This window comes from Phycisphaerae bacterium, assembly GCA_024102815.1.
In the GTDB taxonomy this organism is placed as follows: domain Bacteria; phylum Planctomycetota; class Phycisphaerae; order UBA1845; family UBA1845; genus JAGFJJ01.
Map to the genome: position 1 here is coordinate 1 of JAGFJJ010000005.1, position 57,671 is coordinate 57,671.

50 protein-coding genes, 2 tRNA genes and 1 pseudogene (1 of these 53 running past the window's edge) are annotated in these 57,671 nt (G+C 62.6%); 29 read left to right on the forward strand and 24 right to left on the reverse strand.

Annotated features, from left to right (window positions below):
* Positions 1 to 72 (forward strand) — tRNA-Glu (locus tag J5J06_00325).
* A 141-nt stretch (positions 73 to 213) separates the two neighbouring features.
* On the opposite strand, the gene J5J06_00330 is transcribed toward J5J06_00325, so the two are convergent.
* The 10 genes from J5J06_00330 to J5J06_00375 form a co-directional block, all read right to left on the reverse strand.
* On the reverse strand, positions 214 to 1,029 hold the full coding sequence (locus J5J06_00330; GenBank protein ID MCO6435517.1) for a hypothetical protein: 816 nt from the start codon (positions 1,027 to 1,029) through the stop codon (positions 214 to 216).
* Entirely contained in the window at positions 1,026 to 1,916 is an 891-nt protein-coding gene (locus J5J06_00335; GenBank protein ID MCO6435518.1) for an ABC transporter ATP-binding protein, read from the reverse strand. The genes J5J06_00330 and J5J06_00335 overlap by 4 nt, the downstream gene beginning before the upstream one ends.
* Before the next feature lie 172 nt (positions 1,917 to 2,088).
* Positions 2,089 to 3,357 (reverse strand): ABC transporter permease, encoded by a 1,269-nt coding sequence (locus J5J06_00340; protein MCO6435519.1) that lies wholly within the window; start codon positions 3,355 to 3,357, stop codon positions 2,089 to 2,091.
* Positions 3,354 to 4,100, reverse strand: coding sequence for an ABC transporter ATP-binding protein (locus tag J5J06_00345; protein MCO6435520.1), 747 nt, complete (start codon positions 4,098 to 4,100; stop codon positions 3,354 to 3,356). The genes J5J06_00340 and J5J06_00345 overlap by 4 nt, the downstream gene beginning before the upstream one ends.
* 44 nt (positions 4,101 to 4,144) lie before the next feature.
* On the reverse strand, positions 4,145 to 5,497 hold the full coding sequence (locus J5J06_00350; protein ID MCO6435521.1) for an efflux RND transporter periplasmic adaptor subunit: 1,353 nt from the start codon (positions 5,495 to 5,497) through the stop codon (positions 4,145 to 4,147).
* A 48-nt stretch (positions 5,498 to 5,545) separates the two neighbouring features.
* The gene (locus J5J06_00355) at positions 5,546 to 6,352 is read right to left on the reverse strand and encodes a YIP1 family protein (protein MCO6435522.1); all 807 of its coding nucleotides are present in this window, start codon (positions 6,350 to 6,352) and stop codon (positions 5,546 to 5,548) included.
* A 365-nt stretch (positions 6,353 to 6,717) separates the two neighbouring features.
* Positions 6,718 to 8,040: a PQQ-dependent sugar dehydrogenase gene (locus J5J06_00360; GenBank protein ID MCO6435523.1), complete on the reverse strand. Its 1,323-nt coding sequence runs from the start codon at positions 8,038 to 8,040 to the stop codon at positions 6,718 to 6,720.
* Between the two features lie 64 nt (positions 8,041 to 8,104).
* Positions 8,105 to 9,310 (reverse strand): DUF1501 domain-containing protein, encoded by a 1,206-nt coding sequence (locus J5J06_00365; GenBank protein MCO6435524.1) that lies wholly within the window; start codon positions 9,308 to 9,310, stop codon positions 8,105 to 8,107.
* 78 nt (positions 9,311 to 9,388) lie between these two features.
* Positions 9,389 to 10,912, reverse strand: a complete 1,524-nt coding sequence (locus J5J06_00370; GenBank protein ID MCO6435525.1) for a DUF1800 domain-containing protein — start codon at positions 10,910 to 10,912, stop codon at positions 9,389 to 9,391.
* A gap of 332 nt (positions 10,913 to 11,244) precedes the next feature.
* Complete coding sequence (locus J5J06_00375; GenBank protein ID MCO6435526.1) at positions 11,245 to 11,949, reverse strand: CerR family C-terminal domain-containing protein; 705 nt, start codon at positions 11,947 to 11,949, stop codon at positions 11,245 to 11,247.
* A 153-nt stretch (positions 11,950 to 12,102) separates the two neighbouring features.
* On the opposite strand from J5J06_00375, the gene J5J06_00380 reads away from it, so the two are divergent.
* The 6 genes from J5J06_00380 (at position 12,103) to J5J06_00405 (ending at position 21,979) form a co-directional block, all read left to right on the forward strand.
* The gene (locus tag J5J06_00380; protein MCO6435527.1) at positions 12,103 to 13,584 is read left to right on the forward strand and encodes an efflux transporter outer membrane subunit; all 1,482 of its coding nucleotides are present in this window, start codon (positions 12,103 to 12,105) and stop codon (positions 13,582 to 13,584) included.
* A complete protein-coding gene (locus tag J5J06_00385; protein MCO6435528.1) occupies positions 13,581 to 14,594 on the forward strand; it encodes an efflux RND transporter periplasmic adaptor subunit in 1,014 nt (337 codons plus the stop codon). The genes J5J06_00380 and J5J06_00385 overlap by 4 nt, the downstream gene beginning before the upstream one ends.
* Positions 14,594 to 16,423 carry an ABC transporter ATP-binding protein gene (locus J5J06_00390; protein ID MCO6435529.1) on the forward strand — a complete coding sequence of 610 codons (1,830 nt, stop codon included), beginning with the start codon at positions 14,594 to 14,596 and terminating at the stop codon, positions 16,421 to 16,423. Before J5J06_00385 ends, J5J06_00390 begins: the two co-directional genes overlap by 1 nt.
* Positions 16,420 to 17,544: an ABC transporter permease gene (locus tag J5J06_00395; GenBank protein ID MCO6435530.1), complete on the forward strand. Its 1,125-nt coding sequence runs from the start codon at positions 16,420 to 16,422 to the stop codon at positions 17,542 to 17,544. The genes J5J06_00390 and J5J06_00395 overlap by 4 nt, the downstream gene beginning before the upstream one ends.
* An 18-nt stretch (positions 17,545 to 17,562) precedes the next feature.
* The gene (locus J5J06_00400) at positions 17,563 to 18,681 is read left to right on the forward strand and encodes an ABC transporter permease (GenBank protein ID MCO6435531.1); all 1,119 of its coding nucleotides are present in this window, start codon (positions 17,563 to 17,565) and stop codon (positions 18,679 to 18,681) included.
* A gap of 733 nt (positions 18,682 to 19,414) precedes the next feature.
* Positions 19,415 to 21,979, forward strand: a complete 2,565-nt coding sequence (locus J5J06_00405; GenBank protein MCO6435532.1) for a PKD domain-containing protein — start codon at positions 19,415 to 19,417, stop codon at positions 21,977 to 21,979.
* A gap of 189 nt (positions 21,980 to 22,168) precedes the next feature.
* On the opposite strand, the gene J5J06_00410 is transcribed toward J5J06_00405, so the two are convergent.
* Positions 22,169 to 22,242: transfer RNA gene (locus J5J06_00410), tRNA-Val, on the reverse strand.
* Between the two features lie 424 nt (positions 22,243 to 22,666).
* Between J5J06_00410 and lpxC the strand changes: the two are divergent.
* The 5 genes and pseudogenes from lpxC (at position 22,667) to J5J06_00435 (ending at position 27,754) form a co-directional block, all read left to right on the forward strand.
* A pseudogene (gene lpxC, locus J5J06_00415) lies at positions 22,667 to 23,977 on the forward strand (UDP-3-O-[3-hydroxymyristoyl] N-acetylglucosamine deacetylase).
* Positions 23,978 to 24,008: 31 nt separating this feature from the next.
* A complete protein-coding gene (gene lpxA / locus J5J06_00420) occupies positions 24,009 to 25,103 on the forward strand; it encodes an acyl-ACP--UDP-N-acetylglucosamine O-acyltransferase (protein ID MCO6435533.1) in 1,095 nt (364 codons plus the stop codon).
* Between the two features lie 100 nt (positions 25,104 to 25,203).
* Entirely contained in the window at positions 25,204 to 26,220 is a 1,017-nt protein-coding gene (locus J5J06_00425) for a Gfo/Idh/MocA family oxidoreductase (protein MCO6435534.1), read from the forward strand.
* 142 nt (positions 26,221 to 26,362) lie between these two features.
* Positions 26,363 to 27,277 carry an abortive infection family protein gene (locus J5J06_00430; GenBank protein ID MCO6435535.1) on the forward strand — a complete coding sequence of 305 codons (915 nt, stop codon included), beginning with the start codon at positions 26,363 to 26,365 and terminating at the stop codon, positions 27,275 to 27,277.
* Between the two features lie 6 nt (positions 27,278 to 27,283).
* The gene (locus J5J06_00435; protein MCO6435536.1) at positions 27,284 to 27,754 is read left to right on the forward strand and encodes a nucleoside deaminase; all 471 of its coding nucleotides are present in this window, start codon (positions 27,284 to 27,286) and stop codon (positions 27,752 to 27,754) included.
* Between the two features lie 29 nt (positions 27,755 to 27,783).
* Here J5J06_00435 and J5J06_00440 read toward each other — a convergent pair whose 3' ends face one another.
* A complete protein-coding gene (locus J5J06_00440) occupies positions 27,784 to 28,269 on the reverse strand; it encodes a VOC family protein (GenBank protein ID MCO6435537.1) in 486 nt (161 codons plus the stop codon).
* Between J5J06_00440 and arfB the strand changes: the two genes are divergently transcribed.
* Together arfB and J5J06_00450 are read left to right on the forward strand one after the other, a co-directional pair.
* Complete coding sequence (arfB, locus tag J5J06_00445) at positions 28,238 to 28,879, forward strand: aminoacyl-tRNA hydrolase (GenBank protein MCO6435538.1); 642 nt, start codon at positions 28,238 to 28,240, stop codon at positions 28,877 to 28,879. The genes J5J06_00440 and arfB overlap by 32 nt on opposite strands.
* Positions 28,880 to 29,002: 123 nt before the next feature.
* A complete protein-coding gene (locus tag J5J06_00450; protein MCO6435539.1) occupies positions 29,003 to 29,956 on the forward strand; it encodes a DM13 domain-containing protein in 954 nt (317 codons plus the stop codon).
* Positions 29,957 to 30,062: 106 nt separating this feature from the next.
* On the opposite strand, the gene J5J06_00455 is transcribed toward J5J06_00450, so the two are convergent.
* The 7 genes from J5J06_00455 to J5J06_00485 all read right to left on the reverse strand — a co-directional run bounded on the left by J5J06_00455 (position 30,063) and on the right by J5J06_00485 (position 37,391).
* On the reverse strand, positions 30,063 to 31,337 hold the full coding sequence (locus J5J06_00455) for a hypothetical protein (GenBank protein ID MCO6435540.1): 1,275 nt from the start codon (positions 31,335 to 31,337) through the stop codon (positions 30,063 to 30,065).
* Positions 31,338 to 31,506: 169 nt separating this feature from the next.
* Positions 31,507 to 32,571 (reverse strand): hypothetical protein, encoded by a 1,065-nt coding sequence (locus J5J06_00460; GenBank protein ID MCO6435541.1) that lies wholly within the window; start codon positions 32,569 to 32,571, stop codon positions 31,507 to 31,509.
* Positions 32,572 to 32,663: 92 nt separating this feature from the next.
* A complete protein-coding gene (locus tag J5J06_00465; GenBank protein ID MCO6435542.1) occupies positions 32,664 to 33,653 on the reverse strand; it encodes a hypothetical protein in 990 nt (329 codons plus the stop codon).
* A gap of 88 nt (positions 33,654 to 33,741) precedes the next feature.
* A complete protein-coding gene (gene glnA, locus J5J06_00470) occupies positions 33,742 to 35,160 on the reverse strand; it encodes a type I glutamate--ammonia ligase (GenBank protein MCO6435543.1) in 1,419 nt (472 codons plus the stop codon).
* Between the two features lie 108 nt (positions 35,161 to 35,268).
* Positions 35,269 to 35,769, reverse strand: coding sequence for a hypothetical protein (locus J5J06_00475; GenBank protein ID MCO6435544.1), 501 nt, complete (start codon positions 35,767 to 35,769; stop codon positions 35,269 to 35,271).
* A complete protein-coding gene (locus J5J06_00480; GenBank protein MCO6435545.1) occupies positions 35,759 to 36,280 on the reverse strand; it encodes an RNA polymerase sigma factor in 522 nt (173 codons plus the stop codon). Before J5J06_00480 ends, J5J06_00475 begins: the two co-directional genes overlap by 11 nt.
* Entirely contained in the window at positions 36,267 to 37,391 is a 1,125-nt protein-coding gene (locus tag J5J06_00485; protein ID MCO6435546.1) for a hypothetical protein, read from the reverse strand. Before J5J06_00485 ends, J5J06_00480 begins: the two co-directional genes overlap by 14 nt.
* 264 nt (positions 37,392 to 37,655) lie before the next feature.
* Between J5J06_00485 and J5J06_00490 the strand changes: the two genes are divergently transcribed.
* Positions 37,656 to 38,012, forward strand: a complete 357-nt coding sequence (locus tag J5J06_00490; protein MCO6435547.1) for a hypothetical protein — start codon at positions 37,656 to 37,658, stop codon at positions 38,010 to 38,012.
* A gap of 150 nt (positions 38,013 to 38,162) precedes the next feature.
* Positions 38,163 to 38,633: a hypothetical protein gene (locus tag J5J06_00495; GenBank protein ID MCO6435548.1), complete on the forward strand. Its 471-nt coding sequence runs from the start codon at positions 38,163 to 38,165 to the stop codon at positions 38,631 to 38,633.
* Between the two features lie 65 nt (positions 38,634 to 38,698).
* On the opposite strand, the gene J5J06_00500 is transcribed toward J5J06_00495, so the two are convergent.
* The 3 genes from J5J06_00500 to J5J06_00510 form a co-directional block, all read right to left on the reverse strand.
* Positions 38,699 to 39,265: a hypothetical protein gene (locus J5J06_00500; GenBank protein MCO6435549.1), complete on the reverse strand. Its 567-nt coding sequence runs from the start codon at positions 39,263 to 39,265 to the stop codon at positions 38,699 to 38,701.
* 120 nt (positions 39,266 to 39,385) lie between these two features.
* Positions 39,386 to 39,859: a GNAT family N-acetyltransferase gene (locus J5J06_00505; GenBank protein MCO6435550.1), complete on the reverse strand. Its 474-nt coding sequence runs from the start codon at positions 39,857 to 39,859 to the stop codon at positions 39,386 to 39,388.
* A gap of 613 nt (positions 39,860 to 40,472) precedes the next feature.
* Positions 40,473 to 40,757 carry an antibiotic biosynthesis monooxygenase gene (locus J5J06_00510; GenBank protein MCO6435551.1) on the reverse strand — a complete coding sequence of 95 codons (285 nt, stop codon included), beginning with the start codon at positions 40,755 to 40,757 and terminating at the stop codon, positions 40,473 to 40,475.
* Between the two features lie 316 nt (positions 40,758 to 41,073).
* On the opposite strand from J5J06_00510, the gene J5J06_00515 reads away from it, so the two are divergent.
* Positions 41,074 to 41,844 (forward strand): class I SAM-dependent methyltransferase, encoded by a 771-nt coding sequence (locus tag J5J06_00515; GenBank protein ID MCO6435552.1) that lies wholly within the window; start codon positions 41,074 to 41,076, stop codon positions 41,842 to 41,844.
* A gap of 28 nt (positions 41,845 to 41,872) precedes the next feature.
* Here the strand turns inward: J5J06_00515 and nadB are convergent, their stop codons facing one another.
* Positions 41,873 to 43,498 (reverse strand): L-aspartate oxidase, encoded by a 1,626-nt coding sequence (gene nadB / locus J5J06_00520; GenBank protein ID MCO6435553.1) that lies wholly within the window; start codon positions 43,496 to 43,498, stop codon positions 41,873 to 41,875.
* 216 nt (positions 43,499 to 43,714) lie between these two features.
* Here nadB and J5J06_00525 point away from each other — a divergent pair, with 216 nt between their 5' ends.
* From J5J06_00525 to J5J06_00565, 9 genes are all read left to right on the forward strand, one after another.
* Positions 43,715 to 46,372: a hypothetical protein gene (locus tag J5J06_00525; protein MCO6435554.1), complete on the forward strand. Its 2,658-nt coding sequence runs from the start codon at positions 43,715 to 43,717 to the stop codon at positions 46,370 to 46,372.
* A gap of 206 nt (positions 46,373 to 46,578) precedes the next feature.
* Complete coding sequence (locus J5J06_00530; protein ID MCO6435555.1) at positions 46,579 to 47,205, forward strand: hypothetical protein; 627 nt, start codon at positions 46,579 to 46,581, stop codon at positions 47,203 to 47,205.
* A 212-nt stretch (positions 47,206 to 47,417) separates the two neighbouring features.
* Entirely contained in the window at positions 47,418 to 48,797 is a 1,380-nt protein-coding gene (locus J5J06_00535) for a DUF1573 domain-containing protein (protein ID MCO6435556.1), read from the forward strand.
* A gap of 13 nt (positions 48,798 to 48,810) precedes the next feature.
* Complete coding sequence (locus J5J06_00540; protein ID MCO6435557.1) at positions 48,811 to 49,029, forward strand: hypothetical protein; 219 nt, start codon at positions 48,811 to 48,813, stop codon at positions 49,027 to 49,029.
* A gap of 130 nt (positions 49,030 to 49,159) precedes the next feature.
* Positions 49,160 to 50,989 (forward strand): hypothetical protein, encoded by a 1,830-nt coding sequence (locus J5J06_00545; protein MCO6435558.1) that lies wholly within the window; start codon positions 49,160 to 49,162, stop codon positions 50,987 to 50,989.
* A 53-nt stretch (positions 50,990 to 51,042) separates the two neighbouring features.
* A complete protein-coding gene (locus J5J06_00550) occupies positions 51,043 to 51,846 on the forward strand; it encodes a DUF554 domain-containing protein (protein ID MCO6435559.1) in 804 nt (267 codons plus the stop codon).
* A 13-nt stretch (positions 51,847 to 51,859) separates the two neighbouring features.
* Positions 51,860 to 52,603, forward strand: a complete 744-nt coding sequence (locus J5J06_00555; protein ID MCO6435560.1) for an arginyltransferase — start codon at positions 51,860 to 51,862, stop codon at positions 52,601 to 52,603.
* A gap of 12 nt (positions 52,604 to 52,615) precedes the next feature.
* Positions 52,616 to 53,758, forward strand: a complete 1,143-nt coding sequence (locus J5J06_00560) for a glycosyltransferase family 9 protein (protein MCO6435561.1) — start codon at positions 52,616 to 52,618, stop codon at positions 53,756 to 53,758.
* Positions 53,759 to 53,876: 118 nt separating this feature from the next.
* On the forward strand, positions 53,877 to 54,446 hold the full coding sequence (locus J5J06_00565; protein ID MCO6435562.1) for a DUF2062 domain-containing protein: 570 nt from the start codon (positions 53,877 to 53,879) through the stop codon (positions 54,444 to 54,446).
* A gap of 13 nt (positions 54,447 to 54,459) precedes the next feature.
* Here the strand turns inward: J5J06_00565 and J5J06_00570 are convergent, their stop codons facing one another.
* Positions 54,460 to 54,894 carry a PaaI family thioesterase gene (locus J5J06_00570; GenBank protein ID MCO6435563.1) on the reverse strand — a complete coding sequence of 145 codons (435 nt, stop codon included), beginning with the start codon at positions 54,892 to 54,894 and terminating at the stop codon, positions 54,460 to 54,462.
* Positions 54,895 to 55,074: 180 nt separating this feature from the next.
* Between J5J06_00570 and rpmH the strand changes: the two genes are divergently transcribed.
* The 3 genes from rpmH to J5J06_00585 form a co-directional block, all read left to right on the forward strand.
* Positions 55,075 to 55,212 carry a 50S ribosomal protein L34 gene (gene rpmH, locus J5J06_00575; protein MCO6435564.1) on the forward strand — a complete coding sequence of 46 codons (138 nt, stop codon included), beginning with the start codon at positions 55,075 to 55,077 and terminating at the stop codon, positions 55,210 to 55,212.
* 235 nt (positions 55,213 to 55,447) lie between these two features.
* On the forward strand, positions 55,448 to 57,301 hold the full coding sequence (gene rpsA, locus J5J06_00580; protein ID MCO6435565.1) for a 30S ribosomal protein S1: 1,854 nt from the start codon (positions 55,448 to 55,450) through the stop codon (positions 57,299 to 57,301).
* 104 nt (positions 57,302 to 57,405) lie between these two features.
* A protein-coding gene (locus J5J06_00585; protein MCO6435566.1) for an RNA polymerase sigma factor RpoD/SigA crosses the window boundary here: on the forward strand, positions 57,406 to 57,671 show its 5' portion. Its footprint extends 619 nt past the window's final position; 266 of the gene's 885 nt are visible here — the first part of the coding sequence; it begins with the start codon at positions 57,406 to 57,408; its stop codon lies beyond the right edge, outside the window.

Sequence of the window (57,671 nt, forward strand, 5' to 3'; positions counted from 1 at the left end):
CCCCCATCGTCTAGAGGCCTAGGACACCGGCTTTTCAAGCCGGCGACAGGGGTTCGAATCCCCTTGGGGGTAATCGTCCGATCCGTACTTCGTCCACGCCCACCCATTCCAGCCTGTCCTCATGTGAAGATCGGGAGCTCGGACGAGCCAACCTCAGCGTCCGGCGGGTCAGGTGGCGTGGGGCTTACCGTCCAAAGGACGAACCAACGTTTCTTACGCAGTAAGGATGTCTCGGGTCGCGAACCGCCAGAGGCTTACCAGCCAGCAGATGAGGGCGAAACTGAGCAGAATCAATACATGCGAGATCGCACCCTGCTGCTCTCGCAACACCGCCATTGGCTGGTAATAGTGCATAATGCTGAGCGGGGCGAGAAACGAGGCGACTGGGGCAAATTGGGTCACAACGTTGAGAAGGTAGGAGCCCGCCAGGAAAGCGAAAGCCGCTGCGATTGCACTGCCCCGGCGGTTGGAAAATGCGGAAGACAGGAAAGCAACAGCCGCGGCCGCCAGATAGAGCGATAGAAAGTTGACGCATACAAACAACGCTGACGCGCCGCTTGCTGCCAAATCCGGGGCGAAAATGCCCGTACCCAGTCGATTGCCGGCGAATACGCAACTGGTCAGCAGAATAGCCGACGCCAATACGGCCGCGCTTTCAGTCGCGAGGACTTGAACTCGCGAAACCGGAAGGGTGAGCCAGAGGTCGGCCGTGCCGCGGTCGACTTCGCCTGCGGGTGTGCGGGTGCAGAACGTTACGGCATGCGTCCAGACGAGCCCCAACAGCAGGGGGTGGACCCAGGTGACTGACATCAGCGCAAGGCCCACCTGTCCCGGACCGATTTCGGCCCCCAGAATTGCCTGGATGATGTTGCGTATGAAGGCGAACTCGAGAATCTGGGCGGCGAATTCCTCCTTGAAGACCGAGAAGGCAAAGGTCATCAGCAATTCAAAGACAATGACCGCGACGCACAATCCCGCAGACAGAATCCAGGTTTCGCGGAAGATCTTGAGGAGCAAGCCGCGGTTCAATGGTCCTCTCCCGTTGCATAGAAGTTGCGGAATAGGGCGGCGAGATCCGGCGGGCCAACGGTAAGATCGGCGAGCGCACGGTCCTTGCACCATTGCACGAGTTCGATGGAAGAGCCGCGGAGGTTGGCTCGCCAATGATTGCCGTCACGTTGGACCTCGCTCAGGAATGGGGGCGGCGTCGTCGCCTGCGCAGCTTCCGGGCTTGCCCAAGTCAGCACGACTTCGCGATTGGCCCGAGCTTTCATGTCGGCAATTCGTTCCAGGGCGGCGAGACGGCCCTCGCGTAAGACGGCGACACGGTCGCAGAGATCTTCCACTTCACTGAGGGTGTGGCTCGAGAGAAACACCGTGTTGCCATCGCGGACGTGTTCGCGGAGGAGCTCATGCAGCATCTGCTGGTGCAGTGGATCCAGGGCGCTCGAGGGTTCGTCGAGAATGAGCAGGCGCGGTCGGTGGGCGAGGGCAAGTATCAAGCCGAGCTTTTGCCGCATTCCGCGGGACATCTGCCGGGAACGAACATGGGGGTCCAAATCGAAGCGTCTGCACAACTTCAGGCCCACCGGGACAAGATCCGTCCTGCGAAAGCGGGAGACAATCCGCAGTCCTGCTTCGGCGCTCATCCAGCCGGGGAGTCGGACATCTCCGGGCAAGTACCCGACCTCGGCTCTCAATGAGGGCCCCTGCTTCCAGCAATCACGTTCGAAGATTCGCGCCACCCCGTTGGCTCGAAGGAGTCCGAGCAGGACGCGGATGGTCGTCGTCTTTCCGGATCCGTTCGGCCCGAGGAAACCAAAAAGCTCGCCCTCGGCAACTTGGATGGAAAGATCTTCCACGCCGCGGCGGCGGCCGTAGGTCTTGGTCAGATGTTGGATGACGATTGCGGGCACGAGAGGATTTTCGCCGACTGGGCGGGCAGGGCAATCCAATCGGTTGGATCGGCCACTCGTCGTGCTGCGGAAGACGATTTTCCCGCGAATCTCGTATCGACCGGCCGAGTGCCAGCAGTGATTCTCTTGTCCCGCCTCGTTCCTCAGCAGCCGCCCGTAATCGCCGCGTTCTTTATTCGTGCCGGAGCGCGTCGATGGGATGGATAATCGCGGCCTTGAACGCAGGCACGATGCCGAAAAATATGCCCACCCCGGCAGAGAATCCCAGCGCGAGCGCGACCGACCAGAGGGGAATGTCGACGTCGACCATCTCAGGGTGCAGGGAGGCGAAGTAACCAATGGCATACCCCAGCAGGATGCCGATCAGCCCACCGACAGTGCTGAGCACGACGGCCTCGGTGAGAAACTGGGAAAGAATGTCTCTCCGCCTGGCGCCCACGCTCTTGCGCAGTCCGATCTCCCGCGTCCGTTCGGCCACGGATACGAGCATCACGTTCATGATGCCGATGCCGCCGACCAGCAGGGATATACTCACGATTCCCGCAAGTACGCTGGTGGCAATGACGCGGACCTTCTGGAACTGCTGCAGTACCTGGTCCTGCTTGAACATGCCGAAGTCATCCGGCTGGCCCGGGCGCAAATCGTGGCGCTGGCGGAGTACGCGGCGGATCTGCCCTTCCGCCTCGGCGATCTGGTCCTCGCCGTTTGCTTCGACGTAAAAAGCAAGATATTTGCGGGCCTCGGGGTACATCTTGATACCCACGGTCCAGGGGATGATCAGGAGCTCGTCCTGGTTCTCTCCCATGAAACTGCCCTTGGATTCCAGAAGTCCCACGACGCGGAATCGCTGCCCGTCGATGTGAACATAGTCATCGACGATGGACTCGTCGGCCTCGAGTTTTCGCAATATTTCCCGTCCGACGACGCAAACCTGCGCCGCGCTCTCGATATCCACCACGCTCAGAAACCGTCCGGTATCGACATAGAAATTGCGAATGGGCTGGAATTGCTCATTGGAGGCGACAAGCTGGACGCCGTCGAGACGCTGGCGACCGTACTCGATCGAAACGCGGGGCGTGAAGCGCGGCGCAGTGCGGCGGATTCCGGGACATTCAGCATCGACGGCGCGGATGTCTTCAATGTCCATTTCGGCGCGCTTGAGAAACTGGCCGCGGGAATCGCGAATCCACTCGGGGTAGACGACGAGCAGATTCGTGCCGAGACCGCGGAGAAAGTCCGTGAAGTAGTTGCCGAATCCCTGGACGAAGGAGACGACGGTGATGATCGAGGTGACGGCGATGATGATGCCCAGCACCGTGAGCAGAGAGCGGATCTTGTTCGCCCAGATCTGCACGAGCGCCGTGGCGACGTTACCAAAGAAGGCGGCTGCCTGATTGGGAAGAAAGAACACGAAGCGGAATAGAACGCGGAGCAGTTTCATGGTGTGCCCACTGCCTCGGTACTTGGAGATGGAGCGGCACAGACCACGTCGCGGGCCGCCGCGGCCGTGGGGCTTTGGCTCAGTGTGTCTTCGATGATCCTCCCGTCCATCAGACGGATCACACGCCGGCAGTGCCGGGCGATGTGGTCCTCGTGGGTGACGATCACGATGGTCTGCCCTTCGGCGTGCAGGCGATCGAATATGCCCATGATTTCATCGCCCGTGGCGCTGTCCAGGTTTCCGGTCGGCTCGTCCGCCAGGATGATATCCGGCTGCTGGGCAAGGGCCCGGGCGATGGCCACGCGCTGCTTCTGCCCGCCGGAAAGCTGGTTGGGCCGATGATGAGCACGATCGAGCAGGCCGACGCGGGACAGCGCCTCGGTTGCCCGCTGGCGCCGGCGCGGCGTGTGGCTGTAGGTAAGGGGAAGTTCCACGTTCTTCTGCGCCGTGGTGCGCGGCAGGAGTTCAAACGACTGGAAGACAAATCCGATCTGCCGACCGCGAATACTCGCCAGCTTCGACTGCGAGACGCGCGCCACGTCCTGCCCCCGAAGCAGGTAGGCGCCCTCGGTGGGTACATCCAGCAACCCGAGGATGTTCAGCAACGTGCTCTTGCCCGATCCGGAGGCGCCCATGATCGCCACGTATTCATTCCGCTCGATGGATACCGAGACCCCGCGCAGGGCGTGCACGAGTTCCGTTCCCACGCGGTAGATCTTGTGGACATCTCTCAGCTCGATCACCGGACAGTTGCCGTGTGTTTCTTCGGAATGGGGGCGGAACCATCTCATGATTCGCTCTTCGCCAGGGTCTCTCCGCTCTTGGGAGCGGGTTCATCCTTCGTCGAGTCCTTTTTGCTAACTGTCGGTTCGCTATTCCCGGGTATCTCGATCTTCGAGCCGTCCTTGAGCTGGTCGAGGCTGCGGAAGGGCCCGGTGACCAGCCGATCGCCGGGCGTGATGCCGTGCAGGATCTCGACGGCCGAGGAGTCGCTGATCCCCGTCTCCACAAGGCTGGGGTGCACGCGGTCGCCCTCGGTCAGGAAGATCACGGGGATGTACTCAGCGAGCCTTGGCTGATCCACGGCGGTGCGGGAGCGGAGCATCTCTTCGTACTCGCTCAGGATGGACTCGGGCAGGTCGCGGCGCTTGCGGTGCACGACGGCCTGGACGGGGATGACCAGAGCGTCGTCGCTACGGGCGACTTCGATTTCGACATTGGCCGTCATTCCCGGGCGGACCCGGGCCTTGTCCTCACCGTCCACCAGGACGAGCGTCTCGAACGTGACGACATCCCGTCCGGCGGGTTTCGTGCCCTTGGTCGCGACGCGCGCGACCGTGCCGGGCACGCTCTCCTCCGTGTCGCTTTGGAGGTAGATCCGCGCTCGTTGGTCCGGCTGGACGAGCGGCGCGTCGCCTTCGTCCACGCGGCACCGAACCTGCATCCGCGAGAGATCGCTGATGACCATGATCCGCGTTCCGGGATTGTTCATGGTTCCGGTGACCACAACTTCGCCGTTCTTCGCAAACAACTGGGAAACCACACCGTCGATCGGTGCCGTGATGACCGTGCGGCGAAGGTCCTCTTGTGCGGACTCCAGCCGGGCCTGCGCGTCGATAAGCTCCTGGCGGCGGATTTCGAGGGCGGCCTTGGCCTGAACGAAAACGGTGTGATAGTCCGCCAACTCCCGGGCGGACGTGGCATCCGCCTCCGAGAGGCTTACCTGCCGCTTGAGGTCACGGTCGGCTTTTTCAAAATCCGCCTGCGCCTGAACGATCATGGCCTGCAACTTGGCGACGTTGGCCTCGGCCGATCGCAGGCGGGCGAGATAGTCGGCGTCATCAAGGCGGCAAAGCAGATCGCCCCGGTGGACCGTATCTCCTTCCTCCACGGGCATTTCGATAATCTTGGCAACGACCTCGGCACTGATGTCCACCTCGTCAAGCGGTTCGACATCTCCCGGGGCCTGCACGATACGGATGATGTTGCGCCGTGTCGGTTCGGCCACTTCCACGGTGACGGGCAATTCCGGCGCAACGTGAAGCAGACTCGTTCCGTCGTCACGCCGTACGGCACCGTTTAGCAGATACAGACCACCGATGGCGGCGGCGAGCACGATCGTCCCGATCAGGGTTCGCATGAAACTACTCCTCACCAGCGCAGGCGATTCATGTGTGCCGCACCGCGGCTACGCCGCATTTGAGAGGGCCGCGGTTGCAAGAAATCCGCGAAACGCGGCCGCGGCCAGCCAACAAAATCCGCATGCCACACCCGCCCGCCAGCCCCGAAGTTGGTGCGTGGTCGAAAGCCCCGTGGCCGCAATCCACCAGAACCACATGCGAAACGGATCAGCGGCGCTGAGCAATCCCGAAAGCATCGCCGCAGAGGACGCGGGCATTGCCGCAAAGGGTCCGTGGGGCAGCTCCGTCAATAAGGCCAGGGACGTGTCCACGTCCAGCGTACCGAAACGCAATACCAGGCACGATGCGATGACCCTCCCAGTAAGATCGGCGAATCCCGCAAATACGAACACGGTCAGGAGCGTGCTCCATTCGGGCTTTCTCCCGGTCAACGCGACAAGACCGTAGAACGCCGCCGCCAGACAGAGGATCTCGGCCAACACCGCCAATGGTGAAAGGACCAGGATCTTCAGCCGGCTGAGCAACTGCTTGAACTGACCAAGGTCGCGCTGGTCCTCGATCATCTTCCGCAGCGTGGACCGTTCCACGACATCGACCTGTCGGCTTTCAATCTCGGCGATCGCATTTTGCACGCTGCGTTGGACCCCGCGGTCGATGAGACCGGTCTCAATCGTCATCCAGCCCAGAACAAGATGCGCCGCCAGCAACAGCGTGAGGGGCCAGGCGTACGCGGGCACGTCCTCGACGCGGCGGAAGAACGATCGCGGATGAAGCAAAGCCCCGGGGATGTCGACCAATCCCACGCGCTTTCGCGGTGCGGCTTCGGCAGGTCTCGCAGCAACACCAGTAGACACGGGGCCATTCCGTGGGAAATGCGAACAATAGGGCATCCACACGTGCTTAAGACGCTTCAGCGACACCGGATGCCGGGTTCCACTATATCCCGTATTCGACCGACACCAAGGAGTATTCCGCGGTGCCCTACGGTTTCCGACAACGGGCTACACCGCCTTACGCTGTTCGCTCTTGGAGTTCGCAGATTCGGGAGAAGAACGGTTGTCGTGGTGTACTGGGAGATGAGATGGAAGAACGCTCGGGCAACCAGGGTCGTGAGGTTGGCACGCTGGACTCGAACTCGGCGGCCACGGATGGCCCCACATGTGCCGCATCGGCGGGTGCTCGCCTCGGCAACTCGAAGCAATATTCCCGCGCGCCAGGATCAGGCGCCGTTTCGCGAAAGGCTGTGCGCGGACTGTCGAGACTTCTTCGAAGGGAGGATCCGGACAGTCAACAACATGCCCGCAATCCATCCCCAGGCTGCGACGATTCCGGCGCCGCAAAGCGGAAGCCGAGGCCCGACCGGCGGCTGGCCGTTATCCGGATCGTCATTTCCTCCGTCAGTGACTGTGCCCATATCGCCATTGGTGCCTTCGTCCGGCACTGCCTCACCGGCCGGGAAGGACAGGCGTTGCACGTTGCCGGAAAACAACTCGACCCAGTAGAGCGCTCCGTCGGGACCTTCGATGAGATCGACGGGTCCGCCGCCCGTTTTCAGGAATAGTGTGTGGGACAGGACTTCATCCCCGCCGAGGACAACGCGAAACAGACTCTGGCTGGTGTAGTCCAGGTGGAAGAGATTGCCCCGGAATTCCTCGGGGAAAACATCGCCGGAGTACACCGCGCAACCGGCGATCGACGCACCCTCTTCGGCGTAGGCGACAAGCGGATCATGGTAATCGGCGGGGACTTCGACCCCCGGCAAGGAGAATCCCTCGACGATGGGCCAGCCGTAGTTGAAACCCGCATTCACCTGGTCGATCTCCTCGCGCCGTTGCTCATCGTTGGAGCCGACATCACCGACGAAGAGTTGTCCGTCCGGACTGAAACACATGCGGAAGGGATTGCGAAACCCCAGCGCCCAGACGGCGCGCGGCGTTCCCGTGGGCGTGATGAAAGGGTTGTCGTTCGGTGTAACCCCCTCGCGATCGATTCGCGATACCTTGCCCGCCAGGCTGGTCAATTCCTGGGCAAGTTCCGGCGTACCCGTGTCCCCGATGGCGAAGTAGATCATGCCGTCCGGGCCGACGTCGATGGCACCGCCGTTGTGGTTTCCGCCGGCGGTCGGCAGGTTGCCGCGAATCACCGTGACGTCCGTGGCGACGTTATCCTGAATGTGAAGCCGGAGGATCCGCTGCTCCACGGCCGAGACGCTGGCAAAGGCATAGACGTAACCATTCGACGCGAATTCGGGGTCGATCGCCAGTCCAAGCAATCCGCCCTCGCCGATCGTGTAAACCTCGATTTCGGCCACGGAATCGGGAAGAACATCGCCGTCCACGACGGCCCGAATCGTCCCGCCGCGCTCGGCGACGAAGAGCGTCCCGTCCGGTGCGAATGCCAATGCTGTCGGCTCGATGAAACCCGTGGCAAATTCGGATACCTCGAAACCGTCCGGCAGTTCGACCTCAGTCTGGGCGCGGGCTATGGAGATCGGTGTCATGGCGATGCCAATTAGCGCGGCGACGAAACGGCAATCTGACATGCGACGACTCCTGTTGAACGTAAGGAGTACCAGAGCACGCCCTTTGGACCCGTTGTTCGGAACATCAGGTGAACAGCGACGATCCCACGTTCTCATCGTAGGTCTCGCCGCCCACCTGGAAGACGGGGCGCGGGTCGAATCCCAGCCAGTCGCGGATGCACGAACTGAAGACCGCGCGGAAGTCAACGTAGTAAGGAAGCGAGTCTTCGCGCAAGTCGGCGGATGTAACGTTCTGTCCGTGCAGACCGCCGTTCACGCTCGGGCCGACCAGAATGATGTGCCCGCCATAGCCGTGGTCGGTTCCCGGACTGCCATTCTCGGCGTTTCGCCGGCCGAACTCGGTGTAGAACGCGATGCACGTACGCTCCCAGAGGTCGAGGTCCTTCAGATCCTCGACAAATTGCTGAAACTCGTTGTTGATCCTGGGGAAGAGCGACTGATTGGCCTCGTCCTGCGTTCCGTGTGTGTCGAATCCGCCATAGCTCAGCCGGAGAATCTGCGTGTCGAGCTTGGCCGATGCGAGCTGGGCGGTGCGGAAGAATTGCCCGCGGGCCTCACCGGTTGACTCGAACTCGGCGGTCCGTTCGCGCAGGACGCCGGAGAGATCCGTAATCTTGGAGTAGGCATCGAGTACGGCCTGCTGCCGCGTGTTGCGACCTTCCTTCATCGTGGCGAGCCGGCCGAATGCGTCCTGTGCCGCCTGCCGATACGTGTCATCGGGATAGCCGTAACGCTGAGGATTGCCGATGGAGCGCGTATCCAGCACGCCGAAGGGTTCGTCAAAATAGGTCGCACGAAGGCGTTCATACCAGGGCATGGACGTCGCCGACGCCGAGGCGAGATTGCGCACGCCGTATTCGTAAATCTCCTGGCTCTCAAAATGCGACCCGTTGCCGTTCGGGTAGGCCACCTGCTGTACAATCGCGACCTGGCGCTGGGCATAGAGCTCGTTGAAGAAGGGGAAGAGGTTGCTGATGCCATAGTCGGGATTGTCCGGCAGAGGCGTTACATCCTCGGGCTTGAGCGCCAGAACAGGCCGTTTCTCCTGGTAAACGGAATTGGTGAACGGAGCGAGGAAGCTCAGCACATCCATGCCGCCGTTGAGCTCGCACAGCACGAGCAGATTGCCCGTCCCGCTCGACGTCTGCGCGAACGTGGAGGCGACGGTTTGCAGGATAGGGTCGGCGAACGCCAACGCTCCCACACCGAGTCCCGCACGGCGGAGAAATGTACGACGGTTGACCAGTTGGCATTCATGGCACTCGACCATGCTGAACTCCTTGTCGAGAAATTGCTTGGGAAAGTCCAGCGGCAAACCGCATCGCCGCATCCTCACGCGGATCAGCGCCTAGCGACTCAATACGCGCTCATCCATGGCCATCAGCCGAATCATCTCGAAGACATGCCGCGGCTGGCGCTCGGGGTCCTCCAGGTGGAACGCAAGCCAGCCGTTCTGGTCGAGCACCTCGATGTAGACATCGATCTCCTCTTCGGTGAGTTCCAGGTGGAAAACGGAAGCGACGGCCTCGACGATCTCCCGGCGGATTTCCCGTTCGTCCCAACGGCTTGTCGGCGGGAGAATCTGGTATGGGAGTCCGGGGGTGCGGTCCGGTCCGAATTCCATCGTTCGCCCCAACGCCCGGATGCGGCTCAGGAGTGACTGGTCCTTGAGCCAGTATTCGTTCTCGCCCCAGCCCTCGACACCCGGAGGGTTCAGGAGCTCGTGCCCGGCTTCGCGCAGGTCGGAGGCGATCCGATTGAGCACCGCATCCTGCGATTCCTCGCTGTGGATGTGCATGTCCAGTGTTCGAAACACACCCACCACGTGCTCCACGGGCGAGAGTATTCGGTTCCCGCGCGACTCCGACGAGAACATGGCCTGCGAGCGTAGGATTCGCCGAACCAGCGGGGCAATGTCGAAGTTGGCCTGCCGAAACGTCGAAGCCAGGTCACGTACGACATCGGCCGAGGGGTGATCGTGAACGAAATAGGTGAACAGGTTGCGGGCGACGTATTCGGCCGCCTCGGGCTGCTCCAGTGTCAGATCGATGACGCTCAGGTAATCGTAATTGTCCGATGCCGCCCGATCGGGAAAGATCGTCTTTGGCGTCTCATCGTGATTGAGCAGGTCGTAAATCGGACGGGCATTCATGTCCTGCTCCCGGAAGAGCGTGATGCCCGTGAACGCCCGGGCGCCTTCGCGGATGTCCTCCTCGGTGTAGAGCGTATCGCGTCCGAGCGTGAACAGTTCCCAGAACTCTCGCGTGTAATTCTCGTTGGGGTTCTGCTTCGGACTGTTCGCCCCGTCGAGCCAGATGAGCATCATGGGGTCGATGGTGAGTTCCTGGAGGAACGTGCGGTAGTTGCCCAGGGCTTGCGTTCGCAGCATTTCCCAGTGGACCAGCCCCAGGCCCCGATCACGACCACTCAGCACGCGTTGCGACGTGGCGAAGCGATCGTGCCAGAACAGCGTCATCTTCTCGTGGAGCGGGTTCGGCCCCTCGATCATGTACACCAGCCAGCGCTGGGGGAGGTCGTCCTCGTACCGCTCCGATAGTGCCTTGACCTCGGTGGGGATGGGTCTGACGCGCAGCAGATCCTCGACTGTTGCGGAGAGCCCCTTGGAAACAGCTTCGGACACCTGTTCGGGTGTCGCGCCGAACGCGGCCGATTGGAGCAGGTGATAGGCCTCGTTCGCGGTGAGCGTGTCGCGGTAGGGTGCGACGGATTGGGCGTTACCGCCGAATTCCTTGCCGTCGTCAATCACGCCGGAGCCAAGGAATCCGCCGCCGCCGTCGCTGCATCCGGCGGCAAGGACAAGAGACAGTCCAACCCCAAGCCGGCGCGACCGCCGGTCCGTGACTCGGGTCATGATGCTTCCCCTCCGTCCGGAACGGACCTTCTTGTTGGATTGCTTGTTGATCCGGCGCCTGCCGCTTGCGGCGGGAAACGGGATGCAGTTCAGACCGCCGTTGCCCCCGCGCCCGAGCGGAAGCGGCGATCGTCACGCGCCATCGGATGGTTGCGGCGTGACCCGGAACGTCGGCAGCGTCGCATGGCTACCATGCCGACAGTGCCATAAGGGTAAGTACGATACCCCCGCGCAGCAGTCAAAACCTTCCCCAATTCGCACGGTTACGGGCGAAGAGTCCGGAAACCCACTCGGGGCGCGCGGTATCCAACAGAGCAACCGGCAGGGGGGTTTCATCCTCGACGCGGGCCACGGCGGTCCCGCTTGCCGCCTGCGAACTGCCGCAAACCGCCCAGGGCGAACGCTGTAATCCGGGTCGCCAGAGCTGGGACCTCGCTTTCCTTCCGGGGAGGAGGAAACCCGAATCGCGCCAGCGCTTCCTTGCCGAGTTCGTGGAACACACACAGCCCGATGACGAAATTCGTGCACTGGCCGCGAAGTTGTCGGGTGTTTGCGGTGCCGAGTAATGCCCCGACGATCCGCGTCAACTCCTTGCGGACAGGCTTCATCACCGTCTTGAGCAGTTCATCCAGCGCCGGCGTCGGGGCACGAAGCTCGCGGGCGATCAACTGTCCGGCGTACGGGTGACCGGCGCGGCGTACGAGCACGATGCGGAGCATATGTTCAACGGCACGTCCGAGGGCCTCGGCCGGGTCATCGCTCTGGCGGAATCGTGGCATAGGATCCTGTTGCAGAAAGCCTTGGTGGGAACGGAGGATGACGGCGCGGTACAGACCTTCCTTCCCGCCGAAATGGTGACGCACCGCTGCAAGGTTTACGCGGGCGGTCCGGCAGATTTCGCGCACCCCTGTTTCGTCGTACCCGTTGGCGGCGAAGAGACGACCGGCGGCGTCGAGCAGGCGTGACTGTGTTTCAATCGCGTCACGGCGCTTCGTCGCCCGCGGTCCCGGCTGAGGGAATGTCGTCTTTCCAGCCATTCAGGGAGGATACGACGCCGGGACGCAAAGTCAAACAATCGTTTGACTTCATCGGGGCGCGGGGTATACTCCCGACAATTCAAACGGTTGTTTGAAATGGGATCGGCGAACATGACATGCGCCCAGCCAACGCGGATCCGGACGGTACCATCCTTGCCCTGGGTCTTCGTTCTGGCCGCGCTCGGCGGATGTGTCTCGCCGCGGCCCATGCACACCGAGTCTCTCGCGTCCCACGCCGAGGCCGGATGGCGAAACGAGATTCCCCACGATGAATCCTCCGCCGCGAAAGACGTGGCCGAGTGGTGGCGCACGTTCGACCCGACGCTGGCGGCGCTGGCCACGCGGGCCCTGGCCGCGAATCTCGACCTTGCCGTCGCTCGCGAACGCGTTGTCGAAGCGCAAGCCCGTCGCGGCATCGTCAGCGCCGACCGCAAGATTCAGATCGACGCCGAAGGCAGCTACCTGCACGCCGCGACTGGAGATCAGGCGTTGGCGTTCGCCGCCCCGCCGCCGGGCGTGGAGAAGAATCTGTACGCGGCAGGTGTCGTGGCCGGGTGGGAGCTCGATCTCTGGGGCAGGGTCGGCCGACTGGTCGACGCCGCCCGGGCGGATTCCGCCGCGGCGATCGAACGCTATCACGGCGTGGCCGTTTCGCTCGTCAGCGAATTGGCCCTGGCCTTCATCGACGTGCGCGCCCTGGATCGCCGCCTCTCGCTTGTGAAAGAGAACGTGGAGCTCCAACAGCGTACACTCGACCTGGCCGAGGCGCGCCTTGCAGCGGGCAACGGACCGGAGCTCGACGTGATGCAGGCCCGCCGATTGTTGCGGCGAACGTCGGCCCGCGTGCCCGAGCTCCAGCGGGCCAAGGCGGTCGCCGAAAACCGAATCGCCGTTCTCCTGGGCACGCGCCCGGCGGACGGTCTCGTTCCGGACGGTGATCTGCCCAGCGACGTCTGCCCGGTGGAAATGGGCTTGCCCGCGGAACTCATTGCCCGACGCCCGGACATTCGACAAGCCATGTACGCTTACGAGTCCGCGCTATTGCGGACCGAAGCCGCCGATCTTGAGCGGCTGCCGCAAGTTCGATTGAACGGAACCTTCAAGCTCTCGGCCGACAATCTCGGCGACTTCAAGGACAATGCCACGATCTATTCGATCGGGCCGCAGATCTCTTTCCCTCTGCTTGATGGTGCGCGAATCAATGCCACCGTCTCCGTCCGGCAGTCTCAGGCGGACCAAGCCCGGCTCGTCTTGGAACAGGCACTCCTGCGGGCCATTGAAGAGGTGGAGAACGCGGCCGTGGGGTACATGCGGCGACGCGCCCAGGTCGGCGAGCTGGAAAAGGCCGTGGAGGCGGCACGCCGCAGCGAAGAGATGGCCGATCAATTGTACCGCGCCGGGTTGCGCAGTCTGGACCAGTCTGTTGACGCGCAGCGCCAGCTCGTCGAGGCGGAGGACGACCTGGTCGTCGCCCGGCAGCAGATGCTCGGGGAGACGGTGCGCCTGTATCGAGCCCTTGGTGGCGGATGGGAGCAGCTTGCCCTGGAAGGGGACAAGACCGTCGGTTCGAACGCCGCCGATGCGCCTGCCCCGCCGGAGAAATCGTCGCGCGAAAGAGAGGATGAGGGAGCGTGAAGCTGATCGGAATCATCCTTCTGGTGGTCTTGGCCGCCGCGGGTGGCGCGGCCGGATACGCGCTGTGGCTCGAGTATCAGACGCCCGAAGTCGAAGGCGCCGTCACGCTGTACGGGAACGTCGAAATCCGGGAGGCGGATCTGGCATTCAACGGCGAAGAGCACATCGCCGAAGTGCTTGTCGAAGAGGGCGACCGGGTGGAAAAGGGGCAGATCCTTGCCCGGCTCCAGACCGATCGCCTCGAGGACGAGATCGCCCGGGCGAATTCGCAGATCGATGCGCAAAGCGAGGTTCTCAGGCGGCTGGAGAATGGTACCCGGCCGCAGGAAATCGAGCAGGCGCGGGCTCGCGTTGCGTCGGGCGAGGCTCGTGTCGAAAACGCTCAGCGGGTGGTCGATCGACTGCGGGAATCGGCCCAGAGCGGGGCATCTAGCCAGCAGGACCTCGATGACGCCCTGGCTCGGTTGGCGGTCGAGCGATCGGAACTCAACGTCCGTAGGGAGGAACTCGACCTGGCGCTGGAGGGCCCGAGGAAGGAGGACATCGCTGAAGCACGTGCGCACCTCGCGGCCGCCAAGGCGGACCTGAGCCTTCTGCAAGATCGCCTCGACGACACCACGCTGCGAGCGCCGGCCGTGGGTGTCATCCAGAGCCGCATCCTGGAGCCCGGGGAATTCGCAGCACCTTCGCGGCCGGTGTTTTCGCTGGCGCTCATCGACCCCAAGTGGGTGCGGGCGTACGTGCCCCAGCCCGACTTGGGCAAAATCCAACAGGGCATGAAGGCGCACGTCATGAGCGACTCATTCCCCGACCAGATGTTTGAGGGCTGGGTCGGCTTCATCAGTCCGAAAGCGGAGTTCACGCCGAAATCGGTCCAGACGGAGGACCTTCGAACGCGGCTCGTCTACGAAGTCCGCGTGTACGTGAACGACACTGAGAATCGCCTCCGCCTCGGACAGCCCGTGACCGTCCACATCGAGCGCGATTCCTCCACCAAGGATGGTGGGTGATGCATGCTCAGGGGGCAGTTCTCTCGGACACCGCCACCGATTTGGTGATCGAAGTGGATGGTCTGTCCAAGCAGTTCTCCGTTCGAAACAAGCCCACGGTCGATGCACTGAAGGACGTGAACCTGATCGTACAGCGCGGCGAGATCCTGGGACTGGTCGGTCCTGACGGCGCCGGTAAGACGACGCTGATCCGCTGCCTGGCGGGATTGCTCGTGCCGAGCGCGGGAAGAATCGCCGTGCTGGGTCTGGACGTCGTCCGCGACACCATCGAGATCAGGAGCCGCATCGGCTACATGCCGCAGAAGTTCGGGCTCTACCAGGATCTGACCGTTCAGGAAAACCTCGATCTCTACGCCGATCTGCAGGGCGTCCCGGTTTCGCAGCGGGCGGATCGCTACGCCCGACTCATGAAGATGACGAACTTGGAGGCGTTCACGAAACGCCTGGCCGGTCGCCTCTCCGGCGGCATGAAGCAGAAACTGGGTCTGGCGTGTGCGCTGACGAAGTCGCCCGAACTGCTGTTGCTGGACGAACCGACGGTGGGTGTCGATCCCGTCTCGCGACGCGAACTCTGGCAGATCATCGGCGAACTCGTCGAACAGGACCGGATCGGCGTGCTCGTCTCGACGGCGTATCTTGATGAGGCCGAGTACTGCGATCGCGTGGGTGTGATGTTCGACGGCGCGCTCGTCGAGGCTGCGCCGCCGGGCGAATTCCGCCACAGGCTCAAAGGCCGGGTCTTTCAGGTCGCATGTGAGGACCAGCGGCAAGCCCGGCGACGGCAGTCGGTATCGATGACGCTGGACGCGATCGCCGATGCCACGATTCGATCGGGTCGGGTAAGGCTGGTCCTCGCCGTGGATGCCGACGAGGAGGACGGAAGGAAACGTGTGGGCGAAGCGCTTCATGCGACGCTCGAACCGACCGATGCGACGTTCGAAGACACCTTCATGCAGTTGGCCTATCAGCGGCGGCAGCCGCGGGAAGCGGAGGCGGGAAGCCGTGCCACCGACAGGATGGACGGCAAGAGGGAACACGGTGCGAACGGCGCCGTCGTGCAGGTCCGCGATCTGGTCAAGCGTTTTGGTGATTTCGAAGCCGTCAAAAACATCACGTTCGAGGTCAATCAGGGTGAGATCTTCGGCCTGCTCGGCCCCAACGGCGCAGGCAAGAGCACGACTTTCCGGATGCTCTGCGGCCTGCTCGGCGTCACGGAGGGCGAGGTGAAGGTGGCCGGTTACGATCTGCGTCGATCGGCCGGGCGGGCGCGATCGCGGCTCGGTTACATGGCGCAACATTTTTCGCTCTATGCTCAGCTCAGCGTGGAGGAAAACCTGAGGTTCTTCGGTCAGTCCTATGGGCTGGCGGGCCGGAAGCTTCGCCAGCGCCTCGAATGGGCGTTCGATGAGTTCGGCCTGGGATCATGGAAACGCGACCAGGCCGGCTCACTTCCCGGTGGATACAAGCAGCGACTGGCCATGGCCGTGGCGACCCTCCACGAACCGGACATTCTCTTTCTCGATGAGCCGACGTCGGGTGTCGATCCGCTCGCCCGCCGGGAGTTCTGGCGGCGTATCAACGGATTCGCCGAATCCGGCGTAACCGTCATCGTTACGACGCACTTCATGGAAGAGGCGGAGTACTGCGACCGAATGCTGATCATGGTCCAGGGAGCGCCGCTGGCGCTGGGAACGCCGCTGGAAATCCGGGGATCGGCGAAGGATGAGCAGCATCCCGATCCCAGCATCGAGGATGCGTTCATCGCCCTTGCGGAGGGTCGCGGGAAATCCGTGGGAGTCGATAGGGAAAAGGCGGAGGGCAACGAATGACGTCGCCCTCGCTCATGCGTTTGCGGGGACTCCTGCGAAAGGAGATTCTCCAGATCATTCGCGATCCGTCGAGTATCATTCTTGCGCTGGTCATGCCCCTCGTGCTGCTTTTCCTGTTCGGATACGGCGTGTCGCTGGATGCCGAACATGTGCCTCTCGCGGTCGTTCTGGAAGACAAGAGTGATGCGGCTCGTGCGGTCGGCGCGCGGTTTGCGCTTTCGCCATATTTCGATGTCTCCCATGCAACTTCGCTCCATGAGGGCGAGGAATTGATGCGGCGGGGGGAGGTCGATGGTGTATTGCACATCGCCAGCGATTTCTCTTCGCGACTTGCAAGCGGCCAAGCCCCCGTTCAGCTCCTGCTCAACGGCGTGGACTCCAATCGGGCGCGCCTCGTGCAGGGATATGCACAGGGGGTTCTGGCCGATTGGGCGGCGCAGCGCGTGGCCCGCGGGGAACCCGTCGGTCGGCCCGGCGTTCAGGTCCGGCAGCGCGTGTGGTTCAATGAAGCGCTGCGCAGTACGAATTTCCTGGTTCCGGGGTTGCTCACCCTGATCATGACGCTCACCGGCGTGTTGCTTACCGCCCTGGTGATCGCCCGGGAATGGGAGCGCGGGACGATGGAGGCCATCCTCGCGACCCCGCTTCGCATCCGGGAGTTCCTCCTGGGCAAGATGATTCCCTATTACTTGCTGGGCATGAGCGGGCTCGTTCTTTCGGTCGGGTTCGGCGTGCTGGTATTCGATGTTCCGTTTCGCGGATCGTACCTGGCGCTGTTTATTCTGGGTTCGTGCTTCCTGCTGGCCTCCCTGGGGTTGGGACTCTTCATCTCCGCGGCCGTGCGCAAGCAGTTCATCGCCGCGCAGGTGTCGATCATCTCCGGTTTTCTGCCGGCATTCTTTCTTTCGGGATTGCTCTTCGATCTCGAAAGCACACCGGAGTTTGTCCAACTGATCAGCCATGTCGTCCCTGCGCGGCACTTCGTGGATATCAGTCACACGCTGTTTCTGGCCGGCAATGTTTTTGGTGTGCTCGTTCCCAGCGGACTGATTCTCGCAGGGATGGCGGCCTTGTTCATTTTCCTGGCCCGGCGGCAGATGAGTCTGCGCATCGAATCTTAGGGGGAGCCGAGCTTGTCCATCCTGCGGCGTATTCTCGCATTGACCATCAAAGAGTTCCTGGCGATCGCCAAGGATCCCAAGAGCCGTTTCGTGGTCATCGGCCCGCCGCTGATTCAGTTTTTTGTCTACGGATATGCGGCCACGTTCGACGTCACGGACGTTCGTTATGCGGCGTTCGATGAGGATCGCACATCGGCTTCGCGTGCCTTGTTGGCGCAATTCGACGGCTCCGGCCATTTCCGGCGCTCCCTGACGATCGACCACGAGGAGGAGATCGCCGACGCCATTGACAACGAAGCGGCGCGTCTCGTCGTGCACGTGCCCCAGAGGTTTGCCGCCGACCTGGCCGCGGGGCGCACGGCCGAAGTGCAGGTCATCGTCGACGGGCGCAACTCCAACGTCGCCAGCATCGCGGGAAGTTACGTGAACTCGATCGTGAATGAGTTCAACGCGCGATACGTTGGTGGTCCGGGCGTCAGCGAGTCGACGGCACCTTCCATCGTCCTGGTGGAGCGCGCCTGGTACAACCCGAATCTGCTGAGCCGCTGGTTCATCGTCGCGGCGCTGGGCGGCGTTATCTCTACGGTGGTGGTGATGGTGCTTTCCAGCCTGTCCGTCGCGCGGGAACGTGAGTTCGGGACGTTCGACCAACTGCTGGTTGCTCCGTTCTCCCCGGCCGAGATTCTCATCGGAAAATCCGTACCGGCGTTCGTGTTCGGACTGGGCAACGCATTGCTCTTGTCGGCGGCCGCCGTGTGGTGGTTTCAGATCCCGTTCGAAGGCAGCATTCTTGCACTCGTCCTGATATTGTCGACCTACATTCTCTCGATCGTGGGCCTGGGGCTCTTCGTGTCGTCGCTCTCCACGACGATGCAACAGGGACTTCTCGGTTCTTTCATCGCCATTTTTCCGATTGTCATCCTCTCGGGCTTCACAACGCCGATTGAAAACATGCCCGATTGGCTGCAATTCCTGACGCTGGCCAATCCGCTGCGTTATGTGACAGCCGGCCTGCGGCGGATTTTTCTGGAGTCGGCCGGCGTATCGCAGATGGGTCAGTACATCCTGCCACTGCTCCTGATCGCGGCGATCACGCTGACGGTGGCGGGATGGTTCTTCCGGCATCGAACGCAATGAGGATCGCATGGCGGCGTCTCCGGTCTTGTTGGGCGCGACCTCGAAGCGAGGCCATGCCGCGTCGTTTTCCGCTGAGGCTCTTAACGCATCGGGTTGCGTTCGGGTCCCCAATCGGCGGGCTGTCCCCATAGGTAATAACGCGCATGGGCGCTCAGTCGGCGCGGCGCGCCGAGTGAGCGCCCGTACGTAAGTTGATGAAAAGTCCACCAGTTGAGTAATCAGGTCGGTTCAGTTTTGCTGATATTCCTCGCGCCCTGAAGTGCCAGATTCCGTCCGGGCTGAAAGGATCGCGTCCTCCGGAGCCGTCGAGTTATTCGTTGATGTTCCATCAAGCCGTCATGACTCGACGTTGAATCCGGAGCACTCTATTTTTTTCTCGAACGGCTTATGGAAATGATGAATCTTGACGTGATCGGACACTTGCGCCGATGATATGTTTCTCGAGCCGACCATTCCGCGTCAACCGAATTTAGGGCCGAAATCCAAATACAGAGAGGGGACTGTCATGCTGCTGCGTTCCGAGGTTCGCACGAATCGGGCATCGGGCTTTCTTTCATGCGCGAGTTCAGCGCCTGTCTTCCTGCTTGCGTTGGCCCTGTTGGCGCACTTGCCGGGGGGTATCGTTCGGGCTGAATCCGGGGAGGTGCGTGCGTCGTCGCGGGATTCCGGGGAACGCAAGGACCGAAGCGAGGGCCGGGCGCAATCGGACACCGGGAATAGGGAGGCCGGAAAGGTGCTTGCAGGAACGGTCCTTGTTACGCCTTGTGATGCACTCATTCCGGGAGATGACCCGAATTCTGTCAACGATCGCGCGTCCAATGGCGGGATTGATAGCCGCCGAACCAAGTCACGTGTCGCCATGCCGGCCTATTACGTCTGTACGCGGCAGGCCTCGTACAATATCGAAGACAACAAGCTTGTCGTGCGCGGGCTTTACCAATCTCCGAGGCGGGCGCCGATCATTCGGTTGATCGACGACGCCACGAACATCGAACTCGCCTCGTTCACACCGGAAGGCCGGGGGGGCGCTTTCGAATTCGAAGTCGATGGAATACTCGGTCCCCCCTGCAATATCCGGGTCGAAATGAACCCCTACGCCTACCAGGCCGGCGTCCAGGGTGCTCCCGCGTCGTGCCAAGGCACAGGGGGAGGCAACCATCCGCCGGTCTGCGGGATTCTCCTTCCCGCCGGCGATGTCAGTATCCACCTGGGAGAGTCTGTCTACTTCTCCGGAACCGCCACCGACCCGGATGGGACGGCGGGCCTGACGTTCGAATGGGACTTTCACGGCGGAGCCGATGAGCGGCCTACTGTTCTCGTACCGGGCCCCGTCGTGTTTGACCTTGCCGACGGCAGCTTCCTTGCAACGTTCAAGGCTACCGACGTGAATGGTGCTACCTGCACGGACAGCGTGACGGTCAACGTGGGGTTGCCGCCTGACGGGCTTCCGCCGATGGTCGCGCAGCAGCCCGCGCCGGGCGAGCCGGGCTCCGGCAGTACATCGCACGTTGTGTTGCCCTTCAACGACCTGGGCATGCACTGCGGTGATCTTTCTTCCGTACCCTTCGCGGTTCTTCCTCCATTCAACACGTTGAACGCTCAGGTGGTGCGTCGAGGCCTTTCCTCGAATCAGCCGCCCGAGATTGAGGATGATACCTTCATTGACTTGCGATACTCGGCGGCGTCCAACCCGAACGATCCGGTAGGACCGGGGTCGATCAATTCGACCAGTCAGAATTACCCCGTCGGTGCAAAGCTCCGCGATGCGACGGTACGCAAGACGGACTTCTGGGATGTTGACGAGACCACCGGCTCAACGATTGCGTCTCTTTTGTTCCCGGGACTGGATCCGCTATCGGATGAAGGGCTGCAGACGATCGACAACCCCGACCACGGACGGTACATGCCCGGTATCGCGAATCCCTACTACGCGAACGATCCGCAGTTGTTTGGAAAATACCTCGAAGAGAAGACCTGGTTTACCGCCCAGGGCATCCCGATGACGAGTGTCGATGATGGCGGTCGGCCGAACTCCTACCCCCTCATGCGCGTGCAAGCCATTGAGAGGTCGACGGGCGAGGTGTTGGCGACTACCGATGCGGTCGTTCCCGTTTCTTCGGAGGTCGATTGTCGCGACTGCCATGCGTTCGGCCTGGTCGGCGCCGATCCGACGGCCCGGGCCTCGGGTCCTGCGTTCGTTCCGCCGGCCACGCAGGATCGCCTCGACCTGGAGACTTCGGCCAAGGCCAACATCATCCTTCTGCATGACTATAAGCACGGTACGTCACTGGCGAGCAATTCGGACCCGATCCTATGTGCTGCGTGCCATCGGTCCAATGCGCTGGCGGTTGTGGGTGGTCCAGGGGGAGATCCGGCACGCGACAGCATGTCCCGCGTGACGCACGGGTTGCATGGAAGACTGCAACTCGACGGGCAGGGATCGCTATTGCGCGACGCCGCGGGAGAGCCGATTCTGATCAATCCGAACAATATCTCTCCGGATCAGGTGCCCTTGATTCCCGTCGGCCTGGATGATCCGATGGAGTCCAACTGTTTCCTCTGCCATCCCGGGAAGATCACGCAATGCTTCCGAGGCGCCATGTACACGGCCGGACAGACGTGTGTCTCTTGTCACGGTGGTATGCTGGCTGTCGCCGGGGAGTACCCGCTTTCGAGCGGGCAGGCGCGTACGCCGTGGGCTGACGAGCCGCGCTGCGGATCGTGCCATCATGGCATGGGTGAGATGGCCGTGTATACGGAGGCATACGCTGCAGGTGACCCAGCGGCAGAACCAATGCCGCCCCTGACATCCCGGTTCGCGGAAAACGTCGGCACCCTCTACCGCGACAGCCTCGACAGTCATGCGGGCGTAGCGTGCGAGGCGTGCCACGGCAGTCCGCACGCGATCTGGCCGCACCGCGACGAGAACGCCAACGACAACGTGGCCGCGATTCAGCTCCAGGGGTATGTCGGTCCCATTCGCGAATGCACGGTCTGCCATGAACCGGGTAGTTTCCCGAACGGCACGTTGTCTGGCCCACACGGAATGCACCCGGTGAACGATCCGAACTGGATCAAGGGCGAAGGACAATGGCACGGGGAGTACGCCAAGAATCATAACGGCGGTGATCGATGTGCCGCGTGTCACGGCGCGGACCACCGGGGCACACGGTTGTCGCGCGTGCCGGTTAACCGTGTGCTACGAGATGCTGAAGGGCGCATTCGTACAACGCTGAACGCGGGTGACATCGTTTCGTGCGATCTCTGCCACAGCCTCGGAACCAGCTTTGAGGATTGACGTCCAAAGAGAGACCAGCAAGGCGTCCTGCGTTCGGACGCCCCAACGATCACCCACGATGTTGAAGGATCACTGCGGGGCTACGGTACAAGCGAAAGGTGGCGTTCCAATCGTCCACGGCCCCCGATGAGACCGCGCCCGTTGCCGAAGAATCTGAGATGCCGGGGGAATGTCGAAATAGGGCGGGAATGGGCGATACAGGACTCGAACCTGTGACCTCACGGGTGTGATCCGTGCGCTCTAGCCAACTGAGCTAATCGCCCGCTGGGATGCTTATATCGCGTTCCCGCAGGCATGGCAATCCGGAACGCACGCCCGGTACCGGCGATCGAAAGCGCCACCTTCAGACGGAGCCCGGATGCGCCGTTGCGGCATGCCCAGGTCGGCTCCAGCGGCCAGGAGAGCCGCCGAGATTGAGCTGGCCGGCTCCGGCCGACCTTCACTTCTCCTATTTGCCGACATTGCCTGCAGGGTTGCCACTGCTCGACAGAGTACAGTGTGTGCCGAATTGTGTTCGGATTTCAGAATGTTCAACCGACGTGGCGTTGATCGGCGCGGACGGTCATCGCATAATGTTTCCCTGAGGTAAGTTGAGGCGGGTACCGGTCGGCGCGGTCGGGTCGGGACCGTTCTCGCGCTAAGATCAAGTCCTAGACCCTGAGGTGACGGGCTCCAGCGTTGGTACGACAGAAGACGATCGGGCGCACGGTGGAGCTGGAAGGGCGGGGGTTGTTTACCGGCGCCCCGGTGATGCTTCGCTTTCGCCCGGGCGCGCCCCATTCCGGGATCTGGTTCGTCCGCACGGACCAGTCGCCGCCGATTCGAATCTCTGCCACCGTGGACAACGTGACCAAGCGCGCCCGGCGAACGTCGCTGCGCAATGGGACGGTGTCCATCGAGACGGTTGAACATTGCCTGAGCGCGTGCGCCGGGCTGGGGATCGACAATCTCGAAATCGAGCTTAATGCCGACGAGCTGCCGGCCGGTGACGGAAGCGGGCTTCCGTTCCTGGAAGGTCTGGACGATGCGGGGATCGAGGAACAGGACGCCCTCCGGGAGCCCTACATCATTTCAGAGGTTGTGCGCGTCGTGGACGGCGATGCGGAACTGGTGGCCCTGCCGCCGCTGGTGGGAGACAGCGAGGTCCTGGAGGTCTGGTACGACCTCGACTACGGACAGGGCGGTCCGATCGGCCGGCAGGTCTATGGTATCTCTGTCACGCCGGAGAATTTTCGAACGCAATTGGCGGCGGCGCGAACTTTCGTGCTGGAGGAGGAGGCACAGCAACTTCGCGCGGCCGGTCTGGGGACGCACCTTTCGGCCAAGGACATCCTGGTCTTCGGGCCGACCGGTCCCATCGACAACGCGCTGCGTTTCCCCGACGAATGCGTGCGGCACAAGCTGCTCGACCTGGTGGGGGACCTGATGCTGCTGGGGCGGCCGCTGGTGGGTCGGGTGCATGCTCGAAAGAGCGGCCACGCGCTAAATCATGCGCTGGTGCGGGCGCTTTTGGAGAAGGAGCAGGAGCGGAACGAGCGGTCGCTGCTCCAGAGCGAATCCGCGGTGAACATCCACCGCATTCAGCGCATTCTGCCGCATCGATACCCATTCCTCATGGTCGATCGAATCGTGGAGATCGACGGCACGCGTCGTGCGGTGGGGATCAAGAACGTCTCGGTGAACGAGCCCTTTTTCCAGGGGCACTATCCGGGCGACCCGATCATGCCCGGCGTGCTGATCATCGAGGCGCTGGCGCAGGTGGCGGGCGTGCTGCTCAGCCAGGCGCTGGAGCACAAAGGGCGGGTGGCGGTGTTGCTCGCGTTGGACAAGGTGAAATTCCGCCGGCCGGTTCGCCCGGGTGACCAGTTGTTGTTAGAGGTGGAGTCGGTCCGGGTCCGTTCGTCGACGGGGCATGTTCGCGGCCGGGCCCGGGTGGGCAGTGAGTTGGCCGCGGAAGCGGAGATCAAGTTCGTTCTGACGGACGCGGAGTCGCCGTGAGATCAAGGTCGAGGCGGAGTAGAGAAGCACCGTGAGTATTCATCCGACAGCCATTGTTGAGCGCGGGGCCGAGATCGGGCGGGACGTGTCCATTGGTGCCTTCGCGTACATCGGCCCCAACGTCCGTCTCGGCGACGGATGCCGCATTCATCATCACGCCACGATCGACGGTCTTACGACAATGGGTGAGGGGTGCGAGGTATTTCCGCAAGCGGCGATCGGACTCACTCCGCAGGATCTGAAGTATAGCGGCGAAAAGACGTCGCTGGAAATCGGAAAGCGGAACATCTTCCGCGAGATGGTCACGGTCCATCCCGGTACGGGCAACGGCGGCGGGGTTACGCGGATCGGCAACAGCAACTTTTTCCTCATCGGCGTGCACGTGGCCCACGACTGCCTCATCGGCAACAACTGCGTGATCGCCAATTACGTGCAATTCGCCGGGCACGTTCACGTGGAGGACAACGTGAACATGGGCGGGCACAGCGCCGTCCACCACTTCGTCACCATCGGCAAGCACGCTTTCGTGGGCGGGATGACCCGCGTTGCGGCCGACGTGCCGCCGTTCATGGTCGTCGTCGCCGCGCGAGGGACTCGGACGGAAGTGCGCATGGTCAACGGCGTGGGCTTGCAGCGCAGCGGATATTCGCAGGAGGACATTGCGGCACTGAAGGACGCCTTCATGGCAATTTACGCGCGAAAGGCGCGGCTCAGCGGCGTGCCCATTAGCGACCGCGTGCAGGCGATCCTCGACGTGCCGGATCAGAATCCGCACGTGGTCTATCTGTGCAAGGCGCTGATGCGTTCCTTCGCCCATGGGCGGCACGGGCGCTATCTGGAATCGCTTCGGCAGGACCCGGTGCATCGTCGTAGTTGGCGACTGGCCGAGGGATCGTCGGCGGGGAATCGACTCGCGATCGAGGTCGTCGGTCAAGGCGTTGTGGATCGCGTGCGAACCGACGGCGAGAACGGCGGGCACGAGACGCTGCGGCTCACCGCGCAGGCCGAACCCGGCTGGGCATTTGCCGGGTGGGATGGCAATCTCTCCGGCCGGTTGAACCCCGCGATGATCGTGCTCGACGACCACAAGAAGGTGACGGCGACGTTCACGAGAGTTTCGGTATAGCCCGCCGCTCGCATGGCGGTGCGTCAGGAAACGCGCCCTACAATCAGGACTCCCAGTCGGTGGGAGTAGCCCGCCCTACCGAAAGAACGAGATTCCCCTCATGACCAAACCTCTTCGTGTTGCCGTTGTCGGATGCGGACACATGGGCCGCCACCACGCCCGAGTCTATTCGCAGATGAAGGACTGCGAGCTCGTCGCCGTTGTCGACAAGGACCTCGACCGCGCCCGCAAGATCGCCTCCGAACACGGCGGCAAACCCTACGCCCGCGCGGCCGACGTGCCCGAGGAACTCGACGCCGTCACCGTTGCCGTGCCTACCGTCTTCCACGCCGAGATCGCCATTCCCCTGATGGAACGGGGCGCGGCCGTGCTCGTGGAGAAGCCGCTTGCACCCGACACACGCAGCGCCGCTCAGTTGCTCGCGGCGACGCGCCGCACGGGGCGATTGCTCCAGGTCGGGCACTCCGAACGTTTCAATCCCGTGGTGCAGGCCATGCTGCGGATGGGCGTAACGCCGCGGTTCATCGAGACGCAGCGGGTCAGCCCGTTCACCTTCCGCAGCGCCGACGTGGGCGTCGTGTTCGACATGATGATCCATGACATCGACATCGTGCTGCACCTCGTGCAGCGGCGGGAGTACACCATCGACGCGGTGGGCGTGAGCGTGCTGGGCGCGGCCGAGGACGTGGCCAACGCCCGCGTCCGCTTCGGCGACCACGCCGCGGTGAACCTGACCGCCTCGCGCCTGGCGCTGAAGACTGAGCGGCGCATTCGCATCTTCGCCCCGACGGGCTACCTCTCGATGGACTATCACAAGAAGAGCGGCATCGCCATCAAGCTCGACGACAACCTCGACCTCATCCGCATGGCCCGCGAGCGGAACTTCGACGACCTCTCGCAGATGGCCTCGCTGGACTTCGGCTCAATGGTGAAGATCGAGCCGCTGGTGGTGGACGACGTGGAGCCGCTGCGGGCGGAATTGGATTCGTTCGTCGGCGCGGTTCGCACCGGCGGCAACGCGGCCGTCTCCGCCGAGGACGGCTACGCTGCGGTGGAGATGGCTGAACGCATCACGGCGGAGGTGAGGAAGAATGATTGGGGGGGCGTCGCAAAATAGCGTCCAGGCACTCGGAGGGTCCGCCATGCGGACCACTGCCGTAGGGCGGGCTGCGCCCGCCGCTTGTGTCGTTTGGCGCGCGGGGTATCTTCTGAGCCGCAGGCTTCAGCCTGCGCGAATTGTTGTTACCCAAAGGTGATTCATGAAAGTCGACGAGCAACGCATTTCCGAAGTGACTCGGCGACGCATATTCGATCAACTTGCGCTCGAAAGGATACCGTGGTCTGGCCGCCTTAATGAACCGGATTTCCTTGCACGCCTTTACAATCTGAAGGGCATGGGTTCAACAGATCATCGCTTCGGCGATGCCTACGGTGATATTTGGCAACACCGCGTCCGCAACTTGGATTGGGAACCGGATTGGGTGTTCACGGACCGTCGCTTCGATCTCCTTCGTTGTCCCGATGAAAGAGTCCTTCGCTTTCTATGTGAAACGATGCATCCTGTAGTCCAACCGGACGAAGGAGTCGTGGGCAGGCTGCTTGGCATTTTCAATGATGCCCTTGCAAATGACGGGTTTCAGATCGTAGAAACAACCCAAATTTCCGGTCAGCCCGTGTTCGCCCCCTGCGAAACAATCGCAAATCCTCTGACCCTGGGTGCTGCGAAAGCAATCGCGCAAGTAATGTCGGCGGACTACCTGAGCCTGCAAATCACGCGCATGCAGACTTCAATCCACGGCGACCCCGAATTGGCAATTGGCACCGCGAAGGAGCTAATCGAAACGTGCTGCAAGACGATCCTTCGCGAGAGAAGCAAACCGTTTGAGGACACTTGGGAAGTCCCGAAATTGGTCCGTGCCACGCTCGAGGTGCTAAATTTGGTCCCGGACAATTTTCCGAAGGAAAAAGAGGCGTCAGATTCGATTCGTAAGACGCTGGGGAACCTCGCCCAATTGGCCCAAGGCGCAGCCGAACTCCGCAAAATCTACGGAACTGGACACGGAAAGGATGCTTCGACAACTCCACCGCATCCTCATCTCGCTCGACTTGCGGTAGGAGCAGCATCGACCCTTGCGGTCTTTCTATTCGAAAGGCATAGATTGGAAGCTTTGTAGATGGGGATGGAAGCCCAAGACCTACAACTTGCCGTTCAAGTAGCCCGCTCCGGCATCGCCGCCGGCCAGACACCCTTCGGTGCCGTTATCGCCACGGCCGGGGGTGAGGTTATCGTTGAGGCCCACAACGAGGTTCGCCTTTCGGGCGACATCACCGCCCACGCGGAGATCGTGGCCATCCGCCGTGCGTGCCAGAATCTTGGCACGATCGACCTCTCCGGGCACGTGATCGCCACGACGTGCGAGCCGTGCCCGATGTGCGCCGCGGCCATCCACTGGGCCCGGCTCGATGCCGTCATCTACGGAGCCACCATCGCCGACGCGGCGGCTGCGGGGTTCAACGAATTGTCCGTGTCCATCCACGACCTCTACGCCAAGGGCGGCAGCGGGGTGAAGATCATCGAGGGCGTGGCCCGCGAGGAGTGCCGGACCCTGTTCGAGGAATGGAAGCGCGGCCCGAACCCGAAGCCGTATTAGGTCAGGGGAAGCCCGCCCGCTCAGCGACACTATTTGTCCACCTGTGGCAACAGGGATTCGGCCAGCCTTATGCGATTCCCGTCCGGGTCCTCAAAGTCAGCGAGCTTGACCTTCTCGGGAACGATCTTGGTCTCACCCAGGAAATGAACGCCGCGCGATTCGAGCAGCTTTCGAGCGGCGTCGACGTTCTTGACGCCGATGTTCAGGGAAATGGAACCGCTGCCTTTGACTTCGCCGCCCGCTCCGAGCCCGACGGCCACGCCCGGGATCCCGAATGTCATTTCCGCCCAATCGAGGTCATCCCGACGTACGCGAATGTCAAAGTCCAACACCTCGTGATAGAACTTCACCGCCCGGTCGAGATCGGAGACCCGCATCTGCACGAGCAGCGTGTGGCGATATCCCAGACCCGAGCGCGCCTGCTCGGCGGCCCGCGACGAGCTTCCCATCGCCCATCCCGCTGCGACAACGGTGATCCCCCCGATGCCCAATGCTGCTATCGCGCTTTTCTTCATTTTTGCACTCTCCCGCAAGAACCGACCCGAGGACGAAGAGCGTATACTCTGTCTTTTCCGGAACTCGCCAACAAGGCCCAAATCTAATAATGTCCTCACAGGCGGCTTTTATTCTAAAAAGTCGCCCAAAATCTGGAATTCGCATGGTTGCTTCCGAGGATTGGCATTGGCAGTAGGTTCAGCAGTGGTTCAATCAGTGTCACTCGAAATCAGCAGACTTGTCCCCTGGATCGACTGGTCCTTCTCGCGCTCGTCCGGGCCGGGGGGGCAGAACGTCAACAAGGTCAGCACGCGGGTCACGCTGCTGTTCGACTTTGAGGCGTGCTCGCTTCTGGACGATGCGGCCAAGCGCCGCATCCGCCGCCGCCTCAGCACACGCCTTTCCAGCGATGGTCGGTTGCGGGTCGTCGCCTCGCGGGAGCGTACGCAAGCACGGAATCGCGGGGCGGCCGAGGCGCGGTTGGTCGAGCTGCTGGAAGCGGCGCTGTCGCGGCGGAAGCCTCGGATCGCGACAAAGCCCACCGGTGCATCCAAACGCAGACGGATCGAAGAGAAGAAGCGCACCGGCCTGCGCAAGCGCGAACGGCAGTCACGTCCCGAAATCTCCTGATTACGCACCTGAAAACAGCGGATGTAGGCTCGGATTCCTTCGGTTGAAGTGTCGGGCGAATTCTCCTACGATGTGTTCCCACGCAATCCCGGGGCCGGGTTTCGAAGAAAAAGGGGGAACTCCATGCGATACGCCGTCACGGCCGTGGTCATGCTGTTTGCGGTCCCTGCCGCGCGGGGCGATACGCCGTACGCCCGGGCGGGTTGGTTCGCCGATCTGAGCACGCTGGCTCACGGCGTTTCCGGGCGGGTGACCATCGTGGACGCGGACACGTTTCGCATTGACGACTTTTTCTATGACGGCGGGGGCATCAGCGTCTACGCGTATCTTGGTGCGTCTGATTCGAACGCTGCCTTTGCCTCGGGCCTGCAAACGGGCCCGCAACTCCTGGGCATGCCCTTCAGCGGCGGATCGCTGGTGATCGATCTTCCGGCGGGACAGACGCTGGACGGCTACAACGCCGTGTCCATTTGGTGCGTTACGGCCGGTGCGAACTTCGGATCGGGGACGTTCGGTCCACCGGAGTATCCGCGCGCGGGATACCAGGTGACGCTGCCGCCAGGTTCGCACTCCACGCACGGCGTGGTCACGATCGTCGACGAGCGGACGTTGCGCCTGGACGAATTCTTCTACGACGGATTCGCTCCGGCCGTGTACGTCAATCTGGGCGTGGATACGAGCAACGCCAGTTTCCTGAACGGTACGTGGATCGGGCCGCAATTCGCCAATGGCGTCGCGCTGGTCGACGCGACGTTTACCGTGCAGTTTCCGCCGGGGCAGACGCTCGACGGGTTCGGGGCGGTGTGCATCTGGTGCGAGGTGATCAAGGCCTGTTTCACGCGGGGATCTTTTCCGCGGGCGACGGGCGATATCGATATCGATGGGGACGTGGACCTGAACGACTACGCCATGCGGCACGACTGCACGCTCGGACCGGATATTCCCGGGCAGAGCACACGGGACTGCATCGACGCCGACGTCAACGGCGACGGATTCGTCGATCTGGGCGATTTCGCTGATGCCGATCTTTGCCGCAGCGGCCGGGGACAGCGACCGGCAACGCAGTGCATTGAATGAGCGAAGGGCGGGAAACCGGAGAATTCGAGATCTTTGGATGGGATCGGCATTTGCAGAGCCGTGCAGACTGAAATCTGCGGCTCGCCCTGCGGATTCGGCAACTGGCCTAACGCTGGAGCATTTCCCAGAGCGCCTGTTCCGCCTCCGTGAATTTGGCCGCCGCCGATTGCAACTCCAGCCGGATCGACGCCAGATCGGGATCGTCCGCGGGCAGTTGACCTTCGCGGGAGTCGATCAGGGACTTGAGCCGCGCCGTGGCGTCGTCGAGATGCGCTGCCGCGTCGGTGAAGTCCCGCGCCGCGGCGATGACGTCCAGCTCCTTGCGTTCCCGCTCCGAGGGCTTGCTGAGCAGCTTCCAGGGGTGGAGGGTCAGGTCACGAATGCCAGCCTTGAGAATGACGCTTGCCGCCTGGGCGTTTTCGAACACTTCATCCACGCGGTCGGCGTTGAGCGAGACGGTCTTTTTTGTCTGCTCGGTGGTCTTGCGAATGTCGGCGAGCGAGCCGTTCAACTTGTCGAACGCCTGATGCGCCTTGGCCAGGAGCGTGGCACCCGCCACCGTCTGCCCGTCGAGTTCGAGCTGCCCGGCGAGCGGCGCGGCGATGTCCTTGTCGAGCCTGCCCGCGGCCGACTCCACCGATGCCATCGCCTGGTCGACGTGCGGACGATTCTCCTTCACCAGCGACACGATCTCGCTCAGCCCGTCGTTGATGCGGTCCAGCGCCGCGTGCATCTTGAAGAGCAGCCGCTCGTCTTCGTCGGAAAGCTCGCGCTCCAGCGACGCGGTGATTTCCTCGACGTTGTCCAGCGCCGAGCGCGTCTTCTCCACCAGCGTGGCGATGTCGGCCGCCTTCACCTGAGCCTTGATGATGGCGACGAGCCCTTCGGGATTGGCCGAGTCCAGTTCCTTCTGTACGCGGTCGAGCACGGCGTCGAGGCTTCGCGCCCGGCCCAGCAGCGGCGTACCGGGGTCGAGTCGCGTTGGCGAATCGCCGCGTGAGATGATCTCGAGCATGCCCTTGCCGCCCAGGGGCGGGCCAGTCGCGAAGACCTCCGCATCGACGCGCAGGTCGAGATCGGCCGGGACGCCGGCGCGGACTTCCAGCATCTGGGCGGGGACCGCCACGGGGTCTCCCGCGTCGGGCATTTCCACGAATCGCGTCTCGCTAACGGCTCCGATCTTCTGCCCAAGATAGGTAACGAACGAACCCCGGCCGAGTTCGGGCAGGGTCGTGCCCGGTGCGAAGCGGACGATCAGTTCCTTCCGGGTGGGGCGGAACAGGTCGCTGCCGGCGATAAACAGCAGGCAGGCGACGAGCAGGACGAACATCACCACGACGGTGACGCCGAGCCGGAGCGTGTTGCGGGGTCGTCTTGCCATGGTCCACTGAACAGGTCCGACGGGCGGTCCTCGAAGGCCTACCCGCGCCCCAGGCGCGCCGTCACTGGAGCGACCAGCGCGGGCGTGCGGGGCATTCTATCGAACCGGGGGCCGGTCTGCACCGTCAACTGGATTGGATGATCGCATTCCCGACGGAGGCAGGCCGCGTCTACTTGGTTGTTGCCTGTTGCCCGTTGCCTGTTGCCTTCAACTCCGCATCCGGCCCGAAAAACACCCGCAGTTCTTCGATCCCCGGTCGGCGGGCGCGGCTGATCCACGCGGCGAGCAGGACCCAGGCGCAGCGGGGGTCGCAGCGGAATGGCATCGTGGAGCCATCGCGAGCGGGAACCACCGTCCCGGTGCGCAGGTCCACGTAGAGCTGGGAAGAGTCTGCCGTGAAGATGTGCAAGCGAGACTTCTGAGACCACAATCGCCGGTCGCGAACGGCCACACCTCCAGGGACGGCGAAGGCATATCTGATGCGGCTGAAGGGTATGAGTAGCAGCACGCCAATCAGGGTTCCGGCAGCGAGCACGCCGAGTCCGCCGGCTGCCCTAGCGAACCAAACCAAACAGAATGACCAGAGCGCGATCGCCGCAAGTAGACGGACGGTGAGATCATTGCGGGACGCCATCCACCTCCGAAAAGCGTCCGAGGCTCGGAAAGCCGTTGAAGCATTGGCGTTGTCAGGGGCCTGCCGCTCTCGCATAAGTTCCGCAAGCCGCATGGCGTCCTCATTTTGCAGCAGGAGTGATGTGGGCTCGAAGAAGAACGATGTCGGCTGGGGTCGGACATCGGGACGCGATCTGCGGTCGTAGATGACAACGACAGTTCCGTGGGGCATGTTCCGCAGAATGCGTTCGCGCTTTCTGTTGCGCGGTTCATCTCCGCGAAGGCGCAACTCAATGCGACGATGAAGAAACCGGGGGCTGCCACTCTCCAGCAAAGTGTGCAGCCGGCGGAGTCTGAGCTGGGACCGCCTTCGCGCCAGAGCCTGTCGCGCTCGCAGAACTGTCCAAAACCACGCTACCGGTCCAATCAAGGCCAGTATGCACATGCACACCAGAAAATAGCTGCTGGGTTCCAAGTCCGGCCAGATCGCGTTCGTGAGGAATATGATGACGATGACGGCGATTGTCCAACAAACGATTGTGCCGCACGCCAGAACAAACAGCATCGGCAGCCCCATGGACGGCGCGGGTACGTTCAGCCAGTAGATGCGCGGTCGCTGCAAATCCCCTGATGAAGAATGTGATGCTCCCACTACCGTTCAGCCCTCACGCATCGGCGCCTCTGATTAGCAGCATTGAGTCGAATGGCGACAGATTATCCGCTGTCCGTGGATGGTTCCAGAATGGCCGCATCCGGTCCGAAGAAGGCGCGGAGTTCATCCAGCCCCGGTCGGCGGGCGCGGCTGATCCACGCGGCGAGCAGGGCCCAGGCGCAGCGGGGGTCGCAGCGGAACTGGTGCAATTTCTCGCCGTCGTCGACCCACGCGCGTTCTTTACGAAGGTCGATCACGAGACGCGCCGCATGTGCGAATACGGGATGAATCCGCTGGCGGCGGCTCCACACGTGGTATCCACGCACAACAATACCGCCGGGAATGACGAAGTGCTCCCGGCGGTGCGGCAAGAGCAAACGAGCACTACCCGCCAGGAGGACGCCGATGAACGCACTGACATCAAAATACCAAGGCCCCCTGAGGAACCGTCCGAACATGATCTGCACAACAAGGATGCATCCAACGCCCACGAGGATGGAACGGAACACCAGCCCAAGGCCTCGCCAAGTGATTCTCCATCTGGAGGGTTCGAAATCCGCTGCCGTCTCCCGCTCGCACTCAAGGAGTTCGTTGGCAAGACCCCGAACTTCCGGCGTGGGGGCATCGACACGCACGGGTTCGAAGAAGGTTTCGGTCACGGGTGGTACGGCGACGGACGGGATGCCTCGATCGTGAATGACAATTACGGCGCCAACTGGAAGGCGGCGTAAGAGCGCCGCGAACTGACTGTCGCTGAGTTTTGCAGATAACAGGCGACATTCAAGCACGCGATGGGGGAGACGCTGCGCCACTTCCTTACGCGCCACGAGTTCATCGAGGCGTCGTTCCCTCAGCCGTCGATGACCAATGCGGCGCCGCCTCGCGCTGCTCAGGCGCGGCAACATCGAATAGACGCAAGCCAGCGAGGTGAGAGCCAAAACCACGACGAAGAGGATTCCAGTCCCGAAACCCAGCAGGAGTGCCGCGGGCAGCCAGAATATGAGAATCAGTAGCAAACCAAAAGCAAATGACTCGGGTCCCCGGTTGGGCACTATCAACCATTTGATCGGCTGGGCACCGGTCCTGCCGGTCCGCTTTTCATCCGCTTCTTGCGACGCGACGTGCTCCTGCGGACGCACGTCAGGTGTCCAAATACAAATGAAACTCGTACGGGTGCGGGCGGGCGGCGACGGCCGCAGACTCGTTGCTTCGTTTGCCCGCGATCCACGTGTCCAGCAGGGCGGCGCTGAACACTTCGCCTTCGAGAAGGAAGGACCGGTCGGCGTCAAGGGCCAGCAGCGCATCGTGCAGTGAGCGCGGCAGGGGGGTGATCTGCTTCTTGAATTCGTCGTCCTGTTTGGCGATGTCCACGTCGTACGGGCCGAAGCGGTGTGCGGCGGGGTCTATCTTGTTGCGGATGCCGTCGAGCCCGGCCATCAGCATGGCCGAGAGCGTGAGGTAGATGTTGCCGGTGAAGTCCGGCGGGCGATACTCGATACGCTTGTCCTCCGGGCTGACAGCATAGCGCGGGATGCGGATGGCCGCCGAGCGGTTCGCCAGGGAGAAGAACAGGTTGACCGGAGCCTCGTAGCCCTCGACGAGACGCTTGAAGGAGTTGGTCGAGGGGTTGGCCAGTCCGGTCAGCGCCGCCCCGTGGGAAAGGATCCCGCCCACGTAACTCAAGGCGAGATCGCTCAGGCGGGCGTAGTTGCGGTTCTTCTCGTCGTAGAACAGCGGTTTGTTGTTCTTACGCAGCCGCTGGTGGACGTGCATGCCGTTGCCGGCTTCGCCGTACACGGGCTTGGGCATGAACGTCGCCAGACGGCCGTGACGGTGAGCGACGTTCTTGACCACGTACTTGATGAGCTGCGTGCGATCGGCGACGCGGACCATTTCGTCCAAATCGACTTCGATCTCGCACTGGCCGGGCGCGCCGACCTCGTGGTGATGGTAGCGAACGGCGATGCCGAGCTGTTCGAGGGTGAGCGCGATCTCGCTCCGCAGGTCATGGAGCTGGTCGCCGGGCGGGATGCGCAGGTAGCCGCGCTTCAGCGGAATGGCGGCCGTCGCGCCGTCGCTGTGGACTTCGCCCGAGCGGACGTTGAACGCCGCCTCGTAGGGCTCGTTAATGACCTCGACGTTGTCAAACACGTGGAACTCGAATTCCGGGCCCATCAAGGCCTCGTCGGCGATGCCCGTGGAGCGCATCCACGCCACGGCCCTCTTGGCGATGTTGCGGGGATCGGAAGATAGCGGTTCCTTGGTGTCCGCGCGGACGGTGTCGCAGAAGAAGCTGAGCGTGGGGTGCTCGCAGAAGGGGTCCATAAAGCCGGTGGAGGGTTCCGGCATGGCCGCCACGTCGCCGTCTTCCACCCGGCCGAAGCCCGATCCCGATGAGCCGTCGTAGCCCACGCCTTCCTCGAAGTGGTGCTGCTTGAAATTTGAACCCGGAATGGTGACGTGGAGCCACTGTCCGGCGAGGCCGGTGATCTTGAGATCGACCATGGCCACCTCGTGCTCGGCGATGTAGGCCAGTGCTTCCTTGGCAGATGAAAACACGTGTGCGGTCCTTTCCCGTTGGTGTTATGCGCAGAGACCTTCCCCGGGCCGGTCCCGATCGACCGTATAGCCGCTTTGCACGTTTCGTGCCAGGGTGGGGTCTTGCGCTTACCGCCGGGAAGGCGAAACCGCGATCAGCAGCTTGGCCAGGTCCGAACTGCCGGGGTTACGCTGGTGGGCACGGACCAGGGCGGTTTCGACGGAAACGGGTGCCGCACGAGGTTGATCGTCCCTCACGAGTTGCGGGGCCGACCGGTTGCCGGCTTCTGAGAGCGAGCCCGGCAGCCACGACCGGGCCGCGAATCCCGCAAGAAACGCGAGCAGGATGGCGGCGGCGTACCGCAGGATCGATCCGTAACGCGTTCCGGGCGCGGCGGCCGAGCTGGATCGGAAAATGAACACTCGGTCTTCCTCGGCACGAATCTCCAAACCCACCGGTTCCGGAAGCTCGCGCAGCAATCGTAATCCGTGCAGGGCCTCATCCCAGGTCTTTCGGCAGTCGGCACAGGTCTGCAGATGCATTGCGAGTTCGGGATCCGGCGTTGCTGGCGTCCCGCTGCCCAGAGCGTCGGCCATGCGCTCGACGAAGTATTCGCAGTCACGGTTCATGGTGATGCTCCCAGCGTCCCATTAGCGATCGTCCAACTGCCTGGAGGGCGCGTACATAATGCGTTTTGATGGTTGAGACGGACACCCCGAGTTCCGCAGCGATCTGCTCGAAGGTCAGTCCATCGTAGACCCTGGCCACGAGTACGCCGCGCTGCGCATCGGTCAGATCCTGCAGCGCGTCGGCGACATCGGCACGAAGAAGGCCGTGATCCATTCTCTCGGCGTCATGCCGACCTTCCGGAGTCGGGATCACATCGGTGATCTCACTTGCACAGATGTTTCTGCGGGTCTTGATCATGTCGATCGCTCGATTGATGGCGACGCGCCGCAGCCATCCGCGAGGGTGATCGGGCGGCGCCGCAGCACATTGGGCCGCCCATCTGACAAAGACCTCCTGGACCACGTCAAGGGCATCGTGGTGCCGGCCCAGTAGCCGATACGCCCAGCGATAGACTTCGCGGGCGTGATCGGCGTAGACCGTTGCAGCAGGGGGCTGCTTACCGGCCGGCATCGGTGGTCGTCTCCTGCCTCGATTTTGGACCGTTCTCCTCGACGTCAGACTCGTCGGGTTTCGCGGCGGCGAAGTCTCTGGGCAGCCATGTGATCATGGTCACCTCGAACAGGCGATCGCGGAATGCCTTGCCGTTGAAGTCCCAGTGTCCAGTGCAGGTGCCTAAGTCGGCGTCACACTCGGCGCGATCGGCATTGCTGGCGACTTCGGTGCCCGGCATGGTGATCTCGATTTCGAAGAGGTTCTCACCAGTGCGATTCGTGTAGTCGTAGTAGCGCGTCGCCCGGTCGTAGGCGTTCTGGAATTCAAGCACGGCCATGGGTCCGAAGCCGCTTTCGTCACGTAGTGAGCCGACGAAGGCGCTGTGCCCCAAGCCCAGCAATCGGTCGGTCTCCTGCACGAGGCATGCGTCCCGGGCATCGTCGGGAAGCGCCTCACAGCGGCTGATCATGCCATTGAGGTCGTCGCCCAGACTTTCGTAGAAGGCCAGCGTCGCCCGGCGGGCGCGCAGCCCCACCTCCGGCGGCGGCGGTGGACTCATCGAAGCCAGTGCCTCCTTTGCGAATTCGAGCTGCTTGAACGCCTCGACGGCGCCGAAAGAGTGGACGAGTTCCTGCCGCTCATCGCTGGTGAGCTCATCCGCCGGTTTTTCAGCCTTCTCTCGCACGTCATCCGTGATAAACTCGTCCTTCCAGTATTCCACGTACGCCCAGCGCCTCGGTACGTACGTGCGGTGAAACGCGAAGCGCGTCGTCGGGCCCTCCTCGCGGATTGTCAAAGTCGTCGGGAAGTTCAATTGAAGATCGGCATCCGGATCGTCGGCCGGGGCGAGCCGGTCCGGAAGCGGCGTGTCAGGAGGGAATACCTGCACGCCCGTTACGACGAGTTCCTTCTTGTTGTCGTCCACTTCGACGCGGTGCTCCACGCCCCAACCGGTCGCTTCCGACGGGTACGCATCAAATTGGTCAGGCTGGCCGCGCATTTCCAATTCGATGTTGACGGTCCCGTCCCGGGCGACCTGAATCTTCTCCTTCCGCCGCGGACAGCCGACGAGAAATGTCGCCGCCAGGGCGGGAATCAGGGTCATGCTCAACCATCGCGTATCGTTCACGTGGATGCCTCCTCGCAACTTGGAACTATTGCTTTTCGTTTCTACTCGCCGGACGCCCTGGGCATATACCTGGATGACGATCGAGGGCGGGGTTTGGACGACAACCTCACTCCGATTTCGGGGCAGGACGGCGGAAGAGACCGAGCGCCCGATGTTGATACGGACTGTTGGGAACCAACCGCATTTGTCGCACCGGACTTGCGGCGGCCTGTCGGACGCATATCCGGAAGAATATAATCAGCGGAGTTTTCCCGAAGGCAAACCATGAAGCTGTCCGTCACGTTTCTCAGGTGCTGCGCGCTGTCATTGCTGCTGGCGGTCGAGGGCGCTTCGTTGCCCTCGCCGGACATCGCAGCCCGGAGCAGCCGAGGGGCCCCGCAAGCTCTCTCTGTTCCCACCGATCCACCGGATATGGCCGCCGTTGATCCGCGCCCGGGTGGCTGCCCCGGCCGCATCGAGTTCCGCAAGCCGAAGTTCGCCGATTCCGAAGTTGGCGTTCCCGGCGGCCGCTATCTCCAATCGAACCTCGCGATTCCCGCTTTGGCTGCCGGGCGAACTGGCGAGTTTCCTTTCGCCGGCGTCACGAGCCTTCAAGCCCAGCACTGTCTGCTGACCGTATAGCCGACCCCTTTTCCCAAACTGGAATTCATTCCTTGGGTACGCGCCCTCGCAGCTTGCGGGAGGTGCATGTGCGGTCGCGATTGCGCAAGAGAGGTTGACGTGCGTCCGGGGAATCCAGGTGCACGTTCATGGATCATGGGAGTCAGTCAGATGAACACGAATACGAATGGGAACGGTTTCGATAGAACGTGGACGCAAGTCCGGGAGATGATCGAGTCCGGTCGGGTGGACGAGGCGCGGCATGTCCTGATGCGCCTGTCATCGCGCACGCCGCAGCTTCAGAACGCCCTGGGCGTGTGCTGGATGCGCCTGGGCGAATCGGCCAGGGCCTTGGAGCTGTACCGCGGAATGGTGCTTCACAACGGCGGTCTGGACATCCGGCCCGAGGCCCTGCCTTCGGCCAAGATCAACTTCGCCACGGCCCTGCTACTGTCCGGCAACGTGAGCGGATGTGAAGACGCTTTGGAATCAACGGGGATGGATGGTGAGGGTGTTGCTCGCCTGCGGGGGGCGATCGCCAATTGGCGGGCGAATCTCGGATTCGTCCGCCGCTGGCTGGTGAAGCTGTACGGGACGAACAATGAGAAAGTCGTCCTGAGTTTCCCGCCGGGAGAATTATAGTGGCGGACTCGCTGAGTCGTTGCGCGACGCGCGGAGGATGGCGACGAAGGCGGGCGGTGCCAGGCCTAATCGCTTGATGCCTTCGAGGCCCGCGCCAGGGCCCGACGAACGCTGGCCGGAGTCGGGATGAGCAGTGGCGTCACCCTCTCATACGGCGGGAATTCGCTTGGAAACCGCCGCAACAGAGCAGGGCGTTCGTTCACGAGGTGATTCAGCACGACCACGGCGGCGTACGCCGGAACCTGCAAGTACATGGACCAGAAAGCCCCGGCAAGTCCGGTGATGGCCATATAGAGAAACACGTCGCCGAGCCCCATCGGATTCCGACACAGGGCATAGACCCCGCCCGTCAGCAATGTCTGCGTCGGGCGTGAGAAGGACTCGCGTCCGGTCATGTCGAACGGGTGTCCGCGTCCGCGAGTGACTTGTGCGCGGATACTCGTGGTAATAAGCAAGAGTCCAAGGGAGGCGAACAGCAGGTAGCACGAGACTGCCATGACGCCGCTCCAGCCCACGGCGTCGAAGCCCGCTACTCGTGCAATCACCGCATCGGAGGTGACCAGGTAAGCGGGCACCAGCAAATAGAAGATCCCGATCGAGCCGGACCAACGCAGGATTTCGCCTCGATCCATAATCCTGTGGCTTCCCCATCTTCGAATCATGGGAACCCGACATTTTCCAAAGGACCTTCGCCCGGTCACGCTGCCAAGCCTCCTGTTCGTTATCGTACTCATTGCGAACCTCCGCCCAGGCTAAAAGCCTGCGGCTCGCTCGGGCCGATCGCCGCCCGTCAGCCGCATGTGCAGCAGCGGATAGGGCAGGCCGTTGCCGTCGAGTTCCGAGCGGCGTTCGACAACGAACCCGCAGGCCTCGTAGAACCGCCGCGCGCCCACGTTCTGCTCGTTGACGTCGAGAGTGAGCTGCGATCCGCAGATTGACATTGCGTGCTCGAGCAGCGCCCGGCCGCCGCCGCGGCGGAAGTGCTCCGGTGCGAGGAAGAGCGTGTCGATGTTGCTACCGGAAATGCCCATGAAGCCCATGATTGTGCCTTCATCATCGCACAGCACCCAGAATTCGTGCTCTGTGGAGAGAAGGTGCTCGCGAACCTTGGGAATGAACGACTGGATGTGCTCCTCGGAGACGAAGTCGTGCGTGGCCCGCACGGAGCGCAGCCAGATGTCGAAGAGGATGTCGCGGTCCTGTGGAACCGTACGGCGGATGGTCATGAATTCGAGGTCTTGGTTCCTTCTCCCTGGTCAGGTGCTTTCGCCGGGTTGGATTTCAGGTTCGCAATCTGTGGACTTACTCGGCAACTGGGTGCAGAACCTCCATTCCACAGTGCCCGGAAGGAACGGGCCTTTCACAACTTGGTGTGAAACTGAACCCAATTCTCGAGTTCGAAAGAACGAGGGCCGCGTAGTAGAAATGGGCATAAAGCGGTTCCAGCAGTCCACTCTTTCGGGCCCAGTCCGGAGATTCCGACAGTATCAGTCGTACTACGCCTCCTTCTGCGAGATTCCAGGTTCCCGATGCACATTGCCAGTCGCGGACGCGGCGGTCCCATTGGCAAGCGGTAGCGAAACCTCCGATGTCCAGCCTGAGTTGTGTTGGGTAGCTTGTGTCCGCGTAGCATCCGGCGCAGTCAGCCGGACGCGCATCGAGGAATCGGAGTTCTTGGGGAGGAACATCCCAATTCCCGGCTGAGACGACCGGCGAATCGCGCGGAGGTCCGTGTTGCCCTTCCTCCGACTCGAGAATCGTAATGGAGCGGTTGACACATCCCGAAGCCAAGAGCAAAACGATCGTTGCCAGCTTCAATTCGAGATTGGTCATAATTGATCAGCTCTGATACACCTCATGCTTCGGCCGGGCGGAGAGAATTTCCTCTTTCCCCCAGTTGGCGACGTTGCGGAACGTCTCCGAGCCGACAAAGGCGTCGAAGGCCTCCTTCTTCGACCACTGCGACATGATGAGGTAGTGGAAGGGATCGTCCACCTGGCGGAACATGAGCGACTCCGTGTGGCCTTCCATGTTGCGCATGGCGTGCACGACCTTGCGGAAGGCCTCCTCGAAGACGGCTTCCTTGCCGGGGCGGACTTTGTAGTTCATGCCGATGGTGACCACGCGATACCCTCCAGCGCCTGATGGAAACCGGGGCGCGGAGCGTCAGGCCGGCGCCGCCGCGCCGATGCGCGTCTCTGTCTCGCGGCGAATTTGAATGACCGCCGCGCCGCAACAAACGAATGCGATTATACTGGAAGCCGTTCGGCATGCGAACGAGATGCCGGGTGGGTGGCAGACGAATTCGGGAGCCGCTTCGCCGTCACGGGCACGTACCCCGTGGCCCATATTGCACATTCGGGCCTGAATTCCGGCCTTCGCCGGGATGATGAATGCCGTCACGGTTCCGGACGCTCTTCGGCGCAGGAGAATATCAAACATGACGCACGCGGCACCTCAGGACCTGTTTCGCCATGCGGAGGCCTACGACCGTTCGATCAACTGGAAGGCGCGGCTCGACCGGGAGATGCCGTTACTGAGCGACATCCTCGGACCTCCGGGGCTGGGGGGCGTGCTCGACGCCGGATGCGGGACCGGCCGCCATGCCGTGGCGCTCGCCGGCGCCGGATACCGCGTCACCGGTGCGGACGCCAGCCCGGCGATGCTCGAGGAAGCCCGCAAGCATGCGGAAGCAAACGGTGAGAGGGTTACCTGGCGCGAAAGCACTTACGCCGAATTGTCTGAACGCTGTGGCGGGGGGTTCGACGGGATCATCTGCGTGGGCAACAGTCTCTCAGCCGCGGGAACGCGAGGAGCGTGTGTTGAAGCCGTCGAGCAATTCTCCAAGTGTCTCCGTGTCGGCGGCCGATTGTTCGTGCAGATCTTGAACTTCCCGCTGATGCGTGACGAGCATCCCTGCGTGCGGGGTCCGCGCGTGGCGACGCTGGACGGCGTGACTTACATCTCCGTGCGTAACTTTCATTTCGAACCGGAAGCCGTCATCGTGGTCAACACCACGCTGTGGCAGGACGCCGGCCGCTGGCAGATGCAGTCTCGGCAGGGGCGCGTTTACCCGCTCGAACTGGAACACCTGCGCGAGGACTGTGCCCGTGCGGGCATGCGGATCGACGGGGCGTGGGGAAGCTACGATCCCGAGCCGTTCGACGCGCGGCAGTCCAACAACCTGCTGATCGCGGCGACGCGCTGCTGAACGGACGCTGGTTTCCTCGCATGGAAAATCAAGCGCGAGTCGGTTTCGTGCCCTCGTCGTTTCGCGTGACGAGAATGTGGCAGGGCTTCGCCGCGACGTCGGGGGCGTCTTCACGGTAATGCACGCCGATGGACTCTTCGCGTTCCAAGGCTCCGGCCGCAATCAGACGCGCAACGGTCAGGCGGTTCTGCGTTTCCCATCCGCTTACCTCGTCGAAGGTCTTGTCCAGCGTGTAGTGGGCCCAGAAGTCGAGGATCTCGGCCGTTTCCACGAGGCGGTCGCGGCGGCGGATGATTCCCACGTTTCGCCACATGACGCTTCGCAGTGAATTGGTGATATCGCCCAAGTCGAGCGGCGTGCGCGTGGAGCGCTGGTTGCGGCTGGAAACGCGCTTGACGGCCGCCCCGTTGGCAACACCGGCAAGGCTTTTCCCCGCTTTTTCACCTGCGCGTCGTCCGAAAACCAGTCCTTCGAGCAGGGAGTTGCTGGCCATGCGGTTGGCGCCGTGAATGCCCGTACTGGCGGATTCACCGCAGCAGTACAGCCCCGGGAGCGAAGTCCGTCCGTCGAGGTCGACAAGCACGCCGCCGATCATGTAGTGGGCGCTGGGTCGAACGGGAATCAGGTCATTCGTTACATCGATCTGAAAGTCGGCACAAAGCCGCGTGATCTGCGGGAAGCGATGGGTGAAGTCCCGGACTTGGCGTACATCAAGGTAGACGCAGTTTGAGCCGGTATCCAGCAGGCGCTGGTGGATCGCGCGGCTCACGACGTCGCGTGGAGCGAGTTCCGCGTCGGGGTGGTACGCCGTCATAAAGCGATGGCCTCCGCGGTCGACCATTTGGGCACCTTCGCCCCGCACCGCCTCGGAAATCAAGGCCCGCGCCGCACCGGCCACATAGAGCGTTGTCGGGTGGAACTGCATCAGCTCCATGTCGCGCAACGTCGCACCGGCTCGGAACGCAGCGGCCAGTCCGTCGCCGGTGGAGGAAGGCGGATTCGTTGTCTCACGCCAGAGTTGCCCGCACCCGCCGGAGGCCAGGATGGTCTGGCCAGCCCAGATGAGCTGGTGGCCGTACTTCTGGTGAAACGTCACCGCTCCGACGCAACGGCCTTCGATGGTCAGCAGATCGATGACATAGCACTGCTCGAAAAGGCGGACGTGCTCAGTGCGGCGGAGGTGTTCGTGCAGCGTGCGGGCGAGCTCCCAACCCGTGCGATCGCCGCTGGCATGAACCACACGGTTGAGCGAATGCCCTCCTTCGCGACCGAGTTCATACGTTCCATCGGCGCGATCCACCGGGAAACCCCAGGACAGCAGTTCCTCGACGCGCCGAGGTCCTTCCTCGACAAGGATCTCCACCGCGCGGCGGTCACTAAGTCCGCAACCGACGCGAAGGGTGTCCTCGAGGTGGCGGGCGGGTGAATCGCCCGCGCCGACGGCTGCGGCGATTCCGCCCTGCGCCCAAGCCGTGGCGGAGTCCTCAAACCGACCTTTCGTCAGGAGGATTACGGAACCGTAGGCCGAGGCCTCGATCGCCGCCCTCGCACCGGCCACACCACTGCCAATGACCAACACGTCGGTGAGGACATTCCCGGTACGCGTGGAGTCGAAATCACTCAGAAAACGGCGTGTGTCAACAAGAGTGGGCATGCGTACAAATGGTAGAGCCGGTTCGTGGAGCGGGCAATTCCCGGACGCGCTTCCCGGCGGGCGCGTCGGTGGAGTCCCCGGTGGGTCTAAGTCACGCGGCTGTGCGTCCGATACCTAACGATAGAGGGCTGTCAGGCCGTGTTCCTGAAGCCAACTCGCACCGGAGCCCGCATGTTCCGCTCTTCGAAAACCCTGCGACCCGCACCGAGGCACTTCGTGCCGGGCCCGTTTCCAATGCTGGCAGCAGCCTTCGTTCTGTCCGGATGGACTGGGGCGACCGCGGCGGACGAAAGCGGGCACGCGTCCCGGCGGATCGTTGACGACGCGGAACACGGGCATCGCATCATCCATGTCTTCGACTTTGACGAGAGCGAGGCCGGCAACCTGGAGGAAATCCCGAAGTTCTGGGAACCGCTTCAGATGCCGGGCTTCCCGCACTACGCGAAGGGCGTTTTCGATAGTGCGGTGGGGCACGATGCCCCGCCTTCCTTCCACCTGGTGTCCGAAGGACGATCGGTGGCGTTTGTCTACCGTGGACCGGATACGCGCGTCCGGGCCAACACCGACTATCGTATTGTCGGATATGTCCGACCCGATCATCTCCGCCATGCGCGTGCCTGCCTGGCTGCGGTCTATCTGAACGAAGACGGCGAGCCGCTTTACGACACATTGGTCCGTACAGCATACCTGCCGGACATGGAGGGAACCCGGGCCGCAAACGACTGGACGCGCGTCGCCCTGACCCTTCCCTCCGCCCCGAGGGATGCATTCTCCGTGGGCCTGGTGGCTTGGGTGTTGCAAGAGGATGTCTGGCGGCCAGTTGAGCCCGATCCGAACCACCTCCCACTTCGCGACATCAACGGCGGTGCGTGGTTCGATGATCTTTCCGTGTACGCCATGCCCCGCGTGGAACTCTCTACGTCTGCGCGAAGCAACGTGCTCCAGCAAGGCAATTCGCAGGAGTTGCAGGTACTCGTTGCGGATGAAGTGCAGAGCGGATTGGAGAACGAACTAACCATCACCAACGCAGATGGGGCCCTTGTCGAGCGCCGCTCGATCGAGACTACCTTCGAAAGCGGGTCCCGCCCGCAGGGACTCCCCATGGATTTTCTCCCTCCCGGGATCTACCACGCCCGGCTCGATGTTCGCTCGCAGGGGCGGTCGATCATCACCCGCGACTTGCGCTTCGCATGTCTGAGCGAGTCACTTTCGAGCCCGGGGGGTGCCCGCGCTTTTGGGATCGCCATCGATCCCGCGCAACGAGCGGATGCTGACACGGAACTGGACCTGCTTCGCGAGCAGGGCGCCCGATCAGTGAAGCTTCCTGTCTGGTCCGGGGTGACGGACCCTTCTGCCAAGACGACTTCCGGAAATGGATCGAATCGCCTTGTACATACACTCGAACGCGAGGGCTTCGCCCTGACCGGCGTCTTGTACGATTCCCGATCCGCAGGCGCTACCCTCTACGAATTGCTCGGATCCCCCACTTCAATCTGGCAGGACCACCTGGCCGCACAAGCGGCACCGATCGCCGGGAGCTTCCGTGACTGGCAACTGGGCAGCGATGGTCCGGCGCCGCGAGCCTCGCGCCAGCAGATCCTGAAATCCCTGACCCACCTGCGCAGGTTCATGCGCGAGTTCTTGACGGTTCCCCGCCTGGTCCTTCCGATCTCCGCAGGAGTGGAACTGCCCACTGAACCTTGGCCCGTGGAGCAACTTTCCATCAATCTGGGGACCACCCTGTCGAGTGACCTTCTCAAGAAACTGGTTACCGAAGCCGGTCGGGAAGAAAAACTGATGCAGGCCTTCGTTCCGCCGATCGCCCCCGTGCGGTTCCAACGCGCACCGCGACTCGCGGATTGGGCTCGTCGCCTGATTCTGGCGCGACATGCGGGCAGTCAGGGCGTGATTGTTCCGCAGACCTGGACGGTGCGCGAGACACCGCACGGATCGATCGCCGAACCGCTGGAAGAATTTGTCATTCTGCACACGGTCGTTTCCGCCGTCGGTGAAGCCGCTCCCGGCCCCGAGCTGACACTCGGCGGGACGGCCAGATGCGTTTCCTTCGTCCGTGGCGACGAAGCCGTGCTGGCCGTGTGGGATCCGGCGGCACCTGCGTCCGGTCGGGATCAGCAGATTCAGATCTCCGGAGCAGACCAAGTGATTGATCTCTGGGGCCGGGCGAGACCCCTGTCCGTGGCCGATGACGGCCAAGCTGTTGTGCGACTTTACGCCAGTCCGTTGTTCGTCCTCAACGCCGAACGAAGTGCCGTCGAGTTCTATGCCGGCGTCGGGCTGGATCGCCGGCGATTCGAAGCCGGAGCGGCCAGGCAGCCGGCAACTCTGACCATTCAGAACAGTGATGCGGTGGGGCGTGCCGGGTCGGTTCGCCTGATCCCACCCGACGATTGGGAAATAACGCCGGGACGGTTCGAATTCAATTGCCCTCCAAGGTTGGCCTTCACCCAGGAACTCAGCATCGATATTCCTCACAATGTGTTGTCGGGAGACCACGAGCTCCATGCGGAGATTGCGCTGAATGATGGACGCCGGTTCGACGTCGTGATTCCCGTGGCCGCGAATCTCGAGGGGATCGATGTTCGCGGCATGGCGTACCTCAAGGGCAACGTGCTTCAGGTCCGTCATGCCGTGTCCAACCGCACGGCGGAGACACTTCATTTTCGCGGCTCGGCTTTGCTTCCCGGTAAGGAACGCCAGTACAGGCCAATCACCTCGCTCATGCCGGGCGAAACCCAGACGGTCGTCTACCGATTTGATGACGCGGCGAACCTCGCCGGAACCTCGGTGCGGCTCGAGCTCCGGGAGATCAACGACGGACGACGTACGCACGCCATGGATGTTCCCATTCCCTGATGGCCGAGTTTGAGAACGAACCGCCGTGGAGCGGTCTATGCCGCGGCAACCCGCCGATTGCCGGGTTACGCGGCGGACATGCCGGAATTGGCCATGCGCGGTTTGTGTGCTAGCATTCGCCCGCGGGGCGCGGCGCGGCGTCGGATCGCCCCCAAGGCAGGCATCCGCAAGACGCGGGCGGATGCCAATCAAGTGGGAGGAATGCCATGATGAAAACGCGAATGATCCGTTCTCTAGGTCTTGGTGTTATGACCAGTGCGGCGGTTGTGCTTGCCGCAGGCTGTCCCAGCCTGCTGCCGACCGTTCCTGTTGTCGTAAATCTGACAGATGCCGGGGCGGGCACGTATGACGTGGTCGCCGGAACGCCAGTCCAGCGCTCCGCGCAGTTCACGGGGGAGGAGAGCCCGGTAACCATCACGCGCGGAACGGTGCAGTTGGATCCTTCCGTGGTCACGTATGCGATGGGCGGCGGTCCAGCCAAAGGGTTGGCCGGGGCGCAGGCAATCGAGACGTGTCAGCAGGCATGTGCACTGGCCGGGGTCGACGGCGCACTGTGCGATGACGTCTGCACGGACGGGCAAATTTCCGTTCGTGTCTGGGTCGGTGCGTTTGACGAAGTGGAGACGGTCTGCACGACCGGCGACGAGTACGGTCCTTTCCTCGTGGCGTTGGAGAATGGTGTGCCGAGCTCGGTTGACCCGAGTTCCGTCACGTTGTCGAGCAACACCGTCACGCTGCTGAACGGTGGCAACTTCAGCGTATGTGTCGAGGTCATCGCTCCGGAGGACGGACAGGTGATTATCGACTCGCTGCGGTTTGACGTGGGTCTGTAGACGCGCTTCGAGCGCCTTGCGCGAGGGCACTCCTGAGAACCCCGGCGAGGTGCGTCGGGTGCGGGTTTCAGGATGGTCACAACTCCAGGCCAGGCCGGGGGCGCCGCCCGCGCGGCGCTTCCGGCCTGCTTGCCGTAATTCGATCGTTCTCGTGTAATAGAGTTCGGTGTGTCTTTCCCGAATTGGACGATCGGACAGCAACGAGGTAGCTGATGTCGCACACGCTGAAGATTCGATCCTGGGGTCCCGCCGCAGTATTGTCAGCCGCCTTTGCCGCGGCCTCGACGGCCCAATTGCCCCCGCCACCCAAGCCTACTGCTGAAAGTGGCGGTCCGGCGCCGCGCATTTTCGTGCAGAATCGCGTGATCGATCTCGGGACGATCCTTGAAGGTGACCGGGTTCCGCTCGAATGGACCATTGAGAATCGGGGGGAAGCCGAGCTGGTCATCCACCGCGCCGTGGCGGGGTGCGGCTGTACCGTTCTCGAATCCCCGGAAGAGAAGCGCAGCGTTCCACCGGGCGGATCCTACGAGCTCAAAGCGCAGTTCGACACGACCAACCGAATCGGCAACCAGGACAAGTCGATTGTCATCTATTCCAGTGACCCGCTCGAACCGGAGCTAAAATTGGAATTCCTGGCCGAGGTCGAAAGACTGTACGATCGTTCGCCGCAGACTGCATTGAATATGAAAGTCCTTCAGCGCGGTGATACGGCCGTGCAGACGCTGGACGTCATCCCCGTGGAGGGTCGCTCGAAGGCGACGGTCACGGACATCATCTTCGAGGGAGGGCAGGAGCTTGCCACCAAGATTGAGCCGTTTTCCGTGGGCGATCGAACAGGATCGCGCGTGTACTTCTCGGTTCCGCCGGATGCGCCGCTGGGGATTCTGACCTCGAAAGCTCTCATCAAGCTTGAAGTGGACGGGATCCCGCGGGAGACCTGGCTGGTCATTCGCGGACAAGTGACGGGTGATCTTACTTGGATTCCCAAGGTCATTGACGCCACTCGCCAGCCCGTGGTCCACGGCACGCGCCTGGCCCCGCTTTCCATCCGCTCACCCAATGACACGCCGTTCCGCATTCTCTCCGCGGAGGCCGGTCCGATGCTGAACGTGACGGTTCGGGACAACAAGCCACTCAAGCCGGGGATCGACTTTGATGTGGTTCCACAGGTTCGCGAGGACGCGCCCGACGGACCGTTCGGCGCCATGCTCACGGTCCGGACCACGTCGCTGGATCAGCCGGTCGTGCAGGTCCCCGTCTTCGGGATTGTGGCTCCGCGTCTGATGATCGATCCACCGCTCATCCTTCTTCGGGCCGACGGCACGCCAAAGGGAACCGTCCGGCGCGTGAAACTTCAGGCTCCGCCGACGGAAACCCTCGAAGTCAAGAAGCTGACCGCCGGGCTGCGCGCCGTGCAAGTGGCGGTGGACGAAGAGTCCAGCAGAAACTACCGCCATATCCGCTATCTCTCGGTCCGATATGCGGGCGGCCTTTCCCCCGGTATACACGAGTCACAAGTGGAAGTGACCACCAACATTCCGGGTCTCGAGCTCGTCCGCATTCCTGTCGTGATCGACGTTCCCGAGTGATCGGAGGAAAGCCATGAACACCGATCAGGAGTCCTCTTCGGCTCCCAGCACAAGAATATCACACAGTGCCGGCGCTGAAGGCCATGCCGAGGAAACGAAACCGAATTCTGTCTGGGATGATCCGACAGTGCCCGTGGGCAATGCCCCACCGCGCTCAAGCCTGCCGGTGGTGGCCTGGGCCCTGGCTTGGACGCTCTGGATCGTTTTTCTCGCGGCGATGGCGTTTGCCTGACAAACCGAATCGCCGCGCGCCTCCCTGATCTCTGTCGAGTCCGGCGCGCCGCGCAGGACGCCCCGCATGCGTGGACCATAGCCTACCCTGCGGTATGATGCGCTTGGATTCTGCAGACCGGAGCGCGCCATTGCCAACGCAGGTGGAAGTACTGCAAAGGAATCTTGCCGCATTGTCGGAGCGGCAGGCCGATGTCGCTGAGCGCATTGCTGTGGCAGAGCCGCCATCCGGCGTCGAGGCCGCCATGGGGCGCGACGGCTGCCCAACGTTCCGTCTGTCGGGCTCGGGAAACAGGCCGTGGTTGGGCTTCTCGTCTATGCCGTCCGTGAGTGCGGAGGCCCTGGTCTCCGGGGTAGCCGTCGGCAGCGACAATCTGCTCCTGCCCACGGTACTAGCTGGCTGGGAGATCGCACTTCTTCTCAACCGCATGCCGTTGTTTACCGTGCTGTTTGTGATCGAAACCCAGGCGTGGGCTGCGAATCTGGTGCTCCGGCTTCACGATTTCTCGGCGTTTCTCCACGACGGCCGTCTGCTGCTGTTTCCCTTTGAAGACCCCTTCCCTCCACTCGTCGAATTCCTCGACCGGAACCCAGGTTACGAGCCGCCGGGACGTCTCATTGCCGTTCCCCAATTGTCGACGGTTCTGCTCGGCGAAATGGAGCGCCGGCTCATTCAATCGGTCGCCACGGTGCAAGCGAAGCGACAGGATGCAATTCAGGACATCCGCAATCGCTGGCATGTCCGGGACGAGGCGTCGCAACCGGAACCACGCATCGCCGTGGTGAGCACCAGCCCGGCCGCGCCGACCATCGCCTGGGCCCGCGCCGTTGGTGAAGGGTTGCGCCGAGAGGGCATCGTCCATAACGTCTGTGTTCCCGACCGACCGGAACATGTACACGTCGCCGCCCGATTGGGTGCCGCCCAGCGATGCGGCGCGAATCTCGTGCTCTCGGTTGACGCTCTTCCCGGCCGGCTCGGACCGCCTATGCCCGAATCGGTGTCCTCGATCAGTTGGCTCATCACGAACAACGTTCCGAGCCAGGACATCGGCGATCCTCCAACTCTCGACAGACAATTCCTGGCCGCTTCGACGAGTATCGCTGTCAAGCTAGTTGAGCGCGGGGCGAACGAGCAGTTCGTGTCGATCCTCGAACCCGGATTGCCGGAAACATGGCTCGCCGACCTCGATGAAACGGGCGGCGCCGGACATCCCGGCAGCCCGCTGGTCGCGATCCTCGCTGACGTGGCAGACGACCGTGCCGCCGCGCTGGGCATAAACCAGCACAGCCACGTGCAGCTCTGGGAGACGGTCCGATCGCTCTGCCTGCGCACGGCGATGGAATCTGGTGATGCGTCGCCAGACAATATCCTCGCTGCGGCGTCGAGAAGCATCGGCGTGCCCGTCCACGATCCCGAGTTCGAATCCCACCTCATCAGTTGGATCGAGGGGCGAGCGATGCCCGCGGCCGTGGCGCGCGCCACGGCTGACCTGCTACTCCGGGCGCGAATTCCATTGGCTCTTTGGGGACTTCGCTGGGATCTGGAGTCAAGACATCGATCATCGTGGCGCGGTGCAATCCCCTGGGCCGGCGGATTCGGTGAGCTCGTACGCTGCTCCACCGTCATCGTTTTTCCCGTCCTCGACGCCGAGTTGATTCCGGTGCTCTTGCTTGCCTTGGCGGGCAAGCGCGGCGTGGTGGTGCGGCGTCCCTCAAGGGTTTTCCGCGACGAATTCCCAGCGCTGGCGGAGCTTGAGCCGGCGCTGAACATGGTGGATTCGGCCGAAGAGGTGGCGGCACGGACGCAGTGGTTGTCCGCTCTCGGGCAGAGTTCTACCAGCCAGGACGCGGAGCGGGAGCGCTGGTCGCGAAGTGTGCGGGACCGACATTTGCTCTCACACCGTCTGGCGGCGATGCTCTCGCGAATCCACTCGGCGAGACCTTTGACCGGCACAGGTTGACCCGGAAGGGAACACGCGGCCTTCGCCGCCGTCACGAAGTCATCGGGTACGCCATGGGTTTGTGGCAGATTCTCAACGGCACCGTCGTTAACAGTGCGACCGTTATTGTCGGGAGCCTGGCAGGCATCGCCGTTGGTACGCGCTTGCCGGAACGCTACCGTGCGATCGTGCTCAACGCCCTTGGTCTGGTGACCATCACCCTGGGAATTGACGCGGCCGTGCTCCGCTTCAGCGATACCGTGGCCGAATTTGCCCCACTCGTCGGCGCGGGGCGAACCTACGGGGCGCGTCTGGCAATGGTGATGATTACGTCGCTGCTGTTGGGCGCACTGCTCGGCGCCGCCCTGCGCATACATGACCGCATCGAGTATCTTGGCAGGTGGGTTCACGGACGCTTCTCCAAGCAGGACGGCCACACCTTTGCGGAGGGCTTCCTGACTGCGAGCGTGATCTTTTGCGTGGGGCCGCTGACCTTGCTGGGCTGCCTGCGTAATGGAAGTGAGGGAAATCCCGACTACCTCTATATCAAGTCGGTGCTCGACGGTTTCTGCTCCATCGCCCTGGCGTCGTCGCTGGGCTGGGGCGTGTTCGCCAGCGTGTTTACAGTACTGTTCTTTCAAGGGGGACTGGCGATTCTGGCGTCCTATGTCGCGGAGCCGCTCGATCCGCTCTCCAAGTCGCTCATGATGGTCGTGGGCGGGGTCGTGCTGCTGGCCACGTCGCTGATGCTCTTGGATATCAAGCGGATACCGGTTGCGGACCTTCTCCCGGGGATTTTCCTGCCGCCGCTCGTTATCCATGTGATCGAGTGGTTTCGCCCCGGATGGCTGTTGCCCGTCATTGGTTTAGGCGCCTAGAATCTCTATCTGCATGACGGATGTCGCCTGCCATTCGGACTTGATTAGTTCCCCCGCCGCCGATCTGGACGCCCTGAGGGCCGTGGGACAGGAGTTTCCTTGCCCATACCTGCCCCAGCGCCGATCGCGCAACGAGGCCTATTTCGTGGAGCGACTTGAGGGGGCGTTGTACGAACGCCTCCTCGCCCGCGGTTTTCGCCGCAGCGGGCACGTTGTGTATCGCCCGCGCTGCCGCGGCTGCCGGGAATGCCGTCAGCTTCGTGTCCCTGTCGAGACGTTCGTCCCGTCGCGGTCCATGCGCCGGGTGGCCCGTACGAACGCGGACGTGCGGATGGAGGTGGACGATCCGGCTCCCTCGGATGAGAAATATTGCCTGTTTCGGGACTATTTAGCGTTTCAGCACGACGGCACGATGTCTGCGGAATACACCGCGTTCATCGAGTTTCTCTACGACTCGCCGATCGCGTCCCGCGAATTCAGCTATTACATCGGTGGTCGGTTGGTCGGGGTGAGCATTGCCGACCGTCTGCCCAAGGGGCTGAGCAGCGTGTACATGTACTTCGATCCGAAATACGCCCGGCGAAGCCTCGGAACATTATCGGTCCTTCGCGAGATCGAATGGTGTCGCGAGAATGACATGCCGTACTACTTCCTCGGCTTTCACGTCGCGGGCAGCCGGACCATGGACTACAAAGCGCGTTTTCGCCCCTTCGAGATTCTTGTGGCGGACGATCGCTGGATCCGAACCGATCAATGATGGGAGATGGCCGTGGCGGTATTCGGGTCCCAGCCGGCCGATGTCACCCGGCGGTCGTTCCAGCGCATCCTGCTGATGAAGCCGAGCTCCCTCGGCGATATTGTCCACGCGCTGCCTGTGCTGCACGCCCTTCGCCGCCGGTTTCCGGACGCGCAAATTGACTGGATGGTTTTTCCTCCGTTTGGCGAGCTCCTGGCCCACCACCCGCAAATCAATGAGCTGGTCGTCTTCGACCGCAAGCGCTTCTCGCGCGTGGGTTGGAGCCCACGAATTACGCTTGAGTTCCTCCATTTCCTTCGTGGTCTACGTCGCCGCCGCTACGACCTGATCGTCGACTTGCAGGGCCTATTCCGTAGCGGATTCATCGCCTGGGCTTCCGGAGCGCCGACGCGCATTGGGTTCGCCGAAGCCCGGGAGGCCGCGTGGGTCTTCTATACCCATCGAATTCCACACGCCCCGGAAAACGCGCACGCGGTGGATCGGAATCTCAGCGTGTGTCCGATCCTGGGACTCTCCCGCAGCGAGGTCCGGTTCGATCTGGGACTGCCGAGAGAGGTCTTACAAAAGGCGGAGCAACTGCTGGAACGGAAGGGAATCGGTGCTTCGCGGTCCTTCCTGGCCGTTGCGCCGGGGGCACGCTGGCAGACCAAACGCTGGCGGGCGGAGCGCTTCGCCGAGGTGCTCAATCAGCTCGAGCCGGACCTTGACGTGCCTCCCGTGCTGCTGGGAGCACCCGACGAGGTACAGCGCTGCAAGGAAGTCGCTCGGGCCTGCCGACGTCCGCCGATCAATCTTGCGGGTAAGACGTCCGTTCTGGAGATGGCCGCCGTGTTGCATCGCTGTCGGGCGCTGCTCTGCCAGGATTCCGCGTCCGCACATCTGGCAGTGGCGTTTTCCCGCCCCGTGGTTTGCCTGATCGGACCAACGCACCCCGGTCGGACGGGACCCTACGGACAGCTTGATTCCGTTGTCCGGCTCGACGTTTCCTGCTCGCCCTGCTATCTTCGACGTCTCTCCCAATGCCGTCACGGGCACCGCTGCATGGAGGATCTGCTCGTTGCGCCCGTGGTGGAAACACTGCGACGTGTGCTCAAGACGTCATCGGAAGTGCCTGGGCATGCGCCGGCCGAACCCGATTCCTCTCCTGGTCGATAGGTCGATAGGGGGTCCGATCAATTGCCGGATTGTCGTGTTGAGAGCCGGCGGAGAATCCTGCACGCTCTGGCAGCGGCAGGACTAAGATCCTGGGGTAATCTTGCGGAGTAAAGCTCGCTTGGCCCGCTACGCACTCAGACTTCGCCGATTCTTCGTGCACAACGTGCTGCACGCCGACGACACGCCGCACCGCATTGCGCTGGGGGCGGCCATCGGCGTTTGGGTTGCGTTTCTTCCGCTGGTCGGTATCCAGATGATCGTCACCCTGGCCCTTGCTGCGTTGGCGCGTGCCAACCGTGTTGTCGGTGTTCCGCTCGTATGGATCACCAACCCGTTTACCATCGTCCCGATCTACGGTGGCTGCTTGATGTTGGGTCGATGGATATTGGGAGAGCAGCCGGGCGAGGTCACGCCGGAAGCACTGCGAGTACTCGATGCCCCTGCGGATACGGTCCACCTGTTCAATTGGAGCTTCTGGGCTGAGCGTCTGCGACAGTTTGCTGACCTGAGCCTGGAGCTGTGGATCGGCTGCCTGGTCGCGGGCACGATCGCGGCCGTTCCTGCCTATTTTCTCACCCTTCGGGCCGTTCGGGTCTACCGCGCACGGCGCCTCCAGCGCATCAAAGAACGCCACTTGTTCCGAAGTCAGCTGCGTTCCGCCCGCCTGGCGCGGGGCGAGCCGGCCTGACCAAGTTGGTGGGTCACTCCTTCGGGGCATGCGAGGGCCTGCGTTCCAGTCGGATGTACGTCACCTGGGCGACGGCGACCTTCGTTCCCTGCGCGTCGAACAGATCCACGGCAACCGGGCAGAGCGTGCGCCCCAGCTTGATGACGCGAGCCTCGGCCGTCACATCCGTCAGGCAAGGGGCCAGGAAGCGAATGTTCATGTCCGTCGTGGTCAGTGGTACATCCGGGCCGGTCTGGGTCATGATGGCGAAGCAGGCCGCGCTGTCTGCGATGGTCATCAGCAGCCCGCCGTGGAGTGACCGGAAAATGCCGTCGTAGCGCTGATCGTAGGGCACCCGGAGGCGGCAGAAGCCCTCCTCAAACCCGGCCAGTTCGAACCGGAGCGTCTGGACGATCGGTATCGGGCGGGTCTTTTCGACAATGTCGCGAACACGCGCGGAATCGAGCATGTGTATTGCATTCCCTGTTGAAGCCTTCGTTTAACGTTAATGCGGCCCGTTCCAAGCGCCCCGGCCGCCGCTTGTTGATTGTTTCCCGTGCGATTATACTGCCTCGTTTTCGCCTCTGGAACGGCCCCCGGGCGAGCGGATCGCCCATCGTAACCGTAGGTCAGTGGGGAGTTTAGGCATATGCATTACCCGCGCAGGAACAGTCGAATCACCCGGGTGCGAAAGCACGGCTTTCGGGCCCGCATGCGGACCGCCAAGGGGCGCAAGCTGATCAATCGGCAGCGTCGCGCGGGACGGCATCGCATCAGTGTAAACTAGTCCAATCCTCGCTGCCGCCACAGGCGGATCTGAAGTCGGAGTTCAGATTCGTCAATCGGCGTATGCGGTGGATACGGCGGTGCTTTGATACGATCGAAGCGCATAGAATACGGTCGAGTTGACGGAGTATTCGGACCGCGAATCAAGGATCGTCCTATCGGTCCCGCGGATTCCAGTTCCATGTCCAGCGTTGGGCGCTCGACCGACACGTACCTCCTTTTTAGTTGTCTGGGACATGGTCGATTACAACCTAATCAGCGAACTGGATGAGCAGGGCGAAGGCTTGGACGCGGAGCTGGAGGCGCTGTTTGCGGGGCACCGCGAAGAGTCGCACGTTACCGCTATTCTTGATCGGCGCGAAGAGGAATTCTCTCCTGGGTCGATCCTGACGGGCAAGATTGTGGGCCGTGCCGGCGACGATGTCGTCGTCGACGTCGGCCTCAAGAGCGAGGGCCTGATCCCCTCCAACGAGTGGGAGGACAACGAGGAGCCCCGCGTCGGTGAGGAAGTCAAGGTCTGGCTGGAGACCGTAGAGTCGGACAGCGGACATATTGTCCTTTCCAAGCGCAAAGCCGATCGGATCATCAACTGGCAGCGCATCGCCGATTCCAAGAACGAGGGCGACATCGTCGACGGCCGCGTTGTGCGCAAGATCAAGGGCGGCCTGCTCGTGGACATCGGCTACCTCGCCTTTCTTCCCGCCTCGCAGGTGGATATCCGTCGTCCGGGTGACATTGGCGAGTACATCGGCCGGGAGGTTCGGGCCAAGATCCTCAAGATCGATACCGAGCGGCGTAACATCGTCATTTCCCGCCGCAAACTGATTGATGAGGAGCGCGCTGCCGCCAAAGAGAAACTGATGTCCACGCTGGAGGTCGGTCAGGTCCGCACCGGTACGGTCAAGAACATTGCGGACTTCGGCGCCTTCGTTGATCTCGGCGGTATCGACGGTCTCCTGCACATTACCGACATGAGCTGGGACCGCGTGGGTCATCCCTCGGAGGTTCTCAAGATCGACCAGGAAGTCGAGATCAAGGTGCTCAACGTCGATCGCGAGAAGGAAAAGATCGCCCTGGGCCTCAAGCAGCTCAAGCCCAATCCGTGGGATGAAGTGGAAAATCGCTACCCGGCGGGTACCAAGCTGAGCGGCGAGGTCGTCAACATCACCAACTACGGCGCCTTCGTGAAAATCGACGAGGGTATCGAGGGTCTGGTGCACATCAGCGAGATGAGCTGGACGCGCCGCATCAACCACCCGTCGGAGATTCTCGCCGTCGGCGACACCATCGATGTGGTCGTGCTCGAGGTCAACAAGAACAAGCAGGAAATCTCGCTGGGCATCAAGCAGACGCAGGAGAATCCCTGGAATCACGTGGCCGAGAAGTATCCGCCGAACACGCGCATTAACGGCCGGGTCCGCAACCTGACCAATTATGGGGCGTTCGTGGAGATCGAGGAGGGTATCGACGGTCTGCTGCATGTATCGGACATGAGCTGGACAAAGAAGATCAATCATCCGTCGGAAACCCTCAAGAAAGGCGATGTGATCGATTGCGTTGTCCTGAATGTGGATCAGGAGAAGCAGCGCATCGCTCTCGGTTTGAAGCAACTTCAGGAGGATCCGTGGGCCCGCGCGGTCATCGAGAACTACATTCCCGGACAGATCGTCGAAGGGACCGTTACCAAAATCACCAATTTCGGTGTCTTCGTGGAGCTGGAGGAAGATCTGGAAGGGCTCCTGCACGTTAGTGAATTGGCCGATCATAAGGTGGAGGACCCGCATAGCGAGGTGAAGATCGGCGACAAGATTCTCGTGAAGATTCTTCGCGTCGATGCAGCCGAGCGGAAGATCGGGTTGTCCAAGAAGCGGGCGGAGTGGTCGGTGGAGAATGATCCGGACGCCGTCAGCGAGCGCCCCAAGGCGCGTCGCGGCGGGCTCCACGGTCCGGGTGAAGAGACCTTCGATCAGCTCCAACCGATGGACTTCGTTCGCCCGCGGGAGGTTCCCGAAGCCGGAGAGGCGCCGACGCCGGCCCCGGCGGAAGCGCCCGCTGACGAAAGTGAAGAGCCGAATCGCGACGCCGGCTGACGGCGTGGGTCAGGCCGACCATCGGCGGGATCCGCGCAATAGAGCGGCGCCCGCCGATGGCAACTGGGATTCGCGGCCCGCTATCGGGCGCGCGTTGAGGAGGCCTGACCATCGCTGTCGACACTGGTTTACAAGTTTACCTTCGCCAGATTAACGAAGCGCCGCTCCTGACTCCTGATGAGGAGAAGGAGCTTGCGACAATTGTGCGCGCCGGGCAGCGCGTCGCCGAGCGCTTCGCCCGCGGCGAGGTGGGTCTGGTTGAGCGCGAGGGCATCGAGGGCGATGCCGCGGCCGCGCGCGAGCGCATGGTCAAGTCCAACCTGCGCCTCGTGGTCAATATCGCCAAGAAGTATGCCAAGCGCGGTGCGCC

Coding starts and splice junctions, on each gene's coding strand:
- J5J06_00340 (MCO6435519.1), bottom strand. CDS start 3,357: ATGAAACTGCTCCGCGTTCTATTCCGCTTCGTGTTCTTTCTTCCCAAT.
- J5J06_00350 (MCO6435521.1), bottom strand. CDS start 5,497: ATGCGAACCCTGATCGGGACGATCGTGCTCGCCGCCGCCATCGGTGGT.
- J5J06_00360 (MCO6435523.1), bottom strand. CDS start 8,040: ATGTCAGATTGCCGTTTCGTCGCCGCGCTAATTGGCATCGCCATGACA.
- J5J06_00365 (MCO6435524.1), bottom strand. CDS start 9,310: ATGGTCGAGTGCCATGAATGCCAACTGGTCAACCGTCGTACATTTCTC.
- J5J06_00370 (MCO6435525.1), bottom strand. CDS start 10,912: ATGACCCGAGTCACGGACCGGCGGTCGCGCCGGCTTGGGGTTGGACTG.
- J5J06_00375 (MCO6435526.1), bottom strand. CDS start 11,949: ATGGCTGGAAAGACGACATTCCCTCAGCCGGGACCGCGGGCGACGAAG.
- J5J06_00390 (MCO6435529.1), top strand. CDS start 14,594: ATGCATGCTCAGGGGGCAGTTCTCTCGGACACCGCCACCGATTTGGTG.
- J5J06_00395 (MCO6435530.1), top strand. CDS start 16,420: ATGACGTCGCCCTCGCTCATGCGTTTGCGGGGACTCCTGCGAAAGGAG.
- J5J06_00425 (MCO6435534.1), top strand. CDS start 25,204: ATGACCAAACCTCTTCGTGTTGCCGTTGTCGGATGCGGACACATGGGC.
- J5J06_00430 (MCO6435535.1), top strand. CDS start 26,363: ATGAAAGTCGACGAGCAACGCATTTCCGAAGTGACTCGGCGACGCATA.
- J5J06_00435 (MCO6435536.1), top strand. CDS start 27,284: ATGGAAGCCCAAGACCTACAACTTGCCGTTCAAGTAGCCCGCTCCGGC.
- arfB (MCO6435538.1), top strand. CDS start 28,238: ATGCCCAATGCTGCTATCGCGCTTTTCTTCATTTTTGCACTCTCCCGC.
- J5J06_00440 (MCO6435537.1), bottom strand. CDS start 28,269: ATGAAGAAAAGCGCGATAGCAGCATTGGGCATCGGGGGGATCACCGTT.
- J5J06_00450 (MCO6435539.1), top strand. CDS start 29,003: ATGCGATACGCCGTCACGGCCGTGGTCATGCTGTTTGCGGTCCCTGCC.
- J5J06_00455 (MCO6435540.1), bottom strand. CDS start 31,337: ATGGCAAGACGACCCCGCAACACGCTCCGGCTCGGCGTCACCGTCGTG.
- J5J06_00475 (MCO6435544.1), bottom strand. CDS start 35,769: ATGAACCGTGACTGCGAATACTTCGTCGAGCGCATGGCCGACGCTCTG.
- J5J06_00480 (MCO6435545.1), bottom strand. CDS start 36,280: ATGCCGGCCGGTAAGCAGCCCCCTGCTGCAACGGTCTACGCCGATCAC.
- J5J06_00490 (MCO6435547.1), top strand. CDS start 37,656: ATGAAGCTGTCCGTCACGTTTCTCAGGTGCTGCGCGCTGTCATTGCTG.
- J5J06_00495 (MCO6435548.1), top strand. CDS start 38,163: ATGAACACGAATACGAATGGGAACGGTTTCGATAGAACGTGGACGCAA.
- J5J06_00500 (MCO6435549.1), bottom strand. CDS start 39,265: ATGGATCGAGGCGAAATCCTGCGTTGGTCCGGCTCGATCGGGATCTTC.
- J5J06_00505 (MCO6435550.1), bottom strand. CDS start 39,859: ATGACCATCCGCCGTACGGTTCCACAGGACCGCGACATCCTCTTCGAC.
- J5J06_00515 (MCO6435552.1), top strand. CDS start 41,074: ATGACGCACGCGGCACCTCAGGACCTGTTTCGCCATGCGGAGGCCTAC.
- nadB (MCO6435553.1), bottom strand. CDS start 43,498: ATGCCCACTCTTGTTGACACACGCCGTTTTCTGAGTGATTTCGACTCC.
- J5J06_00530 (MCO6435555.1), top strand. CDS start 46,579: ATGATGAAAACGCGAATGATCCGTTCTCTAGGTCTTGGTGTTATGACC.
- J5J06_00535 (MCO6435556.1), top strand. CDS start 47,418: ATGTCGCACACGCTGAAGATTCGATCCTGGGGTCCCGCCGCAGTATTG.
- J5J06_00540 (MCO6435557.1), top strand. CDS start 48,811: ATGAACACCGATCAGGAGTCCTCTTCGGCTCCCAGCACAAGAATATCA.
- J5J06_00550 (MCO6435559.1), top strand. CDS start 51,043: ATGGGTTTGTGGCAGATTCTCAACGGCACCGTCGTTAACAGTGCGACC.
- J5J06_00555 (MCO6435560.1), top strand. CDS start 51,860: ATGACGGATGTCGCCTGCCATTCGGACTTGATTAGTTCCCCCGCCGCC.
- J5J06_00570 (MCO6435563.1), bottom strand. CDS start 54,894: ATGCTCGATTCCGCGCGTGTTCGCGACATTGTCGAAAAGACCCGCCCG.
- rpmH (MCO6435564.1), top strand. CDS start 55,075: ATGCATTACCCGCGCAGGAACAGTCGAATCACCCGGGTGCGAAAGCAC.
- rpsA (MCO6435565.1), top strand. CDS start 55,448: ATGGTCGATTACAACCTAATCAGCGAACTGGATGAGCAGGGCGAAGGC.